Consider the following 57,671-nt stretch of genomic DNA (forward strand, 5'->3'; position numbering starts at 1 on the left):
GGGTGGGGAGAGCCCCGGTGCCGTGGCGCCAGGTCAGCGGCCGCGCCGGGTGAGTGTCGCCGTCAGGGTGGCGCCCCGCCGTGCGGCGGTCTCGGCGTGGAGGCGGATCGTGCCGGGGGCGGACGGCAGGAGGGTGAGGCCGGGGTCGGCCTCACGCAGGGTGTGGCGGCCGTGGGCCGTGATCGTCAGCCGCACGGTCGCCGAGCGGCGCGCGGGGTCGGCGACGGCCACTCGTAGGGTGCGGCCCTCCGGCCGCAGCAGCACCGCGCAGGGCGCGTCCGCCGTGACGCCGGCCGCCGTTCCGGGGGCGAAGAAGGCCACGGCCGTCAGCGGGCCGGCGCGGAACGCGTGGACGTCGCGGTCCAGTCGCACCACCTCGACGCCCGGCTCCCGCGCCCTGGCGGCCGTCTCGCCCGCCGTCGCGCCGGGCAGCAGCAGGTGCGCGTGGTGGGCGTCCACGGGGTCGACGCCGTGGTCCTGCCAGAGGGTGACGAAGCGGCGGGTGATGCGCGCCGTCGGGCCGCCCTGGCGGATCTCGCTCCACGCCCCGGTGCGCTCCTCGCGCCGGACGTTCAGGGGCGAGGGGCGGTGGGGGAAGACATAGCCGGCGACGCCCGCCAGGTGCGCCCAGCGCGGCTCAGGGCGGTCGTCCACCGTCAACTCGCCGTCGCTCCGGCGGTGTTCGACGACCGTCTCGATCCGGCGGCCGCCGGTCGCGGTGATGCCGGAGCCGGCGGTGAGCACCGCGTCCGGCAGGAAGAGCCAACTCCGGCGCGCCCGCAGCGTGGAGTCGATGCCACGGAGGTCGAGGCCGGCCAGGGCGAGGTCGCCGAGCCGCACCTCGCCCGACCAGGGGGCCCCGGAGAGCGGCACGTTGTCGTTGTCGCCGCCCGCGCCGACCGGCAGCGGCGTGGTGTCGACCGTGACGCCGGGCAGGCGCTTGGCGTCGCAGGTGGGCCAGTAGGCGTCGGTGTAGTGGAACGGGTCGGTGTCCAGGGCGAGTTGGTGCATCCCGTCGCCGGTGTGCCAGCCGCGGGCGTTCTCGCCGTTCATGTACTCGTAGCGGGCGACCCGGTCGGAGTTGAGCGACAGGCAGTACGTCCAGCCGGGGCGGCGGTGGACGAAGCGCTCCATGTCCGGGTAGCCGAAGTGGCCGAGCGGCCCGGCGGCCGGGGCGATCGCCGCGTCGTCCGCCACGGCGGCGACGGCCGCGATCTGGGCCGGCTGCCGGGCGGCGAGCGGTCGCCAACCGTTGTCGGCCAGCCACGACGTGGCGGTGGCCCGCAGCGCGCCGGCCGCCTCGGCCTCGGCCGCCGGCAGCGCGTCGGCCAGCGTCAGCAGGTCGACGGCCAGCTTGAAGCCGTCGTCGGCGTCGGTGGCGGTGTCGCGGGAGATCGCCCGGCCGCGCACCGCGTCGAGCATCACGCCACGGTGGACGAACGGCGCGAAGGTGCGGTCGATCGCCTCGGTGGTGAGCCGACGCTCGGCCGCGCCGACGTCCCACTCGGTGCCGGCGAGCAGCAGCATCAGCTCGGCCATGCCCTTGACCAGCACCTCGCCGTAGGTGCCGGGGTAGGCGACCCAGGTGTGCATGAGGAACGAGCCGTCCGGGTGGAAGCCGTCGCCCTCCAGCACCGGGTCGACGACGCCCACCAGCGCGGCCGCGGCCAGGGCCAGGCGCTCGGGCGCCGCGCCGAGCGCGCCCCGCAGCGCCACCACCCGGCACAGGTCGACCCGGTTGGCGCCCGTCGACTCCAACTCACCGCGCAGCATGCGGCGCGGGTCGGGCACGAAGTGGTCGACGGCGGCCAGCAGGCCGGCCCTGGTCTCGGCGTCGACGGCCGGGCCGAGCAGCGTCAGGGTGTCCGTGAGGTGGCGCGGGGTGCCGATCTCCCAGTCCCACCAGTTGCCGTACTGGGCCTGCCCCGCGTGGTAGCGGGCCCGCCACAGCACCCGACAGCCGGCGGCCGCGCGGGCCCGCGCCGCCTCGTCGCCGTGGAGCGCGCCGCCCTCGGTGGCGCAGGCGACGGCGATGGCGCGCAGCCGGGACGCGACGCCGGTCACGTTGGCCGAGAGCGCCGGCTCCTCGGCCAACGGCAGGTCGGGCCACGGGCTGGTGGCGTCCGGGTCGGTGACCAGCGTCGCCAACCGGCCCGCCGCCGACCGGTCCTGGGCCGCCACCGCCTGCGCGTACGCCCCGGCGTACGCGCCCTCCGGCGCGCCGGGACCGACGATGACACGCCGCCAACGGTCACATAACTCGCTGAACACGTCGGTCACGTCCGAGGCCGACGCCGGCCGAAGCCAGGCCCCCGGCAGGGCCACACCACCCACCGCGGCCAGTCCACGCCCCAACACCGTCCGTCGTCTCACACGAAAAGGTCTACCCGGCGCTCAGGCCGCCGTCACGCGCCGTCGCGCGCCTTCGGCGCCGCCTGTTGGACCACCTCGAAGGACCAGAGCGTGGCCCCGGATGCGGCCGGGCGGCCGCCGCCGCCCTGGTGTGCCTGCCGCATCTCGCCGTTCATCCACCGCTGGAAGTCCTCCTCGCTGCGCCAGCGGGTGTAGACCAGGTACTGGTCCGTCCCCTCCACCGGCCGCAGCAGTTCGAACCACTCGAACCCGTCCTGGCTCTCCACGAGCCCCGCCCGGGACGAGAACCGCTGCTCCAGGACCTCCCGCTGCTCCTTCGGCACCGTCAACACGTTGATCTTCACGACGCTTGGCATCTCGCGCGCCTCTCTGCTGGTCGGTGGCCGAACGGCCCCCGGGCGCGGGTGCGCCGGGGGCCGCCCGACCGTTGTTCGCCTCTCCCCCGGTCAGTCGAGGAGTTCGGCCTCGAGGGAGATGGTGACGCCGGCCAGGGCCTTGCTCACCGGGCAGTTGGCCTTGGCGCCCTCGGCCGCCTCCTGGAAGCCCTCGGCGGAGAGTCCCGGCACCTTGGCCCTGACCTTCAGGACGATGCCCGTGATGCCCTCGCCCGGCTGGAAGGTGACGCTGGCCTGGGTCTGGACGGACTCCGGCGGGGTGCCGGCGCCGGCGAGGCCGTGGGAGAGCGCCATCGAGAAGCAGGAGGAGTGCGCCGCCGCGATCAGCTCCTCGGGGCTGGTGCGGCCGTTGGGGTCCTCGGCCCGCGACGCCCAGGTGACGTCGAACTTCCCCACCCCGGACGAATCCAGGGAGACGTTGCCGGCGCCCTGCAGCAGGGAGCCCTCCCAGTTCGTCGTCGCGATGCGCGTGGTTGCCATGTCGAAGCTCCTTGGTGGCTGAACCGGATCAGCGGTCACGTACGGATATACACGCTAACGCCGTCCCGCACGTCACGGTGGTCGCGGGGGCGCCCGACACCGGGATCCGGTCTTGTAGGGTCCCGGCATGTTCGCGGAGGCGGAGCGGGACGAGGTGCGGGCGCGGTTGCTGGCGCGGGCGCGGGCGGATGACGACGTCTCGGCGGCGGCGCTGACCGGTTCGGCGGCGCGCGGGACCGAGGACCGCTGGTCCGACGTCGACCTGCTGCTGGCGGTGGCGCCCGGCCGGCTGCTGGCGGAGGTGCTCGGCGCCTGGAGCGAGTTCGTGTACGGGGAGCTCGGCGCGCTGCACCACTTCGACCTGCGGTCCGGGTCGGCCGTCTACCGGGCCTTCCTGTTGGGCGACGGCCTGGAGGTGGACCTGGGGTTCACGCCGGCGGCCGAGTTCGGGCAGGTGGGGGACGGCGGCTTCCGGGTGGTGTTCGGGGCGGCCGTCGAGCCGCGCCCCACGGCCGGTGACGCGCGGGGGTTCGTCGGCCACGCCTGGCACCACGTGCTGCACGCCAGGGCCGCGATCGAGCGGGACGCGCCCTGGCTGGCCGAGTACTGGATCAGCGGGGTGCGCGACCAGACGCTCGCGCTGGCCTGCCTGCGGCTCGGCCTGCCGACCGGGTACGCCAAGGGCGCCGACCGGCTGCCGGCCGCCGTCACCCGGCCGCTGGAGGAGGCGTTGGTGCGCGGCCTGGGCGCGGCGGAGCTGCGCCGCGCCCTGGCGGCGGCGACCGGTGCGCTGCTGGACGAGCTGCGGGCCACCGACGAGGGGTTGGCCGAGCGGCTGGCCGGGCCGCTGCGGGCGGCTACGGCGTCGTCCGACGGGGACCGTGGATGACCTCGTGCCGCCAGTCGGCGCGGGGCTGGACGTGCAACCGCCAGTAGTGCTCGGCGATGTCGTCCGGGTCGAAGTCCGTGCCGGGCGCGACCGGGCCGTCCACGGTGACGGCGGCGACGTGGACGCCGGCGGGGCCGTACTCCTCGGCCAGTAGTGCGACGAGGGCGCGCAGCGCGGCCTTGCCCAACGAGAGGCTGGTGTACGCCGGCTTGGGCTCCGGCATGCCGCCGGTCACCAGGAAGGTGCCGGCGCCGCGGCGCGCCATCGCGGGGAGCAGGTGCCCGGCGGCGGTCAGCGCGCCGCCGACGTTGACGGCGTAGGCGTCGAGGTGGGCGCGGGCGGGGAGTTCGCCGGGCGCGTCGGGGCGGACCAGCGCCGCGTTGTAGACGAGGACGTCCGGCGGGCCGAGTTGGGCGACGGCGGTGTCCAGGGCGGCGCGCAGCCCGGGCTCGTCGGCCGCGTCCGCGGTCAGCGGGAGGGCGCGCGTCCCCAGGTCGGCGACGGCCTCGGCGGTGGCGCGCGCCGTGTCCGCGGTGCGGGCGAGCACGGCGACCGGCAGCCCCTCGCGCGCGAACCGGCGGGCGACCGAGCGGCCGATCCCCGGTCCGGCGCCGATCACGATCACTCCTGGCATGGCTGCGTGTTCCCTTCCGCCGGGCGGATGACGAGCGCGAGCGTAGGCCCTCACATCGGTGTCAGGGCCAGGCGCGGCGCCGGCGCGAGGTCGACACCCCTTCGACACCTCGTCGCCGCACGCACACAACCGGAAGCGGCGGCGCCGGGGAGCGCAAGGTCCGCATGGGGGGCGCGCGAAATAGGGCGTGCCACCCCCTACAACCTGATACGCCCCCCTCCCATCATTGCTCGGCGTATTTGATCAAATCCATACTGTTGATGATCTTTCCAAGTGCCTGCCCGCGTAGGGGTCGCGGGCCAACACACGGACACACGAGATCCGTGTTCCAGAGGGGTGGGTGATATGGACCTCAGGTCCCCGATCGACAGCGAGGTTTCACAATCGGCTTCACAACCGGCGCGGCCCGAGCAGGTGCCCGCGTGGGCACGGGTGCTGCGCCACGTCGCCTATCCGGTCCTGCTCGGCCTCGTGGTCACGGCGTCCGTGCTCGGGATCGCGCGGGACTGGCAGCCGGAGGCCGTCGGCTTCCTCTTCGTGCTCGTCACCCTGCTCTACCTGGGGGTGCTCGAGCGGCTGATTCCCTATGACCGCACGTGGCACCCGAGCCGGCGCGAATGGCGCTGGTACGGCGGCTACTTCCTGGTGACCGCGTTCGGCGGCGCGGTGGCGCAGGCGATCGTGCTCGCGCTGATAGCCGTCGTGGCGATGCCCGACTCGTTCCTGCCGCTCGTCGTCGAGATCCCGCTCGCCGCGCTGCTCGCCTCGCTGGCCAACTACCTGGTGCACCGGCTGGCGCACACCAACCGCCTCCTCTGGCGGTTGCACGGCGTCCACCACACCCCCGACAAGGTCAACGTCGGGAACAACGGCGTCAACAACGTCCTCGACGTGGTGCTCACCCAGGGGGCCACCCAACTCGCGCTGGCGCTCGTCGGGTTCTCGGAGACGGCGGTCTTCGCCGTCGGCCTCTTCGTCGTCGCCCAGGGCTACTTCACGCACGTCAACGCCGACGTGCGCATCGGGTGGCTCAACCACGTCGTCTCCAGCCCGGAGCAGCACCGGCTGCACCACAGCACCGACCTCTCGGAGGCGGGGCACTACGCGGCCGATCTCTCCGTCTGGGACCGGGTGTTCGGCAGCTTCACCTGGCGCCCGGGGCGCCGGCCGGTCTCGGTCGGCCTGGCGGACCCAACCTCGTTCCCGCCCACCGGAGCCGTGTTCGCCAACCAGTTCCGTCCCTGGCGCCGCCCCGCCGGGTGACCGACCGGCCGGGCGGTGCGCCCCCCACGCCGCCCGGCCGCCGTCCGCCGGCCGCCGTCCGCCGTCACCACCGACATCCCCCACGGCGCCGGCCGGCACCGCGCGGACCGTCTCCGCGCGCGCCGGCACGTCGTAGGACCGGCACGCCGCCCCACCGTCAGACGCCACCGTCCCCCCACCGTCACCGCCCAACCGTCCCCATGCGGCGCCCTGTTCGCGCGCCCATCCAAGGAGAACCACCACATGACGGACGCACGCAACGTCCCCGCCCAGGCCACCGCCGCCGCCGAACCGCACGCCACTGGTCAGAAGTTCGCCATCATCGGCATGGGCTGCCGCCTCCCCGGCGGCGCCTCCGACCACCGCGCCTACTGGCAGAACCTGATCGCCGGCAAGGACTGCCTCACGCCCACCCCGGCCGACCGCTACGACGTGACGACGCTCGGCAGCCGGGACCAGGCGAAGCCCGGCCGGCTCATCGGTGGCCGCGGCGGGTACATCGACGGCTTCGACGAGTTCGACCCCGCGTTCTTCGGCATCTCCCCACGCGAGGCCGAACACATGGACCCGCAGCAGCGGAAGCTGCTCGAGGTCGCCTGGGAGGCGTTGGAGGACGGCGGCCAGCGGCCGGGCGAGCTCGCCGGCACGGACGTCGGCGTCTTCGTCGGCGCCTTCACCCTGGACTACAAGATCATCCAGTTCGCCGACCTGAGCTTCGAGACGCTGGCCGCGCACACCGCGACCGGCACGATGATGACGATGGTGTCGAACCGGATCTCCTACTGCTTCGACTTCCGCGGCCCCAGCGTCTCCCTCGACTCGGCGTGCAGCTCCTCGCTGGTCGCCGTCCACCTGGCCTGCCAGAGCCTGGCCCGCGGCGAGACGCACCTCGCGCTCGCCGGCGGCACGCTGCTGCACTCGGCGCCGCAGTACACCATCGCGGAGACCAAGGGCGGCTTCCTCTCCGCCGACGGCCGTTCCCGCACCTTCGACGCCTCGGCCAACGGCTATGTGCGCGCCGAGGGCGTGGGCGTGGTGGCCATCAAGCGCCTCGAGGACGCGCGGCGCGACGGCGACCCGATCCACGCCGTGATCATCGGCTCGGGCGTCAACCAGGACGGCCGGACCAACGGCATCACCGTCCCCAACGCCGACGCCCAGGTGGCGCTGATCGAGCGGGTCTGCGCGGAGGCCGGGATCACCCCGGGCGAGCTGCAGTACGTCGAGGCGCACGGCACCTCGACGCCCGTGGGCGACCCCATCGAGGCCAACGCGCTGGCCCGCGCCCTGGCCGTGGGGCGGGCGCCCGGCGCGCGCTGCTACGTGGGCTCGGTCAAGACCAACATCGGGCACACCGAGTCGGCCGCCGGCATCGCGGGCCTGATCAAGACCGCGCTCGCCCTCAAGCACGGCGTCATCCCGCCGCACATCAACCTGAACGAGCTCAACCCGAAGATCGACCCCGACTCCCTGCCCTACCGGATCCCGACCGAGCTCACCCCCTGGCCCGAGCACGAGGGGCCGGCCCGCGCCGGGGTCAACTCCTTCGGCTTCGGCGGCACCAACGCGCACGTCCTGCTGGAGCGGGCCCCGGAGCCGGTCGCCGCCGAGCAGCGGGCCGCGGTCGCCGCGACCGGCCCCGGGTACGCGATCCTGCCGCTGACGGCGCGCGACCCGGCGGCCTTCCCCGAGCTGGTCTCCGGCATCAGGCGCGAGCTCGCCGGCGACAACGGCGGCCCGCCGGTGGCCCTGGAGGACCTGGGCCACACCCTGGCGCACCGCAGACAGCACCTGGAGTCCCGGCTCTCCGTGGTCTACAACTCGCGGGCCGCGCTCGACGAGGCGCTGGCGGCGTACGAGCGCGGCGAGGAGCACCCGCGGGTGCTGACCGGCCAGCAGCTGGACGCCGAGGAGCGGCGCCTGGTCTGGGTGTTCACCGGCATGGGCCCGCAGTGGTGGGCCATGGGGCGGCAGTTGTTCGCCACCGAGCCGGTGTACCGGGAGGCCGTGGAGCGGGTCGACGCGGAGATCGGCAAGCTGACCGGCTGGTCGCTGATCGCCGAGATGGCGGCGGACGAGGCCGAGTCCAACATGGCGGAGACCTGGCTCGCGCAGCCGGCCAACTTCGCGGTCCAGGTGGGCCTCGCCGCGCTGTGGCGCAGCCGCGGGGTGCGGCCGGACGCGATCGTGGGCCACAGCACGGGCGAGGTCGCCGCGTTCCACGAGGCCGGCGTCTACACGCTGGCGGACGCGGCGCGCGTGGTGGTGCACCGCAGCCGGCTCCAGCAGCAGTTGGTGGGCACCGGCACGATGCTGGCGGTGAGCCTGTCGGAGGAGGAGGCGGCCCGCCGGGTGCGGCCCTACGGGGACCGGGTGTCGATCGCCGCGGTCAACTCGCCGACCGGGATGACGCTGGCCGGCGACGAGGACGCGCTGGCCAGGCTCGCCGCCGAGCTCAAGGCCGAGCAGGTCTTCGCCAAGTTCCTCACCGTCAAGGTGCCCTACCACAGCGCCCGGATGGCGGACATCAAGGACGAGCTGCTGGCCTCGCTGACCGACATCGAGCCGCGGCCGGCGCGGGTCCCGCTCTACCTCACCGCCCGCGAGGGCGAGGTGGCGGTCGGCACCGAGCTCGACGCCGACTACTGGTGGCTCAACGTCCGCGAGCGCGTCTACTTCAGGGCCGCCGTCGACCGGCTCGCGCGGGACGGCTACGGCGTCTTCCTGGAGATCGGCCCGCACCCGGTCCTCGGCCACTCGATCCGCGAGTGCCTGGACGAGCGCGGCGCCAGGGGCGTGTCCCTGCCCTCGATCCGCCGCCTGGAGGACGAGCCGGAGCGGTTCACGATGTCGCTCGCCGCCCTGCACAACCTGGGCGTGCCGGTCGACTGGTCGGTGCAGCACCCGACCGGCTCCCCGGTCACGCTGCCGCGCTACCCGTGGCGCCGCGACCGGTACTGGGTCGAGCCGGCGCCGGTGGCGCGGGTGCGGCTCGGCCGGCTCGACCACCCGCTGCTCGGGCGCCGCCTGGCGTCGGCCGAGCCGGTGTGGGAGGCCGCCCTGGACGCGGAGGCGCTGCCGTACCTGGAGGACCACAGGATCCAGGGCAACGTGCTGTTCCCGGCCGCCGGTTACCTGGAGATGGCCATCCAGGCGGTGCGGTCGCTCACCGGCTCGACGGACGCGGCGCTGGCCGACATCGAGCTGCGGAAGGCGCTGTTCCTGCCGGACGGCGAGGTCAGCAGGGTGCAGCTGGCGTTCTCCGGGGAGGGCGCCGGCTTCACCGTGGCGAGCGTCCCGCGCGCCGGCACCAACGAGCGCACGGTGCACGCCAGCGGCGTGGTGCGGGCCGGGCAGCGGCGCCGGCTGAGCGCGGCGCTCGACCGGCCGGCGATCACCGGGCGCGCCGCGCGCGAGCTGGCCGGGCCCGACTGCTACGCGGCGCTCGCGGCCCTCGGCTACCACTACGGCCCCGCCTTCCAGGGCATCGAGCGGGTGTGGATCGGCCAGGACGAGGCGCTGGCGCTGATCAGGCCGCCGGCCGCCATCGGGGACGACGCGGCCCGGCACCACATGCACCCGGTGCTGCTCGACTCCTGCTTCCAGACGCTGCTCACCCCGCAGCTCCTCGCGGCCGGCGGGGAGGACCCGGCGGGCACCGGGATCCGGCTGCCGCTGTCCATCGGCGAGGTCAGGATCGACGAGGTGGGCGACCGGCCGCTGTGGGTGCACGCCACCATCAGCCGGCAGGGCGACGACGAACTGGTCGGCGACATCGCGGTCTACGGGGAGGACGGCGCGGCGCTGGGCCGGATCTCCGCCTTCCGGGCGGCCGACGTGGAGAAGGCCGCCACCGCCGTCGGCCTGTCCACGATCGACGGCTGGCTGACGGACGTGGCCTGGCAGGAGGCGCCGCTCGCCGCCGAGCAGGCGGAGCGCGTCCACCAGGCGCCGGGACGGCTGCTGATCCTGGCGGACGCCTCGGGCGTCGGCGACGAGCTGGCGGCCGCCGCCCGGGCGCACGGCGGCTGCTGCCACCTGGTCCGCGCCGGCGACGGCTACGCGCTGGACGGTGAGCGCGAGGAGTCGACCGTCGACCCCGGCTCCGCGGGGCACTTCGGCCGGCTGCTGGCCGAACTCACGGCGGACGGCGACCCGTTCGACGCGATCGTGCACCTGTGGAACCTGGACCTGCCGCGGTTCGAGGCCAGCGAGCACGCCGCGCTCGGCGACCACGCCACGCTCGGCGGCTTCTCGCTGGTCACGCTCGCCCAGGCGCTGCTCGACGGCCGGCACCCAGGACGGCTGCTGGTGGTCACCCGGGGCACGCAGGCGGTCGAGGAGGGCGCGGAGGTCGAGCCGCTCGGGGCGCCGGCGTGGGGCATCGGCCGGGTGCTGTGGTACCAGGAGCTGCCGGGACACCAGGGCAAGCTGGTCGACCTGGAGCTCGGCGGCGGCGCGGACGCCGCGGCCCGGCAGGCCGAGGCCAGGGCGCTGCTGCGGGAGTTGGCCGCGACCGACGAGGACGAGATCGCGCTGCGCGCCGGCCGCCGGTACACCAGCCGGCTCCGGGCGGCCGAGTCGTTGAGCCGGCCGCTGCCGCTGCGGCTGCGGGCCGACGGCGGCTACCTGGTCACCGGCGCCTTCGGCGCGCTCGGCCGGCTGCTGTGCCGCACCCTGGTGCGGCGGGGCGCCCGCCGGCTGATCCTGGTCGGCCGCACCCCGCTGCCGCCGCGCGAGCGGTGGCGCGATCTCGACCCCGGCTCGCCCGAGGCGCGGAACGTGGCGCTGGTCAGGGAGTTGGAGGAGCTGGGCGCCCACCCGGTGGTGGTGCGGCTGAGCGTCACCGACGAGGCGGCGTTCGCCGGCTGGCTCGCCGAGTACCGGCGGAGCGACGCGCCGCCGATCCGCGGCGTGTTCCACCTGGCCGGGCAGGTGCGGGACACCCGGGTGCCCGAGATGGACCGGGCCACCTTCGACGGGGTCTACGACCCGAAGGTCGCCGGCGCGACCGTGCTGCACCGGGTGCTGGCGGACGAGCCCCTGGAGCACTTCGTGCTGTTCGCCTCGGTGGCCTCGGTGCTCACCACCGCGGGCCAGACCAACTACGCGGCGGGGAACGCGTTCCTCGACGCGCTCGCGCACCACCGGCGGGCCAGCGGCCTGCCGGCGCTCAGCCTGGACTGGGGCCCGTGGGCCACCGGCATGATCGAGGACCTCGGCCTGATCGACCACTACCGCAACAGCCGGGGCATGAGCTCGCTCTCGCCCGAGGCCGGCATGGCGGTGCTGGAGCGGGTCATCGGCCAGGACCGGGCGCGGCTGGTGGTGGCCACCATCGTCGACTGGCCGACGTTCCTCGCCTGGTACGACGTGCCGCCGCCGCTGGTGGCCGAGTTGGCGGCGGCGGGCAGCGGCTCGGCGGCGGGCGAGGCGAGCAGCTTCCTCGACGCCTTCCGGGAGGTCGGCGAGGAGAAGCGGCTGCTGCTGCTCACCGAGCGGTTCACCGCCCTGGTGGCCACGGTGCTGCGGGTGCCGACCGAGCGGGTCGACCCGGCCGTCAGCCTCAACTCCCTGGGGCTCGACTCGCTGTTGGCGATGGAGCTGCGCTCGCGGGTGCAGACCGAGCTGCAGGTGGCGCTGCCGGTGGTGGCGCTGCTGAGCAGCGCGCCGATGAGCGAGCTGATCGCGCAGGCGCACGACGGGCTGCTCGGCCTGGTGGCGGACGGCGCGGGCGGGGGCGGCGGCGCGGCCGTCGAGCGGTTCAGTGACGAGTCCCGCTACCCGCTGACGCAGAACCAGAAGGCGCAGTGGTTCCTCAAGCAGCTCCACCCGGACGGCTTCGCGTACAACATCGGCGGCGCCGTCGAGGTCCGCGTCGAGCTCGACCCCGAGTTGATGTTCGAGGCGGTGCGGGCGCTGGTGGCCCGCCACCCGAGCCTGCGGGCCAACTTCCTGCTGGAGGACGGCCAGGCGGTGCAGCGGATCTCCCCCGAGGTCGACGTGGACCTGCGGCTGTTCGACGTCGAGGACACCCCGTGGGACGAGATCTACCAGATGATCATCCGCGAGTACCGGGCGCCGTACGACCTGGAGCGGGACCCGCTGTTCCGGTTCCGGCTGTTCCGGCGCGGCCCCGACCGCTGGCTGATCATGAAGGCCGTCCACCACATCATCTCGGACGCGATCTCCACCTTCACCTTCATCGAGGAGCTGCTGGCCCTCTACGAGGGGCTCCGGCAGGGCCGCCGCGTCGAGCTGCCGCCCGTCTCGGCGAGCTACCTCGACTTCCTCAACTGGCAGAACGAGTTCCTGGCCGGGCCCGAGGCGCAGCGGATGCTGGAGTACTGGACGTCGCACCTGCCGGACGAGGTGCCGATCCTCAACCTGCCGACGGACAAGCCGCGTCCGCCCGTGATGACGCACAACGGCGCCTCCGAGTTCTTCGTCCTCGACGAGGAGCTGAGCGCCCGGGTGCACGCGCTGGCCCGCGAGCACAACGTGACGGTGTTCATGGTGCTGCTCGCCGCCTACTACGTGCTGCTCCACCGGTACTCGGGCCAGGACGCCGTCATCGTCGGCAGCCCGGTCACCGGCCGCACCCAGGAGGACTTCGCCAGCGTCTACGGCTACTTCGTCAACCCGCTGCCGCTGCACGCGGACCTGTCGGGGGCGCCGTCGATCGCCGAGCTGCTCGACCAGGTGCGCACCACCGTGCTCGGCGGCCTGGACAACCAGGAGTACCCGTTCACGCTGCTGGTGGAGAAGCTGGGCCTGCAGCACGACCCGAGCCGGTCGGCGGTCTTCCAGGCGATGTTCATCCTGCTGCACCACAAGGTGGCGACCGAGAAGTACGGCTACCGGCTGGACTACATCGAACTGCCCGAGGAGGAGGGCCAGTTCGACATCACGCTGTCGGCCTACGAGGAGGAGTCCGAGGGCCGCTTCCACTGCGTGTTCAAGTACAACACCGACCTGTTCCTGCCGGAGACCATGCGGCGGATGGCCGGTCACTACGTCAACCTGCTGGCGGAGCTGACCGGTTCGCCGGCCGACCAGCCGATCAGCGGCCTGACCATGCTCGGCCAGGACGAGCGGCGGCACATCCTGACGGAGTGGAGCGGCGCGGCCCTGGCCGAGCCGGCGCTGTCGCCGGTGCACGAGCTGATCGCCGAGGTCGCCGGTGAACACCCGGACGTGGTCGCGCTGTCGGCGCCGGCCGAGTCCGGGCCGACCGAGCGGCTGAGCTACGCCGAGCTGGAGGCCGGCGCCGAGCTGATGGCCCGCGGGCTGCGGGCCAGGGGCGTGGGCGAGGGCTCGGTGGTGGCGGTCTGCCTGGAGAAGTCGCCGCTGCTGGTGACCTCGCTGCTGGCGGTCCTCAAGGCGGGCGGCGCCTACCTGCCGCTCGACCCGGACCACCCGGCCGGCCGGCTCACCTACATGGCGGACACGGCCGAGACCGTGCTGGTGATCGCGGAGGAGCGTGGCAGGAAGCGGCTTTCCGGCGCCAAGGCGCCCGCCGTCTCGCCGGACGAGCTGCGCGCCGAGGGCGCCAAGGAGCAGCCGGCGCCGGCCGCCCCCGTCGCCCTCGACTCCCCCGCCTACGTCATCTACACCTCGGGATCGACCGGCCGCCCGAAGGCCGTGCGGGTCAGCCACCGCTCGCTGGCCGCTGCCTACGCCGGCTGGCGCGCCGAGTACCGGCTCGACAGCGAGGTCGGCGTCCACCTCCAGATGGCGGCCCCCTCGTTCGACGTCTTCACCGGCGACCTGGTGCGGGCCCTGTGCTCCGGCGGCACCCTGGTGCTGATCGGCCGCGAGCTGCTGTTCAACACGGCCCGGCTCTACGACACGATGCGTGCCGAGGGCGTGGACTGCGGCGAGTTCGTGCCCGCGGTGGTGCGGGGGCTGCTCGACCACTGCGAGAGCGCCGACGTCGGGCTCGACTTCATGCGCCTGGTGATCGTCGGCTCGGACGCCTGGAAGGTCGCCGAGTACGAGCGGCTGCGCGCCCGCTGCGGCCCCGACACCCGGGTGGTCAACTCCTACGGCCTCACCGAGGCCACCATCGACAGCGCCTACTTCGAGGGCCCGGCCACCGACCTCGAACCGAGCCGGATGGTGCCCATCGGCCGCCCGTTCCCCGGCAGTTCGCTCTACATCCTGGACGCGCAGGGCGAGCCGGTGCCGGCCGGCGTGCCAGGCGAGCTGTGGATCGGCGGCTCGGGCGTGGCCCTCGGCTACGCGGGCGACCCGGAGCAGACCGCGCGGCGGTTCGTCACCCGCGCCCTGAGCCGGGAGCCGGGCGCGGCGCCGGTGCGGCTGTACCGCACGGGCGACCTGGCCCACTGGGACGCGACCGGCGGGGTGCACCTGCTGGGCCGGTCCGACTCGCAGATCAAGGTCCGCGGCCACCGCATCGAGCTCGGCGAGGTCGAGTCCCAGCTGGCCGCCTGGCCCGGGCTCGCGGCGGCCGTGGTCACCGTCCGCAGGGACGCCCGCGGCGAGGCCACGCTGTGCGCCTACTGCGTGCCGACCGACGGCACCCCGCTCGACGCCCGCGAGCTGCGCCGCCACCTGGCCGGCTACCTGCCGACCTACCTGATCCCCTCGTCGTTCGTGGAGTTGGAGGCGCTGCCGCTCACCCCGAACGGCAAGGTGGACGTGGCCGCGCTGCCGGCGCCGCCGACCGACCTCGACGAGGAGGTGGAGGAGCCGCCGACCACGCTGTTCGAGGTGCGGATGGCGGAGCACTGGAAGGCACTGCTCGGCATCGAGTCGGTGGGCCTGCACCACGACTTCTTCGAGGTCGGCGGCAGCTCCATCCGGCTGATCGAGCTGATCCACCACCTCCAGCACGAGTTCAACATCTCGATCCAGGTCAGCCAGCTGTTCAAGGTCACCACCCTGCACGGCATGGCCCGCACCGTGGAGGACATCACCACGGGCCGGATCGCCGGCGCCCAGCCGTACCTCACCTTCAACGAGGCGCAGGGCAGCCCGCTGTTCTGCTTCCCGCCGGCCGGTGGCCACGGCCTGGTCTACCGCCAACTCGCCGAGCGGATGCCGGAGTACCGGTTCCTGTCCTTCAACTACGTGTCGGGGGACGACAAGATCGCCCGCTACGCCGACCTGGTGGAGTCGCTGCAGAGCGAGGGGCCCTGCGTGCTCTTCGGCTACTCGCTCGGCGGCAACCTGGCGTTCGAGGTGGCCAAGGAGCTGGAGTCCCGCGGCCGCCAGGTGTCGGACGTGATCATCATGGACTCGTACCGGATCGCCGAGGCCTTCGAGATGGGGCCCGAGCACTTCCAGGCGTTCGAGCACGAGCTCGGCGAGCACCTGCGCAAGCACCTGGGCTCGGACCTCGTCGCCGAGGAGACCCTGGAACAGGCCCGCGAGTACCTGGACTTCTGCAGCAGAACCCCCAACACCGGGACGGTGGCGGCGGCCGTCACCGTGATCTCCGACGAGGAGAAGGTCGCGTTCTACGCGGCCGGCAAGCACGGCAGCTGGCACGCCACCTCGACCAGCCACTCCACGGTGCTGCGCGGCGCCGGGGTGCACGCCGACATGCTCGACGAGGACAACCTGGCCCACAACGCGCGGCTCACCAGGTCCGTGCTGACCGGAGGTGCCTCCCGTGCAGCCTGACCGCCTCACCGCATGGGGTCGCCCGGCCGAGCCGGGCGACCGCCCCAGGGTCGTCGTCATCGGCGGCGGCATCGCCGGCCTGGCCACCGGCTGCTACGCCCAGATGAGCGGCATGGACACGCTGATCCTGGAGAAGCACGTGCTGCCCGGCGGCTACTGCACCGCCTGGGCCCGCGACGGCTACCTGTTCGACTACTGCGTCGACTGGCTCAGCGGCACCGGCGACTCGGGCGACGCCGCCCAGGTGTGGCGGGAGCTCGGGGCCCTGGACGGCAAGGAGATCGCCCACTTCGAGATGTTCAACCGGGTGATGGACGAGACCGGTCGGGCCGTCACCTTCTACAACGACCCGGACCGGCTCGAACGCCACCTGCTCGACCTCTCGCCGGGCGACGCCGAGCCGATCCGGCAGCTCTGCCGCTACCTGCGCGGATTCCTCAACGCTCACCCGTACCCGATCCTCAAGCCGCCGCCGCTGAAGTCGACGCGCGAGAAGCTGGGCACCGCGCTGGCCACCCTGCCGCTGCTCAGGCTCTTCTACCGCACCGCCACCACCCAGATGGCGGACTTCGCCCAGCGGTTCCAGGATCCGCTGCTGCGGCGCGCGCTGCCCAACATCATCCTCCAGGACCCGGTGGGCTTCCCCGTGCTGCCCTACCTGTACGGCATGGCCCGCGCCCACAACGGCAACGCGGGCTTCCCGGAGGGCGGTTCGCTCGGCCTGGTGCGCTCCATCGAGGAGCGGTACACGAGCCTCGGCGGGCAACTCGCCTGCCGGGCCCGGGTGGAGCGCGTCCTGGTCGAGAACGACCGGGCGGTCGGCGTCGAGCTGAAGAACGGCACCCGGATCCGCGCCGACCACGTGGTGTCCGCCTGCGACGGTAACACCACGGTCAACGGGCTGCTCGGCGGCGCGTACACCAGCCCCCGGGTCGACCGGCTCTACCGGGAGATGCTGCACGAGCCGGACAACCTGTTCCCGTCCGCCGTCTCCACCTACTTCGGCATCGACGGGCCGGTCAAGACCGAGGACCCGCACAGCACCACCTACCTGCTGCCACCCGAGGAGGGCGCCCGGCTCTTCGGCGGCCTGCACAGCACCATGGTGGTGCAGCTGTTCAACCACTACTGGGAGGGCTTCGCGCCGCCCGGCAAGTCCGTGATCCGCTGCACCTACTTCAGCGACTTCGACGCGTGGAAGAAGCTGCGCACCACCAACCGCCGGGAGTACTGGACGACCAAGCGCCGGGTGGCCGACTTCCAACGGGGCTTCCTGGAGCGGCTCTACCCCGGCATCGACGAGCGGATCGAGGTGGTGGACATCGCCACCCCCGTCACCGCCCACCGCTACACGGGCAACCACAACGGCACCATCTTCGCCTGGAAGCCGTTCTCGCCGGCCGACGACGAGGTCACCAAGCTGATCAACAAGGACCGGATGCGGCTGCCCGGGCTCGACGGCTTCTCCATGACCGGGCAGTGGGTCGGCATGGGCGGGCTGATCAGGGCGGCCACCACCGGCCGCTTCGTCGTCCAGTTCATCTGCGAGGAGTTGGGCCTGCCGTTCCGCCCCTCCCCCAGCCCGGGCGGCGGCGGGCGCTGGCACCGGGAGAAGCTCGGCCACCTGCCGCAGCTCGACACCCGGGCGCTGCGCCAGCTCAACTCCCGCGCCAGCGACGAGACCGAGGCCACCGCGGACGGAGACTCCCATGCGGCGTGACACGGTGCCCTGGGACCCCGGCAGACGCCGGGTGATCATCGTCGGCGGCGGCATCGCGGGCCTGGCCACCGGCTGCTACGCGCAGATGAGCGGCCTCCAGTCGCACATCTTCGAGAAGCACGTGCTGCCGGGCGGCTGCTGCACGGCCTGGGCCCGCGACGGCTACCTGTTCGACTACTGCATCGAGTACCTGAACGGCACCCTCGCGGGCAACGAGGCGAACCAGCTGTGGCGCGAGCTGGGCGCCCTGGACGGCAAGACGACCCGGACGTTCGAGGTGTTCAACCGGGTGGAGGACCACACCGGTCGGGCGGTGAACTTCTACACCGACCCCGACCGTCTGGAGCGCCACCTGCTGGAGCTCTCGCCGGTCGACGCCCCGCACATCCGGGCCTTCTGCCGCTACCTGCGCCGCTTCGCCAAGGTCAACATCAACCCGCTCCTGAAGCCCAAGGCGCTGATGTCGCCGCGCGAGAAGCTCCAGCTGCTGCGCAAGGTGCTGCCCGCGCTGGGGCTGTTCTGGCGGACCGCGGCCACCCAGATGGACACCTTCACCGAGCGGTTGCGGGACCCGCTGCTCAGACGCGCGTTCCCCAACATCCTGCTCCAGGACCACGAGGTGTTCCCGCTGCTGCCCTACCTGTTCACGCTGGCCGAGGCCGACATCGGCAACATCGGCTTCCCGCAGGGCGGTTCGCTGGGCATGGCCCGCTCGATCGAGGAGCGGTACACGTCCCTGGGCGGGAACATCAGCTACCGCGCCCGGGTGGTGCGGATCCTGGTCGAGAACGACCGGGCGGTCGGCGTCGAACTCAAGGACGGCAGCCGGCACTTCGCCGACCATGTGGTGTCGGCCTGCGACGGCCACATCACCCTCGACCGCCTGCTCGAAGGCCGGTACGCCAGCCAGGTGACCCAGCGCCTCTACCGGGAGGTCGCGGACAAGCCGGGCATGGTGTACCGCGGGGTGGTGTCCGCCTTCGTCGGGCTGAGCTGCGACGTCGCGCCCGACGCCCCGCACAGCACCACCCACCTGCTCTCCCCCGAGGACGCGCGCCGCCTGCCCAGCACGGCGCAGGACAGCATCGTGGTGCAGCTGCGCTCGCGGTACGCGGACGACTTCGCCCCGGCGGGCAAGTCGGTGATCCACTGCACCTACCTCAGCGACTACGACTACTGGAAGAAGCTGCGCACCACCGACCGCAGGGCCTACTGGGCGCGGAAACGCGAGGTCGCCGACTTCGTGCGGGACTTCCTCGACCGCCGCCACCCGGGGGTCGGCGAGCACATCGAGGTGACCGACGTCGCCACCCCGGTCACCACCGAGCGCTACACCGGCAACCACCGCGGCGCGATCCTCGGCTGGATGTCCTGGGCGGAGCCCGACGACCTGCTCGAGCGGCTGATCAACAAGGAGCGGCTCGGCCTGCCGGGCCTGCGTGGCTTCACCATGGCCGGCCAGTGGGCGGGCGGCGGCGCCCTCATCAAGGTTGCCGCCAGCGGCCGGTTCGCGGCCCAGTACCTGTGTGAGGAGCTGGGAGTGCCGTTCCGCGCCTGGGACAGCCAGGCCGGCGAGCCGTGGCATCCGAAGAAGCTGGGCCACCTGCCCCAACTCGACAACCGCACCGCGTAGCGGGAGGAAAGACCGTGCCACCAGAGCGCAAGTCCATGATCATCATCGGTGCGGGGCTCGGCGGGCTCTCCACCGGCTGCTACGGCCAGATGAACGGCTACGACACCCGGATCCTGGAGATGCACGAGATCCCCGGCGGCTGCTGCACCGCCTGGGACCGGGGCGACTACACGCTGGACTGCTGCATCAGCTGGCTGCTCGGCAACGGCCCGGGCAACGAGATGCACCAGATCTGGCTGGAGCTCGGCGCCCTCCAGGGCAAGCAGATGCGGCACTTCGACGTCTTCAACATCGTGCGCGGCCAGGACGGCAGGGCCGTGTACTTCTACTCCGACCCGGACCGGTTGGAGGCGCACCTGACGTCCATCTCGCCGGCCGACGCGCGCCGCATCAGGAGCTTCTGCAACGGACTCCGGAAGTTCCGCAAGGCGCTCACCGTCTACCCGTTCCTCAAGCCCGTGGCGCTGATGGGGCGGATGGAGCGCTGGCGGATGCTGGCCTCGTTCATCCCCTACTTCAACACCATCCGCAAGTCCATCACGGTGCTGATGACGGACTACTCGGCGAAGTTCAAGGACCCGCTGCTGCGCGAGGCGTTCAACTTCATCCTCTACGAGAAGCACCCCAACTTCCCGGTGCTGCCCTTCTACTTCCAGCTCGCCTCGCACGCCAACAGGTCGGCGGGGGTGCCGGAGGGCGGCTCGCTCGGTCTGGCGCGCTCGATCGAGCAGCGCTATCTGCGGCTCGGCGGCGAGGTCACGTACAACGCCAAGGTCGAGGAGGTGCTGGTCGAGAACGACCGCGCGGTCGGGGTGCGGCTCTCCGACGGCCGGGAGTTCCGCTCCGACATCGTGGTGTCCGCCTGCGACGGCTACACCACGATGATGAAGTTCCTCGGCGGCCGGTACACGGACGACACCTACCGCCAGCTGTACACCGAGACCATCAAGGAAGACGGCATGGTCTTCCCCGGGTACTTCACGCTCTTCCTCGGCCTGCGCCGGAAGTTCCCCGAGGGCGACCCGTGCACCACCCACCTGCTGTCCGAGGAGGACGCGGCCAGGCTGCCGGGGATCCGGCACCCCAGCATCAACGTGCAGTTCCGCAGCATGCACTACCCGGAGCTCTCCCCGGAGGAGACCTCGGTCGTCTACGCCACCTACTTCTGCGACATCGCACCCTGGCGCGAGCTGCACGACGGGCCCGAGCAGGCGACGCGCACCCGGCGCGGCACCGAGATGCACACGCTGCCGGTGCGGCGGTCCAAGGAGTACCTGGCGGCCAAGCGGAAGGCGCGCAACGCGCTGATCGCCTGGCTGGAGGAGCGCTACCCGGGCATCAGGGAGGAGATCGCGGTCCGCGACGTGTCGACGCCGCTCACCCAGGTCCGCTACACCGGCAACTACGACGGCACGGTGCTGGGGTGGCAGCCGTTCGTGGAGAGCGGGGAGACCATGGAGGAGCAGATCAAGAAGCACGGGCCCGGGCTGCCCGGGCTCGCCAACTTCTACATCTCCGGGGTCTGGGCCACCACCGGCGGGCTGATCAGGGCGGCGGCGGCCGGGCGGCATGTGATGCACTTCGTCTGCCGCGACGACGGCAAGGAGTTCACCGCGGAGATCGACCGCAGCGCGCCGCCGCCCACCCATGTGGTGGTGCCGGTGGGTCCGCGCGAGCTGGCGCCGCCGGCACCCCCGCCGGCGCCCGCCGAGCGGCCCGTCCCCACCGGCTCCTCGGCCCGCTAGGCTCCCCGGTCCGCTAGGCTCCTCGGTCCGCTAGCTCAGATAGGGGACCAGGGCGGGGTACCAGCGGGCGGCGATCTTCACGTTGCCCGCGTCGTTGGGGTGCACCCCGTCATAGGTGTCGGTGGCGGTGTTGAAGCCCGACCACTGGTCCACCACGACGACCGGCGACTGGGCGGTGGAGATCCCCGCCGCCCAGCCCGGTATCGCCGCGTTGAGGTTGACGACGCGCTGCCCGCACTCGCCGCAGTTGCTCGCGTTCATCGGCAGGATCCGCGCCACCAGCACGGTGACGTCCGGGTTGTTGGCGCGCATCTGGCCGACCAGCTTCGAGTAGGCGGCCGTGATGGTGGCCGGCGACTGGTTGCTCCAGACGTCGTTGGTGCCCAGGTGCATCAGCACCACGTCGGGGTCGGCGGCCGCCAGCCAGGCGGGCAGCTGGTTCTGGTTGGCCATGGTGGTGGCGAGGATGCCGCCGTGGCCCTCGTGGTTGTCGTCGAACAGCGGAAGGCCACAGCTCTGGCCGCTGAGGCTGCCGACGAAGTCGACGTTGGTGTGGCCGGCGCTCTGCAGCCGCTGCCAGAGCAGCGAGCGCCAGCAGCCGGGCGATCCGGTGATGGAGTCGCCGAGCGCCATCACGCGCACGGGGTCGGCGGCCTGGGCGGCTTGGGCGCCCTGGGCGCCGGGCGCGGCGAGGAGTGCGAACAGGATGGCGAGCAGCGCGCTGGTCAGCACGCCCGCTCGTCGGATGACACGGCTCATGGACTGCTCCGAGGCAGGTGGAAGTCCCGCCGGACACGCGGACCGTCCCGTAGGCCCGCGCACAGCCCCCTCCGGAGTTCAGCTGTCATGTACCCATCCAGGGCGGGGATGTCACATCCCGCGCCACCCCATCCGTCTCCCTTCCGAACCCATCGAGGAAGGGAAGACCATGCTCGCCAGACTGTCGGAGTTCCTGCTGCCCCGCCGCCGGGCCGTGCTGCTGGTCGCGGTGCTGCTCGCGCTCGCGGCCGGCGCCGCCGGCTCCGCGGTGTTCGACCGGCTGAAGACCGGCGGCTTCGACGACCCGGGCTCCGAGTCCGGCCGCGCCGCCACCGAACTGGTCGAACGCTTCGGCCGCGACGACCTCAACCTGGCGCTGCTCGTGCACGCCCCGGAGGGCGTCGACGACCCGGCGGCCCAGGCCGCCGGCACCGCGCTCAGCGAGCGGCTCGCCGCCGAGGACGGGATATCGGACGTCACCTCCTACTGGCTCACCGGCGCCGCCCAACTCCGCTCCGGCGACGGCGAGTCGGCGCTGATCCTGGCCGCCATCGCGGGCGACGACAACGAGGCGACCCGCCGGCTCAACGACCTCCAGCCCAGCTACGAGGGCGAACACCAGGGGCTCACCGTCGAGATCGGCGGCGCCGCCATGGTCAACAAGGAGCTCGGCGAGATCAGCGAACGCGACGCCGTGCGCGGCGAGATGATCGCCTTCCCGGTGATGCTCGTCGTCCTGGTGCTGATCTTCGGCAGCCTGGTCGCCGCCGCCCTGCCGCTGGTCATCGGCGTCCTCACCATCCTGCTCTCCTTCGGCCTGCTCTGGCTCATGGCCACCGTCTCCGACATCTCGATCCTCGCCCTCAACGTCGTGACGCTGCTCGGCCTCGGACTCGCCGTCGACTACAGCCTGCTGATGGTCAACCGCTACCGCGAGGAGCTGGCCGCCGGACGCGCCACCGGCCCCGCCGTCCGTGCCACCATGGCCTCCGCCGGCCGCACCGTGCTCTTCTCCGCCGTCACCGTCGCCGTCACCCTCGCCTGCCTGGCCTTCTTCCCGCTGCTCGCGCTGCGCTCCATCGCCTACGCCGGCATCGCGGTGGCCCTGCTCAGCGCGCTGGTCACCCTCACCGTGCTGCCCGCGCTGCTCGCCCTCCTCGGCCCGCGCGTCGACCGCGGCCGACTGCCGCTGCTGCACCGCGCGAGCTCGCCCACCCACGACGAGGAGCTGGCCAACGGCTTCTGGCACCGCCTCTCGTCCTTCGTGATGCGGCGCCCGGTCCCCATCGCCACCCTGGTCGCCGCCGGACTGCTGCTGCTCGGCGCGCCCTTCCTCAACATCACGCTCGGCACCGCCGACGAGCGGGTGCTGCCCGAGTCCAGCTCCGCCAGGCAGGTCGCCGAGACCCTGCGCGCCGACTACGACTCCGGCGAGAGCCAGGCGCTCAACGTCGTCCTCCCGCAGGCGCCCGACACCTCGGGCGAGCTCACCGACTACGCCACCACGCTCTCCGAACTCCCCGGCGTCGCCCGCGTCGACACGAGCACCGGCACCTACGCCCAGGGCAGCCAGGTCGCCCCGCCCGACGAGCGCCACGCCGCGTTCGCCGCCGACGACGGCGTCTACCTCGCCGTCGTCCCCCACCCGCTGCCCACCCCCGAGGCCGAGGCCCTGGTCGACGCGATCCGCGCCCTCCCCGCCCCGGCCGAGGCCCTGGTCGGCGGCCAGACCGCCGTCAACCTGGACGGCGTCGACGCCATCACCGACAACCTGCCCGCCGCGGGCCTGACGTTGCTCGTCACCATGTACGTCCTGCTGTTCCTGCTCACCGGCAGCGTGCTGCTCCCGCTGCTCGCCATGCTGCTCAGCGCGATCGGCCTCACCGCCACCTTCGGCGCGCTGGTCTGGGGCTTCCAGGACGGCCACCTGTCGGGGCTCCTCGACTTCACCACCACCGGCGACGTCGCCGGCACGGTGCCGGTGATGCTGTTCGCCGTCGCCTTCGGCCTCGGCATGGACTACCAGGTGTTCCTGCTCTCCCGGATCCGCGAGGAGTACGACCTCACCGGCGACCCGACCTCGGCCGTCGCCCTCGGCCTGGAACGCATCGGCCGCATCGTCACGGCGGCGGCCGCGACGCTGTCCATCGTCTTCCTGGCCTTCCTGGTCTCGGACATCGTCTTCCTCAAGGCCCTCGGCATCGGCCTGCCACTCGCCGTCCTGATGGACGCCACCCTCATCCGCGGCGCGCTCCTCCCCGCGACGATGCGCCTGGGCGGCGCGGCCCTCTGGGGGCTCCCCACCTGGCTCCGCCCGATCCACGACCGCTTCGGCCTCCGCGAAGCGCCGTCGGCGGCGACGCCGTCGACCACCGAACACGCCCACGCCGGCCGCTGACGGCACCTCGCGGACCGGCCGGGACCGCGCCACCGGGCGCGAAGGCGCCGCCTTCGCGCCCGGGGTGGCGCGGCTACCCCAGATCGGCGAGCAGCGCGTCGAGTGCCCTGGTCAGGGCCGCTGAGTTGGCCGGGCCGAACCAGGTGGTGCGGATACGTTCGTTGTTGCCGTTCGGGGTCTCGTGGTCGGCCGCGAGTCGGTCCAGGGAGCGGGTCTCGTCGCCCAGCGAGCGGCCGACGCCCTGGAAGAGCCCGCGCACGTAGCGGTCCGCGACCTCGGCGCCGATGCCGTGGTCGGCGGCCCACGAGGCGAGCGTGGCGAGATACGCGTAGTGCGTGGTGAGTGTCCCCGTCAGTGCGGAGCAGACGTTGAAGGCGTCCTCGTCCGCCACGGGGAGCGCCCCGCCCAGGCGCTCGAAGAGCGCGTCCACCTCCGGGTGCGAGGGGTGCACCACGGTGACGGAGCGGCGCTCGCGGACGGCCGGCAGAGGGATGGCCCGCACCAGCGGGGCGCCGGTGCCGAGCGTACGGCGCAGCTCGTCGTTGCCGACGCCGGCCATGAGGTTGACCACGATCCGGTCGTCGCCCACCCGCAGGCCGGCGAGCGCTTCGTGCCGGTCCTGGCGGCGCACGGCGATGATCACCACCTCGGAGCGGTCCACCACCTGCTGGTTGTCGGCGCACACCCGCACGCCCGCGTAGCGCTCGGCCAGCTCCGCGGCCGGGCGGGCCCCCCGGGGCGAGAGGAACACCTCCGGCGACTCGTCGTCCCCGCCGCACAGTCCTTCCACGATGGCCCGGCCGATCTCGCCCACTCCGATGACTCCGACGCTCTTCACGGTTCGCTCTCCCTGGTGTGTGGTGGTCGTCAGCCGTACATCGCCACGCGGTGGAAGGTCGCGAGCGCGTCGTCGACGGGATGGGGCCGCGGCCGGCCCGAGGAGTCGAGGCTGTGCCACCTCTGCAGGTTCACGGCGACGGCCAGCTGTCTCTCGCCGTCGGCACGGGTCGTGGCCAGCGTTCCCCCACCCCAGACCGTGCCGCCATGCCCCCAGAAGACGGCCTGCCCCGGCGCCTCGACGGGGTACAGGCCGAGGCCATAGTCGATCGTCCTGCCCTCCTGGGAGACGACCGGGACGGTGCGTCGCATCTGCGCGAGCGACCAGGGGCTGACGATCTCGCCGGCCAGCAGCACGCGGAAGAAGCGGTTGAGGTCCGTGACGGTGGATATCAGCGAGGCCGCCGGACCCACGAACGACATGTCGTAGACGCTGTAGTCGCGCGGCGGGTCGATCATGCCGAACCACGACTCGTAGAGCCGCGAGTGCGGCCCGTCGACGTGCGGACCGGTCGGGAACCCGGTCTCCCGGAGCCCGGCGCGCTCGATGACGTTCCGCGTGATGCACCGCTCGGCCGTGGTGCCGGTCACCCGCGCCAGGAGCTCGCCGAGGAGCAGGTAGTTGGTGTTGGAGTACACCCCCGGAGTGCCGCCCGGAACGCCGACGGCGGGCGCGGTGACCCCCATCTCGATCAGTTCGGTGGCGTGGAACCGCGTGAACCGGTGGTCGTCCAGGCTCTGCGGCCCGGTCTCCCCGAAGGCGGGGAACGCCTTGAGGGAGGGGTAGGCGTGGGGGAGGTACTCGGCCAGGCCGCTGGTGTGGTTGATCAGCATCCGGACCGTGATCGCGTCACCGCGGGCCCCCGGGACCAGCCCCGGAAGGTATCGGCCGATCGGCGTGTCGAGACCGATCCGACCGCTCTCGACCTGCTGCAGGACCGCGGCGGCCGTGAAGGTCTTGGTGACGCTGCCGACGCGATGCCGCAGGTCGGCGGTGACGGGGCGCCCGGTGGTGAGATCGGCGACCCCGGCGGCGCCGCGCCAGACCTGGTCGCCGTCCCGCACCTCGGCGAACACGCCCGGCACCCCGGCGCGGTGGACGTTCTCGATGGCGGCGTCCAGCTCCGCCGGATCCAGTGGTTTCCTCACGACGCGCGTCCTCTCGTGTCTCCCGGCACGCTCACGCCCTCATTATGCACGCACCGCGTGCAACGCCAAGTGCATCAACAAGTGCACCACCAAGTGCATGGGCTAGGCTGAGACCCGGCGAAAGGAGTGGGATGGCGGGCAGAAGGCGCTGGTCGACCGAGGAGATCCTGGACGCGGCGGCGGAGTTGCTGCGCACGAGCGACGCCGAGTCGTTCAGCGTGCGCAAGCTCGCCGCGACGCTCGGCACCGACTCCTCCAGCCTCTACCGGCACTTCCGCAGCAAGACGGAGTTGCTGCGCGCGGTCGCGGACCGGATCCTCCTGGCCGCCATGGACGGCTACCGCCCCGAGGGCGACTGGAAGCAGCGCATCACCACCCTGGCCCTGCGCGTGCGAGACGCCTTCGGCCGGCAGCCCCAGCTCGCCGCGGTCTGGGGGCGCTACGCCTCGGGCGGCACGGGTTCCCGGCTGGTCATGGAGGAGGTGCTCCAGGCGCTGCGGGCGTCGGGCCTGCCCGACGCGGAGATCCCGGCGCGCTACCACCGGATCGTGGTCCTCATCGCCGCGCTGATCGCCGCCGAGGCCGGGGTCAGCACCATCACCCCCGAAGAGCGCGAACAGGGCATCGAGCTCTTCCGGGTCGCGGTCCTCGGCGCCGACCCCGAACGCTTCCCCGCCCTGGCCCACTTCGCCCGTGAGGTCCGCCCGCTCGGGGCGGACCGCCACGCGGCGTTCGAGGAGATCCTCGCCGCCCAACTCGCCAGCATCGAGAGCGCGATCCGCACCGGCTAGCCGACCGGCGCCGGAGCCGTCGGCTGACCCGTGGCGCGCGGGGCGAACTGGTGGTACGGATGGTGGCGCTGTTGCCAAGAAAGGGAGGCACGCGACATGCGATTCGTCCGTCTCGGCGAGCCAGGCGCCGAACGTCCCGCCGTTCTCGACGACGCCGGCCAGGCCCACGACCTCACCCCGCTCACCCCCGACATCGACGGCCGCTTCCTGGCCGGGGACGGGATCGCCGCCGTCCGGCGGGCGCTGGCCGCCGGTGACCTGCCGCGGGTGGAGACCGCAGGCGTCCGGCTCGGGCCGCCGTTGGCGCGGCCCGGCGCGGTGCTGTGCGTGGGCATGAACTACGCCGCGCACGCCGCCGAGTCGGGCGGGGCCCCGCCCGAGCAGCCGGTCATCTTCTTCAAGACCCCGAACACGGTGGTCGGCGCCTTCGACGAGGTGCTCATCCCGCGCGGGGCGGAGAAGACCGACTGGGAGGTGGAGTTGGCGGTGGTGATCGGCCGCCGCGCCCGCTACCTCGACTCGCCGGACGAGGCGCTGTCGTACGTCGCCGGCTACACCGTCTCCAACGACGTCTCGGAGCGCGCCTTCCAGACCGAGCACTCCGGCGGCCAGTGGTCCAAGGGCAAGTGCTGCGAGACGTTCAACCCGCTCGGCCCCTACCTGGTGACGGCGGACGAGGTGCCGGACCCGCAGGCGCTGCGGCTGCGGTCGTTCGTCAACGGCGAGGTGAGGCAGGACTCGTCGACGGCCGACATGATCTTCCCGGTGGCCGAGCTGGTCCACCACCTCAGCCAGTACCTGGTGCTGGAGCCCGGCGACGTGATCAACACCGGCACCCCGGAGGGCGTCGCGCTCTCCGGGCGCTTCCCCTATCTCGCCGCGGGCGACGTGATGGAGATCGAGATCGAGGGGCTCGGGCGGCAGCGCCAGGTGCTCGCTGCCGCCTAAACGTTTCTGCACTCAGCGGGAGCGTCAGGCCAGATGGACCGGGATCACCGCGTTGCCCAGCGAGATGAAGGACTCGACCTGCGGCAGCGCGGTGTCCGCGAGACGCAGTGCCGGGAACCGCTCGAAGAGCGCCGGCAGCGCCGTGCGGGCCTCAAGACGGGCCAGCGGGGCGCCCAGGCAGTAGTGGACGCCGTGGCCGAAGGCCAGGTGCTCGCCCGGCGGCCGGGTGATGTCGAAGCGGTCGGCCGCGGGGCCGTGCTGCTCGGGGTCGGTGCCGGCGGCCGCGAGGCCCATCACGATCGGCTGGTTGGGCTCGATGGTGATGCCGTCCTCGATCTCGATCGGCTCGGTCGCGAAGCGCAGCGGCAGGTTGCCCACCGGGGGCGCCCAGCGCAGCGTCTCGTCGATCACCGCGTCCCAGCCGACCTGTCCCGAGCGGACCAGGGCCAGCTGCTCGGGGTGGGTGAGCAGCGCGTGCACCGCGTTGCCCAGGAGGTGGACGGTCGTCTCGTGCCCGGCCGTCAGGATGAGCAGCAGGGTGTCGAACAGCTCCTCCTCGGTGAGCCGGTCGCCGTCCTCCTCACGGGTGGCGATCAGCGCGCTGGCCAGGTCGTCGCCCGGGGTCTCCCGCTTCTCGGCCACCATCTCGCCGAGGATCCGGTAGAGGGTCTCGTAGGCAGCCGTCATCTCCTCGGGGGAGGCCGAGGTGCGGAACAGGAAGTCGACGGCGTGCTGGAACTCGCCGCGCACCTCCTCCCGCAGCCCGTAGAGGTCGCAGATCACCCGGATCGGCAGCGGGTTGGTGAAGCCGCCGAAGAGGTCGGCGGGTTGGCCGGCCGGCGTGGCGGCGAGCCCGTCGAGCAGCTCGGCCGTGATGGCCTCGACCCGCTCCCGCATCGCCGTGGTGCGGCGGTTGGTGAAGGCGGGCGCGACCAGCTTCCGGAGCCGGGAGTGGTCCTTGCCGTAGGCCGTGAACATGTTGTTCACCGCGACCCACAGGTAGAGGGGCCACCCCTCGGATATTCGACCGGCCCGGAAGTCCGGCCAGTGCTGGCTCGCGTCCTTGGAGACCCGGGGGTCGGTGAACAGGCGCTTGACCACGGCGTGCCGGGTTATGAGCCAGCCCTCGACGCCCCCTGGGAGGGTTATCGGGACGGCGGGACCGGCGTCGCGGAAGCCGGCGGCCTCGGCTCTGATGTCGCTTCCTGTGGGATCGATGAGGCGGGGTTTGAGGTCCACGGGCTGGTTCCCTTCTGGTCCGGGGCGATCGGGGTGAAGCGCGCGGGCAGGGCGACCAGGCCCCGGTGGAAGGGCCCGGGACGCCACGACAACTCTTCATAGGGAACGGAGAGGGTGATGTCGACCAGCCAGCTGGTGAGCCGGTCGATCGCCGTCGCCGCGATCATCACGGCGGGCTGCTTCGCCGGGCAACCGTGCGGACCGGCCGCGAACGCCAGGTGCGCGCCGGCGTCCGCCCTCGCCCCGGGCGGCAGTTCGGCCGCGGCACCCGCGTTGGCGGCCGCGTAGGACACCAGGACCGGGGTGCCGGCGGGGATCCAGGTGCCGTGCAGGTCGACGTCCCGACGCGGGAAGTGCGTGGAGAAGTTGGCCATCGGCGGCTCGTTCCACAGCACGTCGATGATGGCGTCGGACGAGGAGAGCGAGCCGCTGGAGAGGGTGCGGTAGTAGCGGGAGTCCGAGAGCATGCGGGCCAGCGCGTTGCCGATGAGGTTGGCCGTGGGCTCGTGGCCGGCCGTCGTCACCATCAGGAGCTGCCACTGCAGTTCCTCCTCGGTGAGGTCGGCCGGGTGCTGCAGCAGCCAGGAGGTCAGGTCCTCGCGCGGCTGCTCCCGCTTGAGCGACGTCAGGTTGGCCATGTAGGCGTTGAGATCGTTTATGGCCGTGATGGCGCCCTCGGGCGAACTGGAGTCCAGCAGGCTGGTCATCGCCGAGACGAGCCGGGCGCTGTAGGAGTCGGGCAGGCCGAACAGCTCGTTGAAGATCAGCAGCGGCAACACCCGCGCGTACTCGCCGATCAGGTCGGCCTCGCCGCGCTGCGCGAAGCCCTGGATCAGCCGGTCCGCGGAGCGGTGCACCATCTCCCGCAGGTCGTGCGGCTCGATCAAGTCGAGGCAGTCGGTGACGGCCTGCCGGTAACGGGCGTGCACGTCACCGTCGTTGTAGAGCAAATTGGGCCGCCAGGCCATCATCGGCAGGATCTGGCTGTCCTGCGGGACGGTGTGCTGCCAGACCCGGGGGTCCTTGGAGTAGGTCTCGGTGTCGTGCAGCACCTCGAGCGCCGCCCGGTAGCTGGTCACCAGGGTGGCGACCACCCCGGGCGCCAGCTCCACCGGCGCGCAGGCGCCGAACTCCCTCAGCCTGGCGTAGACGGCGTGCGGGTTCTCGGCGAAGTCCGGACCGTACAGGGGGACCGGGCCCCCCAGCGCGTCGGTGTGTGGCGCTGGTCCGGGCGTTGGGTGGGTCACGACTGCTCCAGGACGGGGATGTTCAGCAGGTGCTCGGCGAGCCCCAGCAGTGCGGCCAGGGACGAGCCGCGGTCACGTGCGTCGCAGGTGATGAGGGGGGTCTCCGGGGCCAGGTCGAGCGCCTGCCGCAGATCCTCCTCGGGGTACTGGGGCGAGTCGGGGAAGACGTTCAACGCCACCGCGTAGCGGATCTCCTGCTCCTCGATAAGGCCCATGACCTCGTAGGAGTCGGCGATGCGGCGGGTGTCGGCCAGTATCAACGCGCCCAGGGCGCCCTGGGTCAGGTCCTCCCAGAGGGCGTGGAAGCGCTTCTGGCCGGGGGTGCCGAAGAGGCACAGGGCCAGGTCGTCGCTCAACGACATGCGGCCGTAGTCGAGGCCGACGGTGGTGGTGGTCTTGTCGCGCACGCCCTCCAGGTGGTCGACGACGGCGCCGGTCGCCGTCATGACCTCCTCGGTGCGCAGCGGGGGGATGTCGGAGAGCGTGTTGATGATCGTGGTCTTGCCGACGCCGAACGGGCCGCTGACGATGACCTTCACCAGGCGCTGGTCAGGGTTGCGCAGGTAGATGCCACTACTGGAGCGCGCGGAGTCCACGGATCACCCTTTCGAGGAGCTGCTGGTCGGGCAGTTGGTCGTCCTGGGCGGGGGTGGGCGCGCGGACGATCAGCCAGCCCTCGTCGAACAGGTCGCTGACCACGACCTTGACGAAACTGACGGGCAGGGAGAGATGGGCGGCCACCTCCGCCAACGGCAGGGCCCCGTCCAGCAGGAGCTCCAACACGCGCCGGCCGGCCGGCGACAGGCTGGCCGGCACCTGGTCGGTGGCGGCGCGCAGCACCGTCAGCCGGTCCAGCACGTTCCGGCTGGGCCGGGTACGGCCGCCGGTCCACACGTACGGCGGAATCAGCCGCCGGTTCATGCCGGGAAGCCGTCCCCGCCGACGGGTGAGCCGCCCAGGTCGGAGCGCGGCGGGCTGCCCATCGCCTTGCCCAGGGTCTGCACCTGCTTCTGCATCTCGTAACTGACGTTGTCCATCGCCACGTTGGGGCCGGTGAAGACGGCCAGGTAGGTGTTCTCCGCGGCCGGGATGACGAACACGTACCCCTCGTAGGTCTCGACCATCACGAGGCGCAGCAGCGAGCGGCCGCCGAAGTAGGTCTGGCTGGTGCCCCGGCTGGAGGCCAGCAGCGAGGCGAGCACGGCCGAGAGCTTCTCCGCGGTCTCCCCGTCGAGGCCCGAGTGGGCCTCGAAGAAGCCGTCCGCCGTCACCACCATGGCGTGCTGGACGTTGGGGATCTCCAGGATGGGCGTCAGGACGAACGACAGGTCCACCTTGGGCCTGGTGACGGGCGTTCGGGCATTCATCGGCTGTCCCTCTCTGAGTCGTCCACATGATCCGCCGCGGTGACGGCGGGCTGCTCGCCGGTCTCCACGCGCCCGCGGGCCGTGCCCCGCTGCAGTGCGCCCATCCGGGACGCGGTCTCCTCGGGGTCGCGGTAGTAGATGTCGGGTGGCGGAGGACTGTCGGCGGCGCGCCTGGGCGACCGCTGGGGGCGGCGGTGCCGACGCTGGGGCAGCCCCGGCGGGGGCCCGTCGACGGGTGCCTCCGGCGGCTCGGCGGCCAGCTCCTCGGCGCCGTGGCCTCCGGACACCGGGTCCTCGGCCACCGGGTCCGGTCGCACCGGCCACTGACGCGGCGGCGCCTCGGCCGGCGGCACGGGGGGCGCCGGCGGCTTGGGGGCCACGGTGGAACCGGCGGGACCGGCGAACGACTGGGGCGCGACGCCGAACGGCGCCATCGAGGACGGAGCCTGGGACGACGCCGTCCGCATCTGCGGCGGGGCCGGCACGTACGGCACGGGGGCCGTCGGCAGGTGCGGGGCCGCGCCCGTCGGCGCGGGCGTCGGCGGGATCAGGGCGCGCGGGTGGTCGTCCGAGACGGCGTGCAGCAGGTCGCCGGGGATGAACAGCACCGCCTTGATGCCGGCGTAGTGCGAGGGCTCGACCGAGACCTTGAAGCCGAACTGCTTGCAGAGCTGGCCGATGGCCGCGAAGCCGGTGGCCGGCGGGTCGCCGAGCTCCGAGAGGAAGACCTTGGCCTCGCCGGTGAGCAGCCGCCTGGCCTTGGTGAACTCGTCGCCGTTCATCCCGATGCCGGCGTCGTTGACGACGACCACGGCGCCGTTGTGCGCCTGGTGCAGGCCGACCTCGACCGGCAGCGAACCGTGCGAGTGGTGCACGGCGTTGGCCAGCAGCTCGGCCACCACCACGGCCACCGACTCGGCGGCCCGGTCGGCCACCGCGACGGCGCGCGGCAGGTGGTTGTCGATCCGCACCCGGTCGTAGCTGGGGATGCGGGAGCTGGCGCCGAGCACCAGGTCGGGCAGGAGCGTCTTGGTCCGCACCAGTCCCGCGCCCGCGCCGCAGAGCACACGGGTGGCCTGCAGGCGGCGCAGGATCTGCTCGTTGAGGTAGTCCAGGGCCGCCAGCTTCTCGGCGAGCTCGGGGTCGTCGTACTTGTGGAGGAGTTCGTCCACCGAGGTCTGCAGCTGGTAGCACATCGTCTGCAGTTTGGTGGTCGCACCCCGCATCGCGGACTGCGCCGCGCCGTCGATCCGGGCACGTTCGTCGAGAATCGCCCTGGTCGCCTGCGCCAGCACCGCGTCCAGGGCGCCGCCCGCCTCGCCGCCGAGCAGCTCGGGGTGGAGGGGGCCCGGCACCCGGATGTGCGGGTGCCGCGAGTTGCGCGCCAGGGCGGGCAGCCGTCTGGAGGCCAGATGGCTGATCTCGGCGACCATCATCTGCTCGCGCCGCTCGGCCTCGGAAAGCCGACCGCGCAGCACGGCGAGCTCCGCGTCCGCGGTGTCTGCCCTGCGCCGCAGGCCCATGACCCGCTGGCGCCTGGGCGGCCAGTAGACGGCGAGCAACACCGCCGCCACCGAGGCCACCACGAGGCACGCCACCGCCGCCGCCGGTATCTGCATGGTTCAACTCCCGAGAAATCACGCGACGTGGATGCGGAACGCGCCCAGGCAACCACCCGGAAGTCGACCGAGCACATCAACCCCGGCCGGGGACTCGCCACAGCCGACCCACTTGCTCAACGCGCGCCACGGTAGGTCCCGTTCGCAACGTCAGGGCAGCAGGGGCCAAATTCAAACAGCCGTCAAGCAAGCACGCAAGGTGGTGACTGTTGTGCGATGTGAAGGCCCAGCGTGCGCCGGCGCGAACAACCCACGGCGTGCAAGCCGCGTCTTCAAGAAATGGTGGGGTGGTGAGCGCCCCCGATCTGAGAGGCTTCGCCCGTGGCCACCCCGAGCACCGACGACGCGACCGTACCGCCCGCCCCGCCGGCCGCCGCCCCCAGCGGCCCGCCGGCCTGGCGGGTGCTGCTCGACTACGTCCGCCCGCACCGCGGCGCCCTGTTGGCGGGCGCGCTGCTCTCGCTGGTCACCAGCGCCACCGGGCTCGCGCTGCCGCTGGTCGCCAGGGGCCTGATCGAGAACCTGTCGGATAATGGTCCGATCGGCGCGGCCCTGCTGCTGATGAGCGTGCTGGTGCTCGCCAACGCGGGCGTGGGCGCGCTGGGTTCCTACGTGCTGCAGCGCACCGCGGAGTCGGTGGTGCTGACCGCCCGCCGTTCGCTCATCGGCTTCCTGATCCGGCTGCGGGTCTCGGCGGTGGACGGCACCGAGCCGGGAGACCTGCTCTCCCGCGCCACCTCGGACACCACGCTGCTGCGCGCCATGACCACCAACTCGCTGGTCGGGCTCGGCACCGGCGGCCTGACGCTGGTCGCCACGTTGGTGATGATGTGCTTCGTCGACCTGGTGCTGCTCGGCGTCACCCTCGCGGTGATCACGCTGGCCGCCGTCGTCATCGGGCTGATCGTGCCGGCGATCAACCGGGCGAGCAAGCGGGCCCAGGAGTCGGTGGGGCAGATGGGCGCGGCGCTCGAGCGGGTGCTGGGCGCGCTGCGCACGGTCAAGGCGTCGGGCGCCGAGGGGCGCGAGGAGGAGACGGTGCGCCGGGCGGCCGAGGCGTCCTGGCGGGAGAGCGTGCGGGCCGCCAAGTGGTCGGCGCTGGCCGGGAACACGGCGGGCCTCTCCATGCAGTTCGCGTTCATCACGGTGCTGGCGGTGGGCGGCGCCCGGGTGGCCACGGACGCCATCTCGGTGGGCACCCTGGTGGCCTTCCTGCTCTACGTCTTCTACCTGATGGCGCCGATCCAGGAGGTCGTGCAGGCGGTCACGCAGTACCAGGTGGGCGCGGCGGCGATCAGCCGGATCCAGGAGGTGGCCGCGCTGCCGGCCGAGCCGGCGCCGCGTGGCGCGGCGCGTCCGGTGCCGGCCGGCGCGGCGCCGGCCTCGGTCACCTTCGAGGGCGTGCGGTTCCGCTACGGGCCCGAGCTGCCGGAGATCCACCACGGCGTCGACTTCGTCGTCCCGCCGCGCGGCCTGACGGCGTTCGTCGGCCCGTCGGGCGCCGGCAAGACCACCGTCTTCTCGCTGATCGAGCGCTTCTACGACCCGACCGATGGCCGGGTGCTGGTGGACGGCGTGGACGTGGCCGAGTGGGACCTGCTCGAACTGCGGGCCGCCATCGGCTACGTGGAGCAGGACGCGCCGGTGCTCTCCGGCACGCTGCGGGAGAACCTGCTGTTCGGCGCGCCGGAGAGCGACGAGGACGCGCTGCGGGAGGCCGTGCGGACCACGCGTCTCGACGGCCTGGTGGCCCGGCTGCCGGACGGTCTGGACACGGTGGTCGGGCACCGCGGCACCAAGCTGTCGGGCGGCGAGCGGCAGCGGGTGGCGATAGCCCGCGCCCTGCTGCGCCGGCCGCGGCTGCTGCTGCTCGACGAGGCCACCTCGCAGCTGGACGCGGTGAACGAGGCGGCGCTGCGGGACACGGTGGCCGAGGTGGCGCGGGACACCACGGTGCTCGTGGTGGCGCACCGGCTGTCCACGGTGACCTCGGCGGACCGGATCGTGGTGATGGACGCGGGCCGGGTGCAGGCGGTGGGCACCCACCGGGAACTGGTCGCCGGATCCCCACTGTACGCGGAGCTGGCGGCCACCCAGTTCCTGGCCACGGCGTGAACGCTCCGCTGGCGCGGCCGCGAGGTACCGTCGGTCGTCCGCGCCGCGGTCGTGGCTGGTCGCGCCCCTCACGGCGGAGCGGAGGGCCCGCGCGTGGGGCCCCGCCGGGCGGGCGGCGGCCAGGCCCGCCCGGCCAGGGCCTGGCCGATTACCGGCTCTTGTCACGTCCATATGCTTGAAGACATGCGCATTGGCACGCTGGCACACGCGGCGGGGGTGACCGCCAAGACCATCCGGTTCTACGAGCGGGCCGGCTTACTCCCGGAACCGCCGCGCACCCCCTCCGGCTATCGGGACTACCCGCCGGAGAGCGCCGACCGGCTGGTCTTCATCCGGGGCGCGCAGGCCGCCGGGCTCAGCCTGGCCCAGATCCGGGACGTCCTGACGATCCGCGACAGCGGTCAACCCCCCAACGGCGCGGTGGCGGACCTGATCGCCGCGCAGCTCCGGCAGGTGGAGGCCCGCCTGGCCGAGCTCACCCACGCCCGCAACGCGCTGCGCGAGCTGACGGGCTGCGGCTGAGCCGACCGGCGGGCCTCCTTCGTGCGGTCCGCGCCTACGGCGCGGGGGTGGTGACGGTGAAGGGCGTGCCGTCCCCGAGGTGGAGGATGCCCTTGCCGGGGGTGGGTTGTTCGACGGCCGCGCTGCGCGGCAGCTTGGCGCCGATGAGTTCGCCGACCCGGTGGGTGCTCGGCGAGAGCAGCACGCCGCGCCGGCACTTCTTGACGTCGACCTGCCAGCCGGAGAAGCCGCTGCCCAGGTCGCCCTCGTCACCGCCGAGGATCAGGTAACGGCCCAGCTGCGCGCCCTGGTTGAGGATGGTCTTCAGCTCGTCCCCGGCGTCGCAGCGGCGCAGGTCCTCGCCGTCGTCCATCATGAAGACGATCGGGTCGGCCGGCGAGGAGGTGCTCATCGCCTCCCGGACCTCCTTGTTGGTGAGGTTGTCGCCGGTGAACACCTGCAACACCCCCTCCTGGCCGGCGAGGTCGCGCAGCGGCGTGGGCCGGGGCGCGGCGATGACCAGCCGGACGCCGCGCTTGAGGTAGGACTTGGCGAGCATCGTCAGCACCGTGGAGCGGCCGGACTTGGCCGGTCCCGCGACGATGAACGCCGGGGTGCCCTGGCCCAGGTCGGGGCCGTAGCCCATGAGTTCGTCGCCGCCGACGCCGACCAGGCCCCAGAGCCGGGACTCGGACGCCTCCGGGTCGCGCATCTCCCAGGCGTCCTCGAAGGTGAGCCGGCTGGGCAGCACGTCGACCCGCAGCGGCCGCTTGGCGCGCGGCACGGCCGCGTCCCGCTCGGTGGCCCAGGCGCCGATGGACTCCAGCGCCGCGGCCTGGGCCTGGCCCGACAGCTCGTCGGCGAGCACCGCGACCTGGATCTGGGTGCCGGCCTGGTTGCGGATCATGCGGCCGTCCGGGATGTTCTCCGGGACCTTGCGGGCGGTGAGCCCGACGCCGCTGTAGTCGCCGCGGTCGGGGAGCCGCAGCGCGTACCGCTCCTCGGTGAGGGTGGCGATCCGGCCGGAGAGCACGCTGCGGTCGCCGGCGATGATCAGGTGGATGCCGACGCTGGCGCCCTCCCGCATCAGCGTGAACAGCTCGTCGGTGAGCGCGCCGTGGTCGATCTCGCCCAGCGTGTTGCCCCAGCCCTCCCAGCGGTCGAGCAGCACCACGATGTGCGCGAGCCGGTTCTCCGGGGCGGCGGTGGCGCGCTGCTCGCTGATGTCGGCGAGCGCGTCCCTGGCCAGCATCTCCTGGCGGCGGTCGAGCTCCTGCCGCAGCCGGCGCAGCAGCCGGCGGACCCGCTCGACCTGGGTGCGGCTGACGACGGCGCCGCAGTTGGGCAGCTTGGTGAGGGCGTTGAGCGCGCCGTTGCCGCAGTCGATGCCGTAGATGTGCACGTCGACGGCCGAGTGGACCCAGGCGAGCGAGCCGGCGATGGTGCGCAGCAGCTGGGAGCGGCCGCTGCGGGGCTGGCCGCCGACCAGCATGTGGCCGAAGGTCTTGAAGTCGATGGCCAGCGGGCGCCTGGCCTGCTGGTCGGGCAGGTCCTCGACGCCGAACGGGGCGGCGCGCAGGGCGCCGGCCGGGACGGGGTGTTCGAGCTCGGCGAGCAGCACCTTCTCGGGGAGGGCGGGCAGCCAGGGGCTGTGCTGCTTGGGGAAGCCGAGCTGGTGGTCGGCCTCGATGATGGCGTCGACCAGCACCTTGAGGTCGGTGATCTCCTCCTCCTCGGCCTTCTGCCCCGGCGGGCGGCGCAGTTGGGCGCGGCCCAGGTCGTGCCAGTCGAGGCGGCCGATCCACGGCCGGGCGACGGACGTGTCGACGGCGCCCGGGCGGCGGCCGCCGACGCGTCCCGACTGGAACGGCACGAGCGAGGCGTGGCCGAGGCGGACATAGGCGCGTCCGGGGGTGGACTTGGCGATGAAGCCGGCGTCCGGCGCGTCGATGACGTCCGTGGACTCGCTGCCGTCGGTGACGCGCAGCGCGATGCGGAGGTTGGTGTTGGCGCGGATCTCGGGCGAGACGACGCCGCTCGGCCGCTGGGTGGCGAGCAGCAGGTGGATGCCGAGCGAGCGGCCGCGCTGGGCGATGTTGACCAGGCCCTTCACGAAGTCCGGCAGTTCGCGGACCATCGAGGCGAACTCGTCGATGACGATGAGCAGTCGGGGCAGCGGGGCCAGGCTTCCCGGGTTGCGGCGGGCCAGGTCCTGGTAGTCCTCGATGTCCTTGGCGCCGACGCCGGCCAGGATGTGCTCGCGGCGGGTGAGCTCCGCGCCGAGCGAGGCCAGGGCGCGTTCCACCAGGTAGTTGTCGAGGTCGGTGACCATGCCGACGGTGTGCGGCAGCTGGACGCAGTCCTTGAACGCGGAGCCGCCCTTGTAGTCGACCAGCACGAAGGTCATGTTGTCGGGCGTGTTGGCCACCGCGAGGGAGGCGACGATGGTCTGCAGCAGCTCGGACTTGCCGGATCCGGTGGTGCCGGCGATCAGGCCGTGCGGGCCGTCGCGGCGCAGGTCGATCGCGAACGCGCCGTCGTAGGACTCGCCGATGACGGCCTCGGTCGACTGGCCGCCGAGCCGCCAACGGGCCGCGATGGCGCCCGCGGTGGGCGGCTCCATCTCGATGACGTCGAGCAGCCGGCTGGCGGAGGGCAGCGCCGCGTCCTCCGACTCGCCGCTGATGTCGCGGATCGGGGCGAGCGAGCGGGACAGCAGCTCGCACCACTCGGGCAGCACCCAGTCGGGGCGCACGCCCCTGATCCGCCAGGCGCCGGCCTGCTCGACCCGCAGCCGGTCGGCGACCTGGGTGAGGGTGGAGCCGGCGGGCTGGTCCATGCCGGGGGCGCCGGGCTGGCCGCCCATCGCGGGCGCGGCGAGGAAGGTGTGGAAGCCGGTGGCGTAGCCGGCCTGGCGCGGGCCTGTGGTGGCGGCCTTGCTCGGGTCGGGCTCGGCGACGACGACGGCCTGGCACTCGCCGGGCAGGAACCGCTCCTCGTCGTCCAGGCAGATGGCGAACATGGACGCCTCGGGCCCCTCGGTGAGCAGCCGGATGACGCCGGGCAGCGACCGCATCCGCCGGGAGCCGTCGAAGACGACGACGATGTCGGGGTCCTTGAACGTGGTCTGGCCCTTGCTGCGGGCCTCCTTGCGCGCCTTCTGCCGGGCGTCGAGCAGGGCGGTCAGCTCGGCGATGCGGGCGCCGACGGTCTCCGCGTCGGTGCCGAGCAGCACGTTGGTGTTCTGCTCGGGCAGCGGGCGGGCGTGCGGCAGCCAGCGCACCCAGTTCCAGCTGTGCTGCCCCGAGCCGTCGGTGAGCACGAACAGTTGGACGTCGACGTGGCTGTGCAGGACGGCGATCTGGCCGACCGCCCAGCGGGCGAGGGCGCGCGCGGTGTCGCCCTGGCCCGCGAAGCCGACGACGCCGAGGGTGCGCAGCGGCAGGGTGATGGGCGCGTCGGCGATCTTCCACAGCACCTGGCGCTTGTGCTCGTCCTGTTCGGGGTCGTTGAGCATGACCTCGGAGTCGAGTTCGGCGGTGCCGACGCGCAGCAGCAGGTGGTCGTTGTCGGTGCGGCGGCGCTCCCAGAGGCGGGTGCGGGGGCCGGTGGCCTGGGCGAGGACGGTGGCCGGGTCGGGCGCGGCGTGCCGGCGGGCGAAGCGCTCGGCGATCAGCGCGGTCCTGGCGTCGGCCTCGATCCTGGCCTTGCGCTCGTTGTACTCGGCGACCTTCTGGGCGTGCGAGATACGGCCGCGCTTCTTGTCCATGAAGTAGTTGGACAGCAGCATGACGGGGCTGAGGAACGCCATCATGAGGAAGATCCAGCGGCCCGTGAAGGAGGCCATGGCGACGGCGCCGACGAGCGGCAGCAGGGCCATCAGCCAGGGCATGGGCCGGCGTTCCCGCTCGCCGGGCGGGCGGGGCAGGGTGAACTTGGTCTCCCGCTCGGGCGGCAGCAGCCGCGGCGGCCGGTTGTAGTCGAGCCCGACGCCGTCCTCCGAGACCTTGAGCGCGGCGTCCGGCGGGAAGTACGGGGTGAGCTCGAACAGCGAGTCGCCGATGGCGAGTTGCTTGCCGAGCTTCCAGTCGGCGCGGTCCCCCTCGGTGTGGACGAAGGGCTCGCCGTCGATCAGCGGCTGGTCCTCGGTGTAGACGGTGACCTTGGCCGTGCCGTCGGCCGCGACGCGCAGCGTGAAGGCGCGTTCCGGGAGGCTCGGGTCCTGGACCCGGACGTGCGTGTTCTGTCCGCTGCCGACCTCGATCTTGCCGTGGCCGACGCGGTGCACGGCGCCGGCCGCCGGGCCGCCGACGATCCGCAGCTCGACGACGCCGGCCGGCTCGCCGGGCCAACAGCCGTTGGCGTTGTGCAGGCTGACCACGCTGCCCTCGCGCAACGGCGACTGGGCGAGGGTGAGCGAGGGGTCGAGGTACTGGCCGCCCACGAAGAGGTGGACGGGTTCGCCACCGTAGCCGCCGGAACCCACGGCCTGCGCGAACTCCGGCGCCAGATCGGCGAGCTGAGTCTCGGCGTCCGCGTCGATCACCGCGTCCGCGGCGTGTCCCCCGACCGGGTCGACGACGGTAAGCGTCAGACGCACGGCGCTCCTCCCCTTTGTCCTACGTTGCCTGCATGTCCGCAGTGGACATGCCCATAATTGCATCCCCCGCGTCGACGGGATTCGGGCGTGCACCACTGCAACCGCCACGGCCCGCCCCGCGTCCAGGCTGGTGACCGTGGCGCACGGGACGACCCCTTGACCGGGGGTGTCGGCACGTGCCTGCCGGACGTAGGCTGCCACCAGCGTGGCCGCCGCCGGAAGTCGGGGCGCCACGCCAGGCATACGCAAATCCGCGGGGGGACGCGCCTCCGCAGCATCGAGGAGGGGATCTTCGTGGCCGACCTGAATATCACGTACGAGGAGATGAGGTCCGCTGCCCAGCGGCTCAAGACCGAGTACACGAACATGGACGCGAAGCTGGACGAGCTGCGCTCCTTCATCGAGGGCCTGATCGAGGACGGCTACTCGGCGCGTTCCGGCCGGGCGTTCGGCGAGTCGTTCACCGAGTTCGTCAACGGCGCCCGGGAGATGCTCGGGGGCCTCGAGGGCATGGGCGGCTTCCTGGAGACCGCAGCCGACGCCATGGAGGAGACCGACACCTCCCTGGAGAGCGGCATCCGCGGGCAGTAGTCCTCGTTCCCGTTCCGGGACCGGGCGGTGTCACGGCGCTGGGTGTGCGCCGGGGCACCGCCCTTCGCTTTCTCACAGGATTTCCCCAATGTGCCCGTGGGTTGACGCCCCGCGCCGCCCTGGACAGACTGTCCAGAGTTGGTCGGATCTTCTAACTTTCGCTGGGGGCGTTCGTGGCGCACTATCTCGACGAGCGGTCGGGGCGGACGTACGCCATCACCCCCGACCGGTGGCGCGGCGACGACGGGGCGCCGCTGACCGTCGCCCCGCTGCCCGGCATCGGGCCGGCCGACGTCGACACCGCCGAGCGCTCACTGTGGCGCTACCGCGCCGCCCTGCCCGAGGTGGCGCGGCCGGTCTCGCTCGGCGAGGGCCGCACCCCGCTGGTCGCCGGGGCCTGGGGCGGCACGGAAATCCGCTTCAAGCTGGAGTGGTTCGCGCCCACCGGCAGCTTCAAGGACCGCGGCGTCAGCGTGCTCGTCTCCCACCTGGCCGCCTCGGGCGTCACCGAGGTGATCGAGGACAGCTCGGGCAACGGCGGCGCCTCGGTCGCCGCCTACTGCGCGGCCGCCGGCATCCGCGCCCGCGTCCTGGTGCCCGCCGGCACCTCCCCCGCCAAGGTCCTGCAGAGCCGCGCCTACGGCGCCGAGGTCGAGGAGGTCCCGGGCGACCGCGACGCCACCGCCGCGGAGGCGCTGCGCCGCGCCGCCCACACCCCGTACGCGAGCCACAACTGGCACCCGTTCTTCCTCCAGGGCACCAAGACCATCGCCTACGAGCTGTGGGAGGACCTGGGCTTCACCGCCCCCGACGCCGTCGTCACCGTGGCCGGCGCAGGCAGCCTGGTGCTCGGCTGCGACCTGGGCTTCGGCGAACTGCTCGCCGCCGGGGAGATCGCCCGCCGCCCCCGGCTGCTGGTCGCCCAACCGGCCAACTGCGCGCCGCTGCACGCCGCCCACCAGGGCCTCGACCGGCCGGCGTTCGCGCCCACCATCGCCGAGGGCGCCGCCATCCGGGAGCCCGTGCGGGCGCCTGAGGTGCTGGCCGCGATCCGCCGCTCCGCCGGCGACACCGTCGCGGTCCCGGAACCCGACATCGCGGCCGCCGTCCGCGGGCTCGCCGCCGCGGGACTCTACGCCGAACCGACGAGCGCCACCGCCGCCGCGGCCGTCGACGCCTTCCGCGCGCGGGGCACGATCCGTCCCGGCGAGACGACCGTGGTCGTCCTCACCGGCAGCGGCCTCAAGGCACCGCACCTGATGAGCCGCCTCCTGGCCCCCGGGAGCGGCGCGTGAACGGCCCGCTGTCCGAGGACGAACTGCTGCTGCGCGAGGCCGAGAAGATCGTGACGGCCGTCGGCCGGATGTTCCCCGGCCTGTGCGAGGTGGTGCTGCACGACCTGCGCGACCCGGAGCACGCGGTCCGCGCCATCGAGAGCGGCCTCTCGGGCCGCGCCGTCGGCGACCCGGCCACCGAGATCGGCCTGGCCCGGATTCAGGACCCGGACTTCCCCGACGTCCTGCAGAACTACCCCAACCGCTTCCCCGACGGCCGCCCCGCCAAGAGCACCTCCATCGGCATCCGGAACGGCAGCGGCGCCTACGTCGCCGCCATCTGCCTCAACCTGGACGTCTCCGCCCTCGGCGCCGCGGCCGCCGCCCTGACCGCGCTGGCCCGCACCGAGGCCGACGACCGCCCGCCGGCCGAGACCCTGCGCGCCCGCACCCTCGACGAACTACGCTCGGCCGCCGCGGAGTTCGCCACCGCCCGGGGCAGCGTCAGCCCGCGCGGACTGCGCGCCGCCGACAAGCGGGAACTGGTCCGCGACCTCAGGGACCGGGGCTTCCTCCAGGTCAAGCACGCCGTCCCCACGCTGGGCGAGATCCTCGGCGTCTCCCGGGCCACGGTCTACAACCACCTCAGGTAGGCCCCGGGTGAGACGACCGCTTATGCGGGCGCGTCCCCCGACGATGGCCGCCGGGCGGCGCCGGGCCGTTCGGATCGCTGGCGCGGGGTGCCGGCCCCGCCCCGCCCCGGCCGGCGCGGCGGTGGCGTGGGCGCCCTCACCCGGCAGACCTCGCTCCGGGGCGGGCGGGCGGGGCGGTGGCGCGGCGCCTTCACCCGACACTCTCCGCGCGGAGCCGGCGACGCGGCATCCGCAGCCACGCGCCACGCGTCGAGCGGCTGACGGTGGACACCGGCCGGCCCCTGCCTCGACGGCCGTCACGCGCCGGGCCGGCCGCCAGGCCGTTCCGCACCCGCGCGGAGGGCACGGCGCGGCGCCGGCCGCAGGCCGGCGCCCGCCGTGGCTACGGCCGCCAACCGCTTCGCGGCTTCGCCGCGCAGCGTCACCGCGTAGCGAACTCCGCGTCCAACGCGGCCAGTTCAGCCTCGAACCTGGCGCGGGCCGTCGCCTTCTCGGTGGGTGGCAGCCAGGACGCGTCGATGGAGTTCAGGGCCATCTGCCGCAGCCGGGGCCGTGGTACGCCGATCGTCTCGGCGGCGATCCGGTACTCGCCGGCGAGGCTGGTCGGGAACATGCCGGGGTCGTCGGAGGCCAGGATCACGTTGAGGCCGGCGTCCAGCATCGCGGCGATCGACGCGCGGCGCCACGGTCGCCAGGAGCGGCGCGAGGTGGTGGAGATGACGGTGAACGGCACGCCCTCGTCCCGGCAGCGCGCCACCACCGCGTCGTCCTCCAGGACGTAGTAGCCGTGGTCGATCCGGTCGCAGCCCAACAGGTCGAGGCAGGTCACGGTGTTCACCGCCACCGGCGCGTGCTCCGAGGCGTGCGCCGTGCGGCGCAGCCCCGCCTCGCCCGCCAGCCGGTACGCCTCGGCGAACCGCTCGGGCGGGCCCGCGACCTCCAGGTTGACCAGGCCGATCCCCGCCAGGTACTCGTGCTCCGTGGCCACCACCCGCCGCACGTAGTCGAGCGCCCAGTCGGCGTCCTTGCTGCGGTCGATCGAGCCGATCAGCCGGCCCGTCATCCCGAAGTCGCGCTCCGCGAGCCGGATTCCCTCCGCGCACGCCTCGACCATCCCGGCGAAGCCCAACCCGGCCAGCCCCGGCGGCACGTCGTCCACGTGCAGTTCCAGGTGCCGGACGGCGCCGCGGTGCGCGTCCTCGAACGCCTCGTAGGTGATCCGGGTGAAGTCGTCCGCGTCCCGCAGCGCCTCCTCCACCCAACCGCTCGCCCTGAAGAGGGAGTAGGAGACCTCCGGCTCGTCCGGCGCCCGCTCCTGCGGCACCGGGATCCGGGTGTTCCGGTACAACTCCGGGTCGGGCGGCAGCGAGTTGATGTCGCGCCAGATGGCCTCCGGCTCGGCCGGCAGGTCGAGCCCCGCGCGGCGGGCGAGTTCGGCGAAGGTCGACGCCCGCGTGGTGCCGATCAGGTGGACGTGCAGGTCCGCCTTGGGCATCCGCGCCAGGTACTCGAGGTCGACGTCGTGCGGTGTCTCAGGCATGGCTCACTTACGGAAGTGGAATGCCCGGGCCGGCGAGGGCAGGGCCGCGTCGCCGACCCGGGCGTCTGTGGGTGGGGGTGGGGGAAGGAGAAGACCCGGCTCAGCCGCCGGAGACCTCACGGGCGAACCGCTCCACCCACTCGGTGCGGTTGTCCACCAACTGCTGCGGGTCGAGCGTCTCGTAGCCGGCCGCGACCGGGTCGGTGGCCGCCTCGCCCATCAGCTCCGCGAACGTCTCGGACGGCGCCACCTCCGGGTTCACCGGCAGGTCCGACTCGACGCTCGCCTGCTGCCCCTCGACCGACAGCATGTAGTCGATGAAGGCGTACGCGCCCTCGGCGTTCGGCGCGCCGTCCGGGATCATCAGCCGGTTCGTCGCCATGTAGCGGCCCTCGGCCGGCGGCACCCAGTTCACCGGCTCGCCGGCCGCGATCAGCGGCGGGACGAAGGCGCTGATGGTCGGCACGGCCGCGATCTCGCCCTGGGAGATCAGGTTGGTGACCTCGGTGGTCGAGCTGTAGAACTGCAGGACGTCCGGCGCCCATTCGCCCATCGTCGAGAACGCGGTGTCCATGTCGTACGGGCCGTCGCCGAACTGGGTGCCGATGCCGGAGGCCGTCAACTGCCCGGCGGTCGCGGAGATGTCCGGCAGCGCGACCCGGCCGGCCAGCGCCGGGTCGCCGAAGGTCCCCCAGTCGGCGGCCTCCTCGGCGCTCAGCTCGTCCGTCCGGTAGAGGACGCCGTTGAGCTGGTAGGTGTAGGCCGGTCCCGCGTAGGCGTCGTCGACCGCGAAGTCCGCGATGGCGTCCAGGTTCGGCACGTCCTCCGCGTCGAACTCCTGGAAGAGGCCCTGGTCCTGGCCGAGCGCCGCGAAGGTGTCGGAGATCAGCATCACGTCGATGCCCGGGTCCCCGGCCGCCAGCTGGAGCTGGGTGAGCCGGTCGGCGTTGCTGCCGCTCTCGATCTCGACCGTGGCGCCGGTGGCCTCCTCGAACGGCTCCACGATGTTGGCCTCGAAGTCCTCCTGCCCGAAGGGGAAGGTGGACACCACGATGGTGGCGCCCTCCAGGCCGTTCCCGCCCCCGCCGCCGGAGCCGGCGTCGTCCGACGAGTCGGAACCGCAGGCGTTCAGGGTCAGCGTGGTGGCCACCACGCCGGCGCCCACCGCGGCCAGCCTGGGCAACCGTCGTCTCGTCCGCTTCACGTTCATGGGGTCGTGCTCCGTTCGTGCGTGTACTGAAGGGCTTCAGCCGGCGAGCGGCACCAGATGGTCGGGGCGCGCGGAGACCGTCACCCTGCCTCCCGGAGTCAGCGCGGCGCGGTCCTCGGGGGTGAGCTCGTCGCCCCGCAGCGAGGCGACCAGCGGCGTGGTGTCGCCCTCGGCCTCCTTCGCGTCGAGCGAGACGCGGACCTCCACCCCTCGGTAGGCGATCGCCCGCACCGTCGCGGAGACCGCGGTCTCCCCGCCCGCCGCGTCGCCGGTCGTGACGGTCAGCAGCTCGGGCCGTACCGTCACCAGGCCACGCCCGGGCAGGGTGAGGAAGTTCTCGTAGCCGAGGAACTCGGCCACGAACCGGTTGGCGGGCGCGGGGAACAGCTCCTCGGGCGCGCCCTGCTGCATCACCCGGCCCGCGTTCATCACGACCATGTGGTCGGACATCTCCAGGGCCTCCTCCTGGTCGTGGGTGACCAGGACGACGGTGAGGCCGGTCTCCGCCTGGATGCGGCGGATCTCGCCACGCATCTGCACCCGCAGCCGGGCGTCCAGGTTGGACAGCGGCTCGTCGAGCAGCAGCAGCCGCGGCCGGATGGCGATGGCGCGGGCCAGCGCCACCCGCTGCTGCTGGCCGCCGGAGAGCGCCTTGGGCCGGCGGTCGGCGAGGTGGCCGAGCCCGACCAGCTCCAGCGCCTCCGCGACCCGCCGGTTCCGTTCGGTCTTGGCCACCTTGCGCAGCTTCAGCCCGAAGCCGACATTGGCGGCGACCGTCATGTGCGGGAAGAGCGCGTAGGACTGGAAGACCATGCCGAGGCCGCGCTTCTCGGGCGGCGTGGCGGTGTGGTCCTCGCCGCCGATCCTGATCGTCCCGGCCGACGGCTCCAGGTAGCCGGCGAGCATCCGCAGCGACGTCGTCTTGCCGCAGCCGCTCGGCCCGAGCAGCGTGGTGAGGGCGCCCTCGCGGATGGTGAGATCGATCGAGTCGACGGCGGTGAAGTCGCCGAAGTGCCGGCTGACCCCCACGAACTCGGCGGCGGTGGTCATCGGTTGATACCTCCGAAGATGCGGGCGAAGCCCAGGACGCGTTCGGCGACGAGGGCGAGCACGACGGTTCCGGCGAGCAGCAGCGTGGACATCGCGGCGATGATCGGCGTGTAGTTCTGCTGGACGTAGTCGAGCATGGTGACGGGCAGGGTGCGGAAGTCGCGGGACTGGAGCAGCAGCGAGATCGGCACGTTGTTGAAGGAGGTGACGAAGCTCAGCAGCGCCGCCGAGATGATGCCGGGCCGCAGCACCGGCAGCGTCACGGCGAAGAAGGTCCGCAGCGGCGAGGCGCCGAGGCCGCGGGCCGCCTCCTCCAGCGCCGGGTCGGCGAGCACCAGCGAGGCGCCGGTGACGCGCACGGTGTACGGCAGCAGCAGGGCGGTGTGGCCGATGAGCAGCGCCTGGAAGTTGTCCAGCTTCATCTGGAGCATCAGCTGCTGGAAGAGGGCGAGGCCGACCACCAGCTCGGGCAGCACCAGCGGGGACAGGAACAGGCCCTCGACCAGGGACTTGCCCGGCAGCCGGCCGCGCATGATCGCCAGCGTGGCGGGGATGCCGACGGCGAGGGCCACCGCCGTGGAGAGCGCGGCGAGTTGGAGGCTGGAGACGAGGGCGTCCGTGAACGGCTGGTAGCTCGTGGCCTCCTCGAACCAGCGCGTCGAGAAGCCCTCGGGCGGGAAGCGCAGGGTCTCGCCGTCGGTGAACGCGGTGGCGACCACGAACAGGATCGGCACGATCATCACGATGTAGCCGAGCACGGCGAGGGCCGCGGCTACGGGGCTGCGGCGCTTCACCTGATCTGCCCCTTCCGACTCGCGAGGGTGGAGGCGACGTAGACCAGGAGCACCAGCACCGTCATCACGATCGCCGTCGCGGAGGCCGCGGCCCAGTCGAGGGTGACGCCCGAGTAGCTGTACAGCTGGGTGGAGAGCATCCGTTGCCGGGAGCCGCCCAGCAGGTAGGGCGTGGTGTAGGCGGTGACGGCGCCGGCGAAGACGAGGGTGGCGGCCATCGCGATGCCCGGCATGGACAGCGGGATCACCACGCTCCACATCGTCCTGGTCCGCCCGGCGCCGAGCCCGCGCGCCGCGTCGTCCAGGCCGGCGTCGACCTGGGCGACGGCCGAGTAGCAGGTGACGATGGCCAGCGGCAGGAAGAGCTGCACCAGGCCGAGGACGACGGCGAGTTCGGTGTAGAGCAGCTGCGGCGCCTCGTCGGATATGCCGAGGGCGGTGATCGCCCGCCCGACCACGCCGTTGCTGCCGAGCACCACGAGCCAGCCGTAGGTGCGCACCACGTTGCTCAGCAGCAGCGGGAAGATCGCCAGCGCGAGCAGCGGCCCGGCCCAGCGGGACCGGGAGCGGGCCAGCAGGTAGGCGGTCGGGAAGCCGAGCAGCACGCAGATCGCGGTGACGACGAGGCCGACGCGGAGCGTGCGCCAGATGATCTCCAGGTCGTAGGGGTCACTGAGCATCCGGCCGAGCCGGTCGAGGACTTCGCCCGTCTCCACCCGGGGGGGCGACAGCAGCATCACGAGGGAGGGCGCGACGACGCCTCCCACGAGCAGCGCGAGCCCGGGCAGCAGCAGCGCGAGCGCTATTCGGCGCGATCGGATCAAAGTGTGTCCTGGTAGCTCTCTGGGTTGCTCTCTGTGTCCACAACCGGTTGCGCAACCGGTTGCGGTGACAGTAGTTTGCTGAGCGGCGCCGCGTACAGGGGGCGTTATTAACTCTTTGTAAAAGTCCCCGAGCGCCCTTCACCCTGGGTAAGATCACCCGCACACGATTGAGGAGTCCGGTGCCAACGCTCGACGACGTCGCCAGGGCCGCCGGCGTCTCCAAGTCCACGGCTTCCAGGGCCCTTTCCCGGCCCGCCCTGGTCGCCCCCGAGACGGTGCTGCGGGTCCGGCAGAGCGCGGAGCGGCTCGGCTTCGTCCCCAACCGCGCGGCGACCGCGCTGGCGCGCGGCCGCACCGGGATCGTCGCGGTGGTCGTCCCCACCCTGGAGAACGCGTTCTTCACCCCGATCATCGGCGGCGCCCAGCACCGCGCCGCCGAGTCCGGACTCCAACTCACCGTCGTGGTCAACGCGTTGCGCGACGACTCCGATCTCGACTCGTTGACCCAGCTCTCCGCCCAGGTCGACGGCTTCCTGCTGACCGCCCCGCTCGGCTCCGAGTCCCGCACGCTGGCCGCCTGCCAACTCAAGCCGACGGTCCTCGTCGACCGCGAGATCGCCGGCGTCTCCTCCGTGATCGCCGACACGGCGACGGCCTTCGCCGCCGTCGCCCGCCACTTCATCCGGGACGGCCACCAGCGGATCGCCCTGGTGGGCGGCTCCAACCGCTCCTGGCAGAACGAGCAGCGGATAGCCGCCGTCCGGGCGGCCACCGCCGGCCTCGCCGAGCTGGCCATCTTCGACCCCATGCCGCCGACGTTCGCCGCCGGCACCGAGATCGCCCCGGCCCTCGCCGAGAGCGGCGCCACGGCCGTCATCCCCTACGCCACCGCGCTCGGCCTCGGCATCGTCTTCGCCCTGGGCGCCCGCGGCGTCGCCGTCCCCGACGGCATGGCCATCACCATCGAACGCCAGGTCGCGGCGGCGCTCGGCCTCACCACCATGCCCACCATCGACGTCGACGGCGCCGAGCTCGGCCGCACGGCCATGTCCGCCCTCCACGACCTGATGACCCGCGACACGGCGGAGACGGCGGCCCGCCTACGACTGCCGGTACCGGTGGTCTTCCCGCCGGGCGGGTAGCGCGGTTCGGGCTTTCAGGCGACGGCCTCGGCCGAGAACGTCACCCCGGCCTCCCCACCCGGCACCACCCGCAGCTCGACACGGGCCTCCAGCGCCCGCGCCAACAAGGGAAGCAGCGTCGGACGGAAGGTGTCCGGATCACCCAACTCGATGCCTTCGACCTCGTCGACCGTGACGCCGAGCCGATCCGCCAGCCCGTCCTCGGAGAGCCCCATGGCCACGCGACGGTCATGAACCGCCTGGCCGAGCGCCATCAACAACCGGATCTGTTCCCGCTCCGCCTCGACCTCCGGCGGCGGGCCTTCGCCTCGGTGATCGGGATGGTCTCCATGCCGACCATAATGGCGACCGGTCGGAATTATGACCCCCTCAGCCCACGGCCCCTGTTCCGGTTCGGCGGGCGGGCCAAGCGCGGAGGGGTCGCTGGAGGCGACGTCGTACGGCAGCCGTGCCGGCTCCGGGTCGGCCGCGCCTCCAAGCTCGTGCTTCCTCCTTGCGCTGCTCCGGCAGCCGCTTGGACAGTAGCCTCGCGGAGCCGTTCGCCCGCTGCGCCCCGAACGCGCTCCTCAACGCCTCTACCGAGATGGCCCGTCGGGACGGTTTGGCTATTCGCCATCCGGCCCTGGCGTGGCGGCGCCGTCCGAGGGTGTCGCCGGCGTCGCGTAGAGGATGTCGCGGGCCTGTTCCGCGGCGCGGGTGATGCTCTCGCCGATGAAGTCGACGAAGCGGGCGATGTTCTCGAGGCGGACGGCCGCCGGGGTGTCGGGGCCGAGGATGGCGACGCCCTGCCGAGCGACCTCGGCGAGCTGGGCCTGGGACCGGGCGGCGATGAGCGTCGACTGGTACCAGAGCTCGTTGTCGACGACATAGCGCTCGCGACGGCGCTCGTCCCGCTCCCGGCGGATGAGGTCCAGGCCCTCCAGGAAGGTGATCGCCTTGGAGACGGACGCCGGGCTGACCTGGAGGCGCTGGGCGAGCTCGGACGCGGTGAGACTGCCCGCGTCGGTGACATAGAGGGCGGCCAGCACCCGGGCCGTCATCTTCGGCAGGCCCTGCTGCATGAAGAGCGTGGCGAACGACTCCTCGTACTCGCGCACGGCCTCGGCGTCGCGCCCGTCGGCTCCCGAGGGAGCCTGCGGCCCGCGGGGCACGGCCCGCCTGCGCCGGTGGGCACGACGTTCGGTGGCGCGGTGCGCCAGGTCGGCGCGGTAGGAGGTGGGGCCCCCGTTGCGCATCACCTCACGCGTGACCGTCGAGGTGGGGCGGTCGAGACGCCTGGCGATCTCCGCGTAGGCGAGGCCGTCGGCCAGGCCCAGCGCGATCTGCTGGCGTTCCTGCTGGGTGAGTCTGCCTCCGGGCATCGCGATCTCCTCCGCGCTTCTCAGGTGCCCGCAGCATAGCGTTCACCCTCGATCCATTGCAACGCGAAGGCGTTCGCCTGTTGCGTTACCTCTAGCCTCGTTGCAATGAAATCACTGCTCTCACCTGCGTGTATCCAACCAGAGCGCAACAAGCTCATTGCCAGATCCATGAACGCAACGTAGCTTTTCCATTGTCAGAAACGACGAACGCAAGAGGAGCTCACGATGCACACCTTCGACACCCCCGCCCCGATCTCCGCCCTGCTGGACGTCCCCGCCGGCCAGATCCGGTTCATCGCGGCCGACCGGGCCGACACCACCGTCGAGGTCCTGCCGGCGAACGCCGCGAAGGGCCGCGACGTGAAGGCGGCGGAGCAGACCACCGTCGAGTACGTCGACGGCGTCCTGCGGATCGACGCCCCGGCGGCGGAGAACCAGTACTTCGGCCCCTCCGGATCCATCGAGGTCACCGTCAAGCTGCCCGCCGACTCCCGCGTCAAGGCCAAGGCCGCCAGCGCCGAGTTCCGGGCCGTCGGCCGCCTGGGTGACGTCGTCTTCGAGGGCGCACAGGGCGCGGTCAAGATCGACGAGGCCGCCAGCGTGCGGCTGACCGCGATGGACAGCGACGTCGAGGTCGGCCGGCTGGGCGGCGCCGCCCAGATCAGCACCCAGAAGGGCGACATCCGGATCGCCCAGGCGGTGCGCGGGTCGGTCGTCCTGACCACCCAGCTGGGCGACATCTCGATCGCGGCCGCCGCCGGCGTCTCGGCCGCGCTGGACGCCAGCACCGGCTACGGCCGGATCGACAACGCCCTCAAGAACGACGGCACCGCCGGCCTGACCATCCGCGCCACCACCTCCCACGGCGACATCGTCGCCCGCGGCCTCTGACTCTCCGAGGAGCACCGATCATGACGAACCTGGCCATCGCGGCGAACGGGCTGCGTAAGTCCTACGGCGAGAAGACCGTCCTGGACGGTGTCGACCTGGCCGTCCCGGAGGGAACGATCTTCTCCCTCCTCGGCCCGAACGGCGCCGGCAAGACCACCGCCGTGAAGATCCTCTCCACCCTCATCACCCCCGACGCCGGCCAGGTCCACGTCGGCGGCCACGACCTGGCCACCGCACCGCAGGCGGTGCGCGCCGCGATCGGCGTCACCGGTCAGTTCTCCGCCGTCGACGGGCTGATCACCGGCGAGGAGAACATGCTCCTGATGGCCGACCTGCACCACCTCCCCAAGCGGGAGGGACAGCGGGTGACCGCCGAACTCCTGGAACGCTTCGACCTGGTGGAGGCGGCGAAGAAGCCGGCCTCCACCTACTCCGGCGGCATGAAGCGGCGGTTGGACATCGCCATGACCCTGGTCGGCAGCCCGCGGATCATCTTCCTGGACGAGCCGACCACCGGTCTCGACCCGCGCTCCCGTCACACCATGTGGGGCATCATCCGCGAACTCGTCACCGGCGGCGTGACGGTCTTCCTCACCACCCAGTACCTGGAGGAGGCCGACGAACTCGCCGACCGCATCGCGGTGTTGCACGACGGCACCATCGCCGCCGAGGGCACCGCCGACGAACTCAAGCGCCTCATCCCCGGCGGCCACATCCGCCTCCGCTTCACCGACCCAGCCGCGTACCGGACCGCCGCCACGGCACTCCGCGAAGCCGCCCCCGACGACGAGGCCCTCACCCTCCAACTGCCCAGCGACGGCAGCCAACGCGAACTGCGCTCCATCCTCGACCACCTGGACACCGCCGGCATCGAGGCCGACGAACTCACCGTCCACACCCCCGACCTCGACGACGTCTTCTTCGCCCTCACCGCCACCACCACCAAGGAGGCTGTCCGATGAGCACCCTCGCCCTCGCCGTCCACGACTCCACCACCATGCTCCGCCGCAACCTGCTGCACGCCCGGCGCTACCCCTCCCTCACCCTGAACCTGCTGCTCACCCCCGTCATGCTCCTGCTGCTGTTCGTCTACGTCTTCGGCGACGCGATGAGCGCGGGCATCGGCGGCGGAAACAGATCGGACTACATCGCCTACCTCGTGCCCGGCCTGCTGCTGATGACCATCGGCTCCACCACCATCGGCACCGCCGTCTCCGTCTCCACCGACATGACCGAGGGCATCATCGCCCGCTTCCGCACCATGGCCATCCACCGCGGCTCGATACTCGTCGGCCACGTCGTCGGCAGCGTCCTGCAGTGCGTCGCCAGCGTGATCCTGGTCGGCGCCGTCGGACTCGCCATCGGCTTCCGCTCCACCGACGCCACCGCCCTGGAGTGGCTCGCCGCCCTCGGCCTCCTCGCGCTCTTCGCCACCGCCCTCACCTGGATCGCCGTCGGCATGGGCCTGGTCAGCCCCAACGCCGAAGCCGCCAGCAACAACGCCATGCCGCTGATCTTCCTCCCCCTCATCTCCAGCGCCTTCGTCCCCGTCGACGCCATGCCCGGCTGGTTCCAACCCATCGCCGAATACCAGCCCTTCACCCCCGCCATCGAAACCCTCCGCGGCCTCCTCCTCGGCACCGAGATCGGCCACAACGGCTGGCTCGCCACCGCCTGGTGCCTGGGCCTCGCGGCGCTCGGCTACCTCTGGTCCACCTCGGTCTTCAACCGCGACCCGAGGTAAGCCCCATGACCGCGCCCCAGGGCGGCGTACCCCGACACCACGTCGGAGTACGCCGCCTTCGGCGTTCCCCCGACCGTCCAGCACGGCCCGCACACCGGACGCCTGCCCCGGCCACCCTGACAGCGATATTAGCCCGTGCTAATATCGACTGTGAGTGGACCGTACGAACTGAGGTTCTTCGCGGACGTCCTTGACTGGATCAACGACCTGGCGAAGGAGGACCGCGACAGCTATCTCCACGTCATCGCCGCCCTGGAGCGCCTTCGGGAAGAGGGGCCAGCGCTGCGCCGCCCCACAGTCGGCGCCGTCAATGGCAGCCAATTCCGCAACATGCGCGAGCTCCGCCCGAGGAACGGTTCCACCGTCTGCATCCGGATGCTTTTCGTCTTCGACCCTGCCAGACGGGCGATCTTTCTCGTGGCTGGAAACAAGGCCGTCAGGCGGCACTGGAACGCCTGGTACGAGGGAGCAATCCGTGAAGCGGACGCGAGGTACGAGGCCTACCTGCAGGCACTGGAAGAGGAGGAGGACAAGTGAAACTGGGCGGTATGGACGATGTCACGGCTGACGTCGGCCCTGAGGAGCGAGCCCGTGTCGACGCGATCAAACGGGACATGATCAATGCCGAGCGCGGCCACGAGCTTGCCTCACTACGTAAGGCGCAGGGCATGACTCAGACGCAGGTGGCGAAGGCGATGGGGGTCACCCAGGGGCGGGTCAGCCAGATCGAACAGGGGCAGGACCGTCTCGACACCACCACGATGGCCGCATATCTGCACGCCATCGGCGGCGAGTTGACCATAGTGGCCACGGTCGGGAACGTGTCCGTGCGGTTGTGACACGGTCCAGGACATCACCGGCATCAGCCACGTGTGGCGGAGCCATCTACGGATCCGTGATCTCTGGTCAGCGCCGCCAGGAATTCGGGATCGGAGTACACCTCAGCGGTGTGCTGCCATGCGACGAGCAGTTGGGCGACTGCCGCGCTGTTGGTGACGGAGTCGTCTGCCCGCATGGTGTCGACGAGTTCGACGGCGAACGCGTGCAGGTCGGCCTCGGGGAGGCAGCGGACTCAGGGAAAGGCGGCAAGGCGCACCACGGCCTGGCACAGCGCGTCGACCTGATCCGGTTCCATGTCGTACTCGTAGGCGATGTCCTCGATGGACTCCCCGGCTTCCCAGAGGTCGGTCACGGCCTTCACCGGCACGCGATTGGCCTCGATCACCGGTAGGCCGTGCCCGAACCTCGGATCGATGACCACGGGGACAGCCTGCGGATACTGGCGCAGTTGGAGACTGACCGGGAACTCGTCATCCGCGTTCCAGGACAGATAACGCAGGTAGTCGGCGACGACCTCGCGGAGGGGTGCCTGCCCGTCCCTGGCCCGACGCAGATCGCCGAGCCCGTGCTCGACGAAGATGTCCACCCCGTCCGTGGCGATGCGGCGCAAGACCAGGCCATAGGGGGTGTCGAACGCATCTCGCACGGCCGCGGCGGCCTCTCGAATCTCACTCATCCGTAGCCCGAGCTCGCGGAGCGACCGAAGTACGTACGCCTCGGCCACTGCGACGAACGGCACCGAAGGCTGCCCTCGGCGGACCGGTTCGACACGGTGGACGAGCGGGGCTCCGGCTGCCTTTCCCTGTAGCCAGGATCGAAGTGTCGACTGCGGGATCTGCAGGTGCGAAGCGGTCTCCGAAGGCGTGATGAGCCCCTCCGTGAACGTGTCGATCACCGCCGTCTCACCGAACGAGGGAAGTCGCCTCGCGTTCAGTCGCCGGCCAGCCACGCGCGGAGGCGGTCGCCGAACGTGACGTCGTGCGGCAGTCGCGCCAGCTCCGGGCCGGACGCGTCCACACCCTGTTGTTCGAGGATGTCGGCCAGCGCCGCCCAGTGGGCGGCCTCCGCCTGCTCCTCGGTCTGCCCGTCGAACGGGCCGTCCGGGCCGACCACCATCCGGGCCGTGTCCGCGATGTCCTCGGCTGAGGCCCACTCCCGGATGTCCGCGCCGTCGCCGGACAGGAAGGAACTCCAGCCGCGATCGTCGAGCAGCACCACGCTTCGGCCGTCCGCGAGGGCGGCCTCCAGCCGCGCCGACACCGAGAGCTGCCGCGCGTTCGTACCCGCCTGGTCCAGTTCGGCGTGCGTGACCAGCCGGGTCACGGCGGTCACAGCGCGCCCCTCCGCACGGCGGAGACGAAGGCGGCCCACCCGTCGGGGGCACATGTCAGAGCCGGCCCCTGCGGGATCTTGGAGTCCCGCACGGGTATCGCGCCGGCCGGCGCGAACGTGCGGGAGAACTCGACGCACTGTCCCCCGCCGCCGTCGCTGTGGGATGACCGGATCCATTCAGCGGCGGAGAGATTCCACGTGGCGCTCATCAGCGAAGCTCCTTCAGCAGCCGTTCGATCATGGCGAGCGATCGGTCTGGGGACAACGCGTGCGCCCTCAGCAGATCATAGTCATCGAGGGCCGACGCGACGGTCTCGGCCGAGTCGTGCATCCGGCCTCCCACCCTGGTCTCCGTGTACAGCACCGTGGGAGAGCCCGTGAAGTACAGCAACGCGAACGGCAGCACCTGGAGCTGGATGTACGGCGACGTCCCGGCCGTCAGAAGGTGGTTGAGCTGCCCGGCCAGGATCTTCGGGCTGCCGACGACCGTTCGCAGGCACGACTCGTGCAGGATGACCCACAGCAGGGGTGGCGCGGGCCGGTCGAACACCTCCCGGCGGCGCAGTCGCGCGGCGACCTTGCCGGCCACCGACTCCGCCTCCGGCGTGGGGCGTGCCACCTGGAACGTGGCCCGCGCGTAGTCCTCGGTCTGGAGTACACCCATCACGAGGTTCGACGAGTAGTCGAGTATCCGGGACGCCTTCCGCTCCAGGTCGAGGTAGGGGCTGAACCACGACGGGTGGTCCCCGTCGTCGATCCTCCGCAGCAGGTCCGCGAAGAGCGAACCGGTGCCGAACGCGGTGTCGCAGCCGGTGGTGAACCGCTCGCTCGGGCGAGGCGGCAACTTGCCGGCCTCGACCCGGCTCACGTACGCCTCGGAGTACCCCGTCGCCCGGCCCAGGTTCTTCTGCGTGAGATGCGGGCGAGGCAGACCTGCCTGACGTCGCGGCCGAACCGCTGAAGCGGGTTCAAGCGCTCAGGATCGGGCGTCTCATCCACTGCCGTGACCTCCCGTTTCACCGTTCGGGGCAGCTGACGCCGACTTGCGTACGGCCCGTCAAGCCCCGGGGCACACACCGCGTGGCCGCCCGGGTTGACGGCGGCGCCGACAGAGGCAGGTGTCGAGATGACAGATGGTGATCAGGAAACCGTTCGAGACCCCGAACCCACGGAGTGCCCCGCTGCGGAAAGTGCGCACGGTGAGCTCCGGGACAAGGTCAGACGGGTCAATGCCGAGAGCGAATCGAACCTGCTTATCAAGAGTGGGAGTCGCGGGTGACGCACCTCTTCGGTCCCGACGACTCCCCCTGCCCCTCCTGTGGCCTGTTCAGCCGCAGGTCGGAGCGGTCGGATGACGGTCACGCGCCGTACCGCTTCGTCCCGCTCAGCCCGCCGGCCAGGTGATCCAGGACTCGGGGATCTCGTCGTCGAGGCGGCGCACCTCGCCCGGTCGCGACACCCGCTGGGCCGCGAGGAGGCCGGCGACGAGGCGGGCGATCTCGATGGCGCCGAACGGGCTGAAGTGGGTGTTGTCCTGCGTGGTCCCGGTCCAGTTGAAGTACCGCTTGGTCTCCTCGGCGCCGAGCTTCTGCCAGAGGGACAGGGAGAGTTCCTGGATGTCGAGCAGCGGGACCCGTTCCCGTTCCGCCAACGCCCGCATCGCGGCCGGGTATTCGCCGTGCGTGGGCAGCGCGTTGCCCGAGGCGTCGAAGCGGCGGCGTTCCACCGAGGTGGCGAGCACCGGGTGCGCCCCGCGCTGCCGCGCGCCGTCCAGGTACTGGCGGAGGTGGTCCTGGTAGGTGGTCCAGGGCTCGGTGTACCGCGCGGGGTCCTCGATCTTCTCGTCGTTGTGGGCGAACTGGACCAGGAGCAGGTCTCCCGGCCGGATCGACGCCAGGATGGCGGTCAGCCGGCCCTCGTCGACGAAGCTCTTCGAACTCCGGCCGTTCATCGCGTGGTTGGCCACCGTCAGGCCACGGCCGAGGAAGAAGGGGAGGGCCATGCCCCAGCCCGTCTCGGGTGCGGCGGCGGCGTACTTCTGGGCGGCGGTCGAGTCGCCGGCGATGTAGAGG

At 72.3% G+C, this 57,671-nt stretch carries 47 protein-coding genes (1 of these 47 running past the window's edge); 20 read left to right on the forward strand and 27 right to left on the reverse strand.

From position 1 onward, the window contains the following. Positions 1-33 precede the first annotated feature (33 nt). The 3 genes from RNC47_RS07525 to RNC47_RS07535 all read right to left on the reverse strand — a co-directional run bounded on the left by RNC47_RS07525 (position 34) and on the right by RNC47_RS07535 (position 3,248). A complete protein-coding gene (locus tag RNC47_RS07525) occupies positions 34-2,373 on the reverse strand; it encodes a polysaccharide lyase 8 family protein (protein WP_311596686.1) in 2,340 nt (779 codons plus the stop codon). A gap of 32 nt (positions 2,374-2,405) precedes the next feature. Next, entirely contained in the window at positions 2,406-2,729 is a 324-nt protein-coding gene (locus RNC47_RS07530; protein ID WP_311596688.1) for an antibiotic biosynthesis monooxygenase family protein, read from the reverse strand. A gap of 90 nt (positions 2,730-2,819) precedes the next feature. Then, positions 2,820-3,248, reverse strand: a complete 429-nt coding sequence (locus tag RNC47_RS07535) for an OsmC family protein (RefSeq protein ID WP_311596690.1) — start codon at positions 3,246-3,248, stop codon at positions 2,820-2,822. Between the two features lie 127 nt (positions 3,249-3,375). On the opposite strand from RNC47_RS07535, the gene RNC47_RS07540 reads away from it, so the two are divergent. Beyond that, a complete protein-coding gene (locus tag RNC47_RS07540) occupies positions 3,376-4,137 on the forward strand; it encodes a nucleotidyltransferase domain-containing protein (protein ID WP_311596692.1) in 762 nt (253 codons plus the stop codon). On the opposite strand, the gene RNC47_RS07545 is transcribed toward RNC47_RS07540, so the two are convergent. Continuing rightward, positions 4,106-4,771 (reverse strand): SDR family NAD(P)-dependent oxidoreductase, encoded by a 666-nt coding sequence (locus RNC47_RS07545; protein ID WP_311596694.1) that lies wholly within the window; start codon positions 4,769-4,771, stop codon positions 4,106-4,108. The genes RNC47_RS07540 and RNC47_RS07545 overlap by 32 nt on opposite strands. A 345-nt stretch (positions 4,772-5,116) precedes the next feature. Here RNC47_RS07545 and RNC47_RS07550 point away from each other — a divergent pair, with 345 nt between their 5' ends. From RNC47_RS07550 to RNC47_RS07570, 5 genes are all read left to right on the forward strand, one after another. Then, on the forward strand, positions 5,117-6,034 hold the full coding sequence (locus RNC47_RS07550; protein ID WP_311596696.1) for a sterol desaturase family protein: 918 nt from the start codon (positions 5,117-5,119) through the stop codon (positions 6,032-6,034). Positions 6,035-6,277: 243 nt separating this feature from the next. Next, complete coding sequence (locus RNC47_RS07555; RefSeq protein WP_394814731.1) at positions 6,278-15,685, forward strand: amino acid adenylation domain-containing protein; 9,408 nt, start codon at positions 6,278-6,280, stop codon at positions 15,683-15,685. Next, the gene (locus tag RNC47_RS07560; RefSeq protein WP_311596698.1) at positions 15,675-17,405 is read left to right on the forward strand and encodes a phytoene desaturase family protein; all 1,731 of its coding nucleotides are present in this window, start codon (positions 15,675-15,677) and stop codon (positions 17,403-17,405) included. The genes RNC47_RS07555 and RNC47_RS07560 overlap by 11 nt, the downstream gene beginning before the upstream one ends. Then, positions 17,395-19,038 carry a phytoene desaturase family protein gene (locus tag RNC47_RS07565; RefSeq protein WP_311596699.1) on the forward strand — a complete coding sequence of 548 codons (1,644 nt, stop codon included), beginning with the start codon at positions 17,395-17,397 and terminating at the stop codon, positions 19,036-19,038. The genes RNC47_RS07560 and RNC47_RS07565 overlap by 11 nt, the downstream gene beginning before the upstream one ends. Before the next feature lie 35 nt (positions 19,039-19,073). Beyond that, complete coding sequence (locus RNC47_RS07570) at positions 19,074-20,783, forward strand: phytoene desaturase family protein (protein WP_311596971.1); 1,710 nt, start codon at positions 19,074-19,076, stop codon at positions 20,781-20,783. Between the two features lie 30 nt (positions 20,784-20,813). Here RNC47_RS07570 and RNC47_RS07575 read toward each other — a convergent pair whose 3' ends face one another. Then, positions 20,814-21,542, reverse strand: coding sequence for an SGNH/GDSL hydrolase family protein (locus RNC47_RS07575; protein WP_311596701.1), 729 nt, complete (start codon positions 21,540-21,542; stop codon positions 20,814-20,816). A gap of 169 nt (positions 21,543-21,711) precedes the next feature. On the opposite strand from RNC47_RS07575, the gene RNC47_RS07580 reads away from it, so the two are divergent. Beyond that, entirely contained in the window at positions 21,712-23,940 is a 2,229-nt protein-coding gene (locus tag RNC47_RS07580) for an MMPL family transporter (RefSeq protein WP_311596703.1), read from the forward strand. 73 nt (positions 23,941-24,013) lie between these two features. Here RNC47_RS07580 and RNC47_RS07585 read toward each other — a convergent pair whose 3' ends face one another. Continuing rightward, on the reverse strand, positions 24,014-24,778 hold the full coding sequence (locus RNC47_RS07585) for an NAD(P)-binding domain-containing protein (protein WP_311596705.1): 765 nt from the start codon (positions 24,776-24,778) through the stop codon (positions 24,014-24,016). 29 nt (positions 24,779-24,807) lie between these two features. Then, complete coding sequence (locus RNC47_RS07590; RefSeq protein ID WP_311596707.1) at positions 24,808-25,926, reverse strand: serine hydrolase domain-containing protein; 1,119 nt, start codon at positions 25,924-25,926, stop codon at positions 24,808-24,810. 131 nt (positions 25,927-26,057) lie between these two features. On the opposite strand from RNC47_RS07590, the gene RNC47_RS07595 reads away from it, so the two are divergent. Together RNC47_RS07595 and RNC47_RS07600 are read left to right on the forward strand one after the other, a co-directional pair. Continuing rightward, a complete protein-coding gene (locus RNC47_RS07595; RefSeq protein ID WP_311596709.1) occupies positions 26,058-26,717 on the forward strand; it encodes a TetR/AcrR family transcriptional regulator in 660 nt (219 codons plus the stop codon). 96 nt (positions 26,718-26,813) lie between these two features. Beyond that, a complete protein-coding gene (locus RNC47_RS07600) occupies positions 26,814-27,665 on the forward strand; it encodes a fumarylacetoacetate hydrolase family protein (RefSeq protein WP_311596710.1) in 852 nt (283 codons plus the stop codon). A 24-nt stretch (positions 27,666-27,689) separates the two neighbouring features. On the opposite strand, the gene RNC47_RS07605 is transcribed toward RNC47_RS07600, so the two are convergent. The 6 genes from RNC47_RS07605 to RNC47_RS07630 are packed head-to-tail and all read right to left on the reverse strand — an operon-like array spanning position 27,690 to position 33,137. After that, a complete protein-coding gene (locus RNC47_RS07605; RefSeq protein ID WP_311596712.1) occupies positions 27,690-28,904 on the reverse strand; it encodes a cytochrome P450 family protein in 1,215 nt (404 codons plus the stop codon). After that, entirely contained in the window at positions 28,811-30,151 is a 1,341-nt protein-coding gene (locus RNC47_RS07610) for a cytochrome P450 family protein (protein ID WP_311596714.1), read from the reverse strand. Before RNC47_RS07610 ends, RNC47_RS07605 begins: the two co-directional genes overlap by 94 nt. Continuing rightward, a complete protein-coding gene (locus tag RNC47_RS07615) occupies positions 30,148-30,747 on the reverse strand; it encodes a GTP-binding protein (protein ID WP_243740596.1) in 600 nt (199 codons plus the stop codon). Before RNC47_RS07615 ends, RNC47_RS07610 begins: the two co-directional genes overlap by 4 nt. Next, entirely contained in the window at positions 30,725-31,072 is a 348-nt protein-coding gene (locus RNC47_RS07620) for a DUF742 domain-containing protein (RefSeq protein ID WP_311596716.1), read from the reverse strand. The genes RNC47_RS07615 and RNC47_RS07620 overlap by 23 nt, the downstream gene beginning before the upstream one ends. Continuing rightward, on the reverse strand, positions 31,069-31,518 hold the full coding sequence (locus tag RNC47_RS07625) for a roadblock/LC7 domain-containing protein (RefSeq protein ID WP_311596718.1): 450 nt from the start codon (positions 31,516-31,518) through the stop codon (positions 31,069-31,071). The genes RNC47_RS07620 and RNC47_RS07625 overlap by 4 nt, the downstream gene beginning before the upstream one ends. Next, the gene (locus tag RNC47_RS07630) at positions 31,515-33,137 is read right to left on the reverse strand and encodes an ATP-binding protein (protein WP_311596719.1); all 1,623 of its coding nucleotides are present in this window, start codon (positions 33,135-33,137) and stop codon (positions 31,515-31,517) included. Before RNC47_RS07630 ends, RNC47_RS07625 begins: the two co-directional genes overlap by 4 nt. A 321-nt stretch (positions 33,138-33,458) precedes the next feature. Between RNC47_RS07630 and RNC47_RS07635 the strand changes: the two genes are divergently transcribed. Further along, positions 33,459-35,252: an ABC transporter ATP-binding protein gene (locus tag RNC47_RS07635; protein ID WP_311596720.1), complete on the forward strand. Its 1,794-nt coding sequence runs from the start codon at positions 33,459-33,461 to the stop codon at positions 35,250-35,252. A gap of 183 nt (positions 35,253-35,435) precedes the next feature. Next, complete coding sequence (locus tag RNC47_RS07640) at positions 35,436-35,774, forward strand: heavy metal-responsive transcriptional regulator (RefSeq protein ID WP_311596721.1); 339 nt, start codon at positions 35,436-35,438, stop codon at positions 35,772-35,774. A gap of 34 nt (positions 35,775-35,808) precedes the next feature. Here the strand turns inward: RNC47_RS07640 and RNC47_RS07645 are convergent, their stop codons facing one another. After that, positions 35,809-40,353 carry an FtsK/SpoIIIE domain-containing protein gene (locus RNC47_RS07645; RefSeq protein WP_311596723.1) on the reverse strand — a complete coding sequence of 1,515 codons (4,545 nt, stop codon included), beginning with the start codon at positions 40,351-40,353 and terminating at the stop codon, positions 35,809-35,811. Positions 40,354-40,647: 294 nt separating this feature from the next. Between RNC47_RS07645 and RNC47_RS07650 the strand changes: the two genes are divergently transcribed. The 3 genes from RNC47_RS07650 (at position 40,648) to RNC47_RS07660 (ending at position 42,871) form a co-directional block, all read left to right on the forward strand. Continuing rightward, on the forward strand, positions 40,648-40,944 hold the full coding sequence (locus RNC47_RS07650) for a WXG100 family type VII secretion target (protein ID WP_311596725.1): 297 nt from the start codon (positions 40,648-40,650) through the stop codon (positions 40,942-40,944). Between the two features lie 173 nt (positions 40,945-41,117). Beyond that, positions 41,118-42,239: a pyridoxal-phosphate dependent enzyme gene (locus tag RNC47_RS07655; protein WP_311596727.1), complete on the forward strand. Its 1,122-nt coding sequence runs from the start codon at positions 41,118-41,120 to the stop codon at positions 42,237-42,239. Beyond that, positions 42,236-42,871 (forward strand): helix-turn-helix transcriptional regulator, encoded by a 636-nt coding sequence (locus tag RNC47_RS07660; protein WP_311596729.1) that lies wholly within the window; start codon positions 42,236-42,238, stop codon positions 42,869-42,871. The genes RNC47_RS07655 and RNC47_RS07660 overlap by 4 nt, the downstream gene beginning before the upstream one ends. A gap of 421 nt (positions 42,872-43,292) precedes the next feature. Here the strand turns inward: RNC47_RS07660 and RNC47_RS07665 are convergent, their stop codons facing one another. From RNC47_RS07665 to RNC47_RS07685, 5 genes are all read right to left on the reverse strand, one after another. After that, a complete protein-coding gene (locus tag RNC47_RS07665) occupies positions 43,293-44,411 on the reverse strand; it encodes an adenosine deaminase family protein (protein WP_311596731.1) in 1,119 nt (372 codons plus the stop codon). Positions 44,412-44,511: 100 nt separating this feature from the next. Beyond that, positions 44,512-45,621, reverse strand: coding sequence for an extracellular solute-binding protein (locus RNC47_RS07670; protein WP_311596732.1), 1,110 nt, complete (start codon positions 45,619-45,621; stop codon positions 44,512-44,514). Positions 45,622-45,657: 36 nt separating this feature from the next. Beyond that, positions 45,658-46,671 carry an ABC transporter ATP-binding protein gene (locus tag RNC47_RS07675; protein ID WP_311596734.1) on the reverse strand — a complete coding sequence of 338 codons (1,014 nt, stop codon included), beginning with the start codon at positions 46,669-46,671 and terminating at the stop codon, positions 45,658-45,660. Continuing rightward, positions 46,668-47,465 (reverse strand): ABC transporter permease, encoded by a 798-nt coding sequence (locus RNC47_RS07680; protein ID WP_311596736.1) that lies wholly within the window; start codon positions 47,463-47,465, stop codon positions 46,668-46,670. The genes RNC47_RS07675 and RNC47_RS07680 overlap by 4 nt, the downstream gene beginning before the upstream one ends. Beyond that, positions 47,462-48,289 (reverse strand): ABC transporter permease, encoded by an 828-nt coding sequence (locus tag RNC47_RS07685; RefSeq protein WP_311596738.1) that lies wholly within the window; start codon positions 48,287-48,289, stop codon positions 47,462-47,464. The genes RNC47_RS07680 and RNC47_RS07685 overlap by 4 nt, the downstream gene beginning before the upstream one ends. A 179-nt stretch (positions 48,290-48,468) precedes the next feature. On the opposite strand from RNC47_RS07685, the gene RNC47_RS07690 reads away from it, so the two are divergent. Then, the gene (locus tag RNC47_RS07690; RefSeq protein WP_311596740.1) at positions 48,469-49,431 is read left to right on the forward strand and encodes a LacI family DNA-binding transcriptional regulator; all 963 of its coding nucleotides are present in this window, start codon (positions 48,469-48,471) and stop codon (positions 49,429-49,431) included. Between the two features lie 14 nt (positions 49,432-49,445). Here the strand turns inward: RNC47_RS07690 and RNC47_RS07695 are convergent, their stop codons facing one another. From RNC47_RS07695 to RNC47_RS07705, 3 genes are all read right to left on the reverse strand, one after another. Further along, positions 49,446-49,685 (reverse strand): helix-turn-helix transcriptional regulator, encoded by a 240-nt coding sequence (locus RNC47_RS07695; RefSeq protein WP_311596742.1) that lies wholly within the window; start codon positions 49,683-49,685, stop codon positions 49,446-49,448. Positions 49,686-50,036: 351 nt separating this feature from the next. Further along, positions 50,037-50,792: a GbsR/MarR family transcriptional regulator gene (locus RNC47_RS07700; protein ID WP_311596744.1), complete on the reverse strand. Its 756-nt coding sequence runs from the start codon at positions 50,790-50,792 to the stop codon at positions 50,037-50,039. A 20-nt stretch (positions 50,793-50,812) separates the two neighbouring features. Next, a complete protein-coding gene (locus tag RNC47_RS07705; protein WP_311596746.1) occupies positions 50,813-50,962 on the reverse strand; it encodes a hypothetical protein in 150 nt (49 codons plus the stop codon). A gap of 55 nt (positions 50,963-51,017) precedes the next feature. Between RNC47_RS07705 and RNC47_RS07710 the strand changes: the two genes are divergently transcribed. The 5 genes from RNC47_RS07710 (at position 51,018) to RNC47_RS07730 (ending at position 54,266) form a co-directional block, all read left to right on the forward strand. After that, positions 51,018-51,683: a DUF4097 family beta strand repeat-containing protein gene (locus RNC47_RS07710; RefSeq protein ID WP_311596748.1), complete on the forward strand. Its 666-nt coding sequence runs from the start codon at positions 51,018-51,020 to the stop codon at positions 51,681-51,683. Positions 51,684-51,703: 20 nt separating this feature from the next. Then, a complete protein-coding gene (locus tag RNC47_RS07715; protein ID WP_311596749.1) occupies positions 51,704-52,645 on the forward strand; it encodes an ATP-binding cassette domain-containing protein in 942 nt (313 codons plus the stop codon). Further along, positions 52,642-53,427, forward strand: coding sequence for an ABC transporter permease (locus RNC47_RS07720; RefSeq protein ID WP_311596752.1), 786 nt, complete (start codon positions 52,642-52,644; stop codon positions 53,425-53,427). The genes RNC47_RS07715 and RNC47_RS07720 overlap by 4 nt, the downstream gene beginning before the upstream one ends. Before the next feature lie 150 nt (positions 53,428-53,577). Continuing rightward, a complete protein-coding gene (locus tag RNC47_RS07725; protein ID WP_311596754.1) occupies positions 53,578-53,964 on the forward strand; it encodes a type II toxin-antitoxin system RelE/ParE family toxin in 387 nt (128 codons plus the stop codon). Between the two features lie 11 nt (positions 53,965-53,975). After that, positions 53,976-54,266: a helix-turn-helix domain-containing protein gene (locus RNC47_RS07730; protein WP_311596756.1), complete on the forward strand. Its 291-nt coding sequence runs from the start codon at positions 53,976-53,978 to the stop codon at positions 54,264-54,266. A gap of 233 nt (positions 54,267-54,499) precedes the next feature. Here the strand turns inward: RNC47_RS07730 and RNC47_RS07735 are convergent, their stop codons facing one another. The 5 genes from RNC47_RS07735 to RNC47_RS07755 all read right to left on the reverse strand — a co-directional run. Continuing rightward, positions 54,500-55,162 (reverse strand): DUF433 domain-containing protein, encoded by a 663-nt coding sequence (locus tag RNC47_RS07735; protein ID WP_311596757.1) that lies wholly within the window; start codon positions 55,160-55,162, stop codon positions 54,500-54,502. 35 nt (positions 55,163-55,197) lie between these two features. Then, on the reverse strand, positions 55,198-55,599 hold the full coding sequence (locus RNC47_RS07740) for a hypothetical protein (RefSeq protein ID WP_311596758.1): 402 nt from the start codon (positions 55,597-55,599) through the stop codon (positions 55,198-55,200). Next, the gene (locus RNC47_RS07745; protein WP_311596760.1) at positions 55,596-55,808 is read right to left on the reverse strand and encodes a DUF397 domain-containing protein; all 213 of its coding nucleotides are present in this window, start codon (positions 55,806-55,808) and stop codon (positions 55,596-55,598) included. Before RNC47_RS07745 ends, RNC47_RS07740 begins: the two co-directional genes overlap by 4 nt. Beyond that, complete coding sequence (locus tag RNC47_RS07750; RefSeq protein ID WP_311596762.1) at positions 55,808-56,467, reverse strand: DUF5753 domain-containing protein; 660 nt, start codon at positions 56,465-56,467, stop codon at positions 55,808-55,810. Before RNC47_RS07750 ends, RNC47_RS07745 begins: the two co-directional genes overlap by 1 nt. Positions 56,468-56,983: 516 nt before the next feature. Further along, positions 56,984-57,671, reverse strand: the 3' portion of a protein-coding gene (locus RNC47_RS07755; protein WP_394814732.1) for a rhamnogalacturonan acetylesterase. The gene runs 137 nt beyond the window's last position; only the last 688 of its 825 coding nucleotides appear in the window; its start codon lies beyond the right edge, outside the window; its stop codon occupies positions 56,984-56,986.

This window comes from Streptomyces millisiae (genome assembly GCF_031845425.1).
In the GTDB taxonomy this organism is placed as follows: domain Bacteria; phylum Actinomycetota; class Actinomycetes; order Streptomycetales; family Streptomycetaceae; genus Streptomyces; species Streptomyces millisiae.

Coding starts and splice junctions, on each gene's coding strand:
- RNC47_RS07530 (WP_311596688.1), bottom strand. CDS start 2,729: ATGCCAAGCGTCGTGAAGATCAACGTGTTGACGGTGCCGAAGGAGCAG.
- RNC47_RS07535 (WP_311596690.1), bottom strand. CDS start 3,248: ATGGCAACCACGCGCATCGCGACGACGAACTGGGAGGGCTCCCTGCTG.
- RNC47_RS07540 (WP_311596692.1), top strand. CDS start 3,376: ATGTTCGCGGAGGCGGAGCGGGACGAGGTGCGGGCGCGGTTGCTGGCG.
- RNC47_RS07545 (WP_311596694.1), bottom strand. CDS start 4,771: ATGCCAGGAGTGATCGTGATCGGCGCCGGACCGGGGATCGGCCGCTCG.
- RNC47_RS07550 (WP_311596696.1), top strand. CDS start 5,117: ATGGACCTCAGGTCCCCGATCGACAGCGAGGTTTCACAATCGGCTTCA.
- RNC47_RS07555 (WP_394814731.1), top strand. CDS start 6,278: ATGACGGACGCACGCAACGTCCCCGCCCAGGCCACCGCCGCCGCCGAA.
- RNC47_RS07565 (WP_311596699.1), top strand. CDS start 17,395: ATGCGGCGTGACACGGTGCCCTGGGACCCCGGCAGACGCCGGGTGATC.
- RNC47_RS07570 (WP_311596971.1), top strand. CDS start 19,074: ATGATCATCATCGGTGCGGGGCTCGGCGGGCTCTCCACCGGCTGCTAC.
- RNC47_RS07575 (WP_311596701.1), bottom strand. CDS start 21,542: ATGAGCCGTGTCATCCGACGAGCGGGCGTGCTGACCAGCGCGCTGCTC.
- RNC47_RS07580 (WP_311596703.1), top strand. CDS start 21,712: ATGCTCGCCAGACTGTCGGAGTTCCTGCTGCCCCGCCGCCGGGCCGTG.
- RNC47_RS07595 (WP_311596709.1), top strand. CDS start 26,058: ATGGCGGGCAGAAGGCGCTGGTCGACCGAGGAGATCCTGGACGCGGCG.
- RNC47_RS07600 (WP_311596710.1), top strand. CDS start 26,814: ATGCGATTCGTCCGTCTCGGCGAGCCAGGCGCCGAACGTCCCGCCGTT.
- RNC47_RS07620 (WP_311596716.1), bottom strand. CDS start 31,072: ATGAACCGGCGGCTGATTCCGCCGTACGTGTGGACCGGCGGCCGTACC.
- RNC47_RS07625 (WP_311596718.1), bottom strand. CDS start 31,518: ATGAATGCCCGAACGCCCGTCACCAGGCCCAAGGTGGACCTGTCGTTC.
- RNC47_RS07630 (WP_311596719.1), bottom strand. CDS start 33,137: ATGCAGATACCGGCGGCGGCGGTGGCGTGCCTCGTGGTGGCCTCGGTG.
- RNC47_RS07640 (WP_311596721.1), top strand. CDS start 35,436: ATGCGCATTGGCACGCTGGCACACGCGGCGGGGGTGACCGCCAAGACC.
- RNC47_RS07665 (WP_311596731.1), bottom strand. CDS start 44,411: ATGCCTGAGACACCGCACGACGTCGACCTCGAGTACCTGGCGCGGATG.
- RNC47_RS07670 (WP_311596732.1), bottom strand. CDS start 45,621: ATGAACGTGAAGCGGACGAGACGACGGTTGCCCAGGCTGGCCGCGGTG.
- RNC47_RS07675 (WP_311596734.1), bottom strand. CDS start 46,671: ATGACCACCGCCGCCGAGTTCGTGGGGGTCAGCCGGCACTTCGGCGAC.
- RNC47_RS07695 (WP_311596742.1), bottom strand. CDS start 49,685: ATGGCGCTCGGCCAGGCGGTTCATGACCGTCGCGTGGCCATGGGGCTC.
- RNC47_RS07700 (WP_311596744.1), bottom strand. CDS start 50,792: ATGCCCGGAGGCAGACTCACCCAGCAGGAACGCCAGCAGATCGCGCTG.
- RNC47_RS07705 (WP_311596746.1), bottom strand. CDS start 50,962: ATGGATCTGGCAATGAGCTTGTTGCGCTCTGGTTGGATACACGCAGGT.
- RNC47_RS07710 (WP_311596748.1), top strand. CDS start 51,018: ATGCACACCTTCGACACCCCCGCCCCGATCTCCGCCCTGCTGGACGTC.
- RNC47_RS07715 (WP_311596749.1), top strand. CDS start 51,704: ATGACGAACCTGGCCATCGCGGCGAACGGGCTGCGTAAGTCCTACGGC.
- RNC47_RS07720 (WP_311596752.1), top strand. CDS start 52,642: ATGAGCACCCTCGCCCTCGCCGTCCACGACTCCACCACCATGCTCCGC.
- RNC47_RS07730 (WP_311596756.1), top strand. CDS start 53,976: ATGGACGATGTCACGGCTGACGTCGGCCCTGAGGAGCGAGCCCGTGTC.
- RNC47_RS07745 (WP_311596760.1), bottom strand. CDS start 55,808: ATGAGCGCCACGTGGAATCTCTCCGCCGCTGAATGGATCCGGTCATCC.